The sequence below is a fragment of the Shewanella sp. YQ_9 genome, assembly GCF_043103185.1.
GTDB classification, from domain to species: domain Bacteria; phylum Pseudomonadota; class Gammaproteobacteria; order Enterobacterales; family Shewanellaceae; genus Shewanella; species Shewanella algae.
This window is the reverse complement of sequence record NZ_JBICJO010000007.1, coordinates 57,672-115,342: the sequence shown is the minus strand read 5'-3', so window position 1 is coordinate 115,342 and position 57,671 is coordinate 57,672. Positions and strand designations below refer to the sequence as shown.

Below are 57,671 nucleotides of genomic sequence, written 5' to 3'. Positions count from 1 at the left end.
TGTGGGCATAGGTCCAGTAGCGGCCCCAAAGCTCGCGGGTAAAGGGGTGGGTATTTTCCAGCGAGACTTCACCGCGGTTGGCCTGCCGAATATGGCTGACCACCACTTCACTCTTGATCGGGTATGACTTGATAAGGCTTGCCACATGGGACTGGCTGCTGGGGCTGGCATCTTTGAAGGTGCGGCTGCCCTTGCCTTCATAAAAGGTGATCCCCCAACCATCCACATGGGGCCCGGTCACCCCGCCTCGCTCCGCCAGCCCGGTAAAGCTGAAGACAATATCCGTTGGCACATTGGCACTCATCGCCAGCAGCTCACACATCTTGTTTTTCCTGTCACTGAATCTGTTATTTCATTATCTGCGGCATTGTAGCCAAGCCGTGTCGGCAGGGGAATTATTGCTTGCAATAAAAAATTTAAACAATTGTTTGAAAAATGCTTGTATTCGATTTCGCTTAGGTTTAATTTTATTGCGACACAGGTCTGACCACATACTATAATTGTGATCTTGATCGCTCTCAAGCGAGGCGTTCTACACTGAATAAAGTGGTCGTTTTATTAAGGAGAACAAACAGTGACTACCCTACTATGGATCCTGGCATTGCTCTTGGTTTTAGGAGCAGCAGCGTACCTCAGAGTATCCCTGCTGACCGCAACCATAGCCGCCGCAGTGGTCATGGCAGCAGGCAGCCTGCTGGATGTAACTGGACTGATTAGCTGGATAATTTTCTTGGTTATTGCCCTGCCGCTGAACCTGAGTGCCTTCAGGCAGAGTGTGATAACCCGGCCATTACTTAAACTCTATCGCGGCATCATGCCGGAGATGTCTTCCACCGAAAAAGAGGCGATTGAAGCCGGTACTACCTGGTGGGAAGCCGATCTCTTCGCCGGTAATCCCAACTGGAAGAAGCTGCACAACTATCCGGTTGCCCGTCTGAGCGCCGAAGAACATGCCTTCCTGGAAGGACCTGTGGAGGAAGTCTGCCGCATGGTTAACCAGCATATGGTTTCCCATCAATTGGCGGACTTGCCTGCCGAAGTATGGCAGTTCCTCAAAGACAAAGGCTTCTTTGCGATGATCATCAAGAAGAAGTACGGTGGTCTGGAATTCTCTGCCTACGCCCAATCCCGGGTACTGCAAAAGCTGGCCGGTGTCAGCAGTGAACTGGCCTCGACCGTAGGTGTGCCCAACTCACTTGGCCCAGGCGAGCTGCTGCAGCACTATGGTACCCCGGAGCAGCAGGATCACTACCTGCCACGCCTGGCCAAAGGTTTGGAAGTTCCCTGCTTTGCCCTGACCAGCCCTGAGGCCGGTTCAGATGCCGGCGCCATTCCGGATTTCGGTGTAGTCTGCAAAGGCCAATGGCAAGGTGAAGAAGTACTGGGGATGAAACTGACCTGGAACAAGCGTTATATCACCCTGGCACCTGTTGCCACAGTTTTGGGGTTGGCATTCAAGCTTAAAGATCCCCAGCATCTGCTTGGCGATAAGGAAGAGCTGGGCATTACCTGCGCCTTGATCCCGACCGATGTTGAAGGTGTGGAAACCGGCCGTCGCCACTTCCCGCTCAACTGTATGTTCCAAAATGGTCCTACCCGAGGCAAAGAGGTGTTTGTTCCTCTGAGCTTTATCATAGGTGGCCCGAAAATGGCGGGACAAGGCTGGCGCATGCTGGTGGAATGCCTGTCGGTTGGCCGCGGCATCACCCTGCCCTCCAACTCAGCCGGTGGCGTTAAAACCGCGGCTTTGGCAACCGGTGCCTATGCCCGCATTCGCCGTCAGTTCAAGCTGCCTATTGGTAAGCTGGAAGGCATTGAAGAGCCAATGGCGCGCATCGGTGGTAACGCCTATCTGATGGATGCTGTAACCTCCTTGACCACCACAGGTATTGATCTGGGCGAAAAGCCTTCCGTCATCTCGGCGATAGTCAAATATCACCTGACCGACAGAATGCAGAAATGCGTTATCGACGCCATGGATATTCACGGTGGTAAAGGGGTATGTCTTGGCCCCAACAACTATCTGGGACGCGGATATCAAGCGGCACCTATCGCCATCACGGTTGAAGGGGCCAACATTCTGACCCGCTCAATGATCATCTATGGTCAAGGCGCCATTCGCTGCCATCCATATGTGCTGGCAGAGATGGAGTCGGCCTTTGATAGCGACGTAAACCGTGGCCTGAATAACTTTGATGCGGCGCTGTTTGGCCATATCGGCTTTACCACAAGTAATTTTATCCGCAGTCTGTGGATGGGCCTCACCGGCAGTCGCTTCTCCAATGCGCCTTTTGCCGACAAGACCAAGCGTTACTATCAGCATATGAACCGCTTCAGTGCCAACCTGGCCTTGCTGTCGGATCTGGCGATGGCGACCTTAGGGGGTAACCTCAAACGTAAAGAGCGGATCTCTGCCCGTCTGGGTGACTTGCTCAGCCAGTTGTATCTGGCATCGGCAACCCTCAAGCGTTATCAGGATGAAGGCCGTCAGAGTGAAGATCTGCCACTGGTACAGTGGGCGGTTGAAGACGCGCTCTACAAGCTGCAGTCTTCTCTGGATGATCTGCTGGATAACTTCCCTGCTGGCCTCGGCGGCGTGCTGCGCCTGGTGTTGTTCCCCTTCGGTCGACCACTGAAGCGCCCAAGTGATGTGTTGGACCACAAGGTAGCCAAGATAATGCAGACCCCTTGTGCCAGCCGTGACCGTCTGGGTAAGGGACAATTCTGGGAAGCTTGCGACAACAATGCCGTAGGTATTCAGGAGCAGACCTTCAAAGACATACTGGCGGCAGAGCCCTTGTATGACAAAGTCTGTAAGGCTGCCGGCAAACGTCTACCCTTTATGTGGCTGGATAAAGTGGCCGCAGAAGGCAAGGCGCTGGGGGTTCTGAGCGATGATGAAGTGGCCCTGCTGGAGCGCGCTGAAATCGGCCGAATGAAATCCATCAACGTGGATGACTTTGACCCCGCCGAACTCAAGGCCCAGAGCCTGGAGCAGGACAGCCGCGAAGAACAAGCTGCTTAAACCTGCCGAGTAACAAGCATGAAAAAGGAGACTCTGAGTCTCCTTTTCTTTTATGGCGAGGCAGACTTGATCACTTTTATGTGTCTATCTTTTATGTCTCTATCTTCTCTGTGCTTATCTTCTTGTAGCTATATCCACCTATTTTTCACCGACCTTACCGCTCTGCCATTTCATCCTTGCCTTGAGCTCATATCTGCGCTTAGCTCAACTGTTTCTATAGAATGAGATGTCATTTTCCGCTTTGGCGCTCTCTTTGGCGCAAGAATTCGGCCAGCAGTTCATCGGTTTGTTGCTGCTGCGCAGCCTGCCAGCCATCTTCATGGACCGCCAACTCAAGTGGTCGCCGGGGCAACCAGCCTTTGCGCTCAAGCTCAGGGGTATCGTTGAAAGCGCTCACCCGCCCCAGACACAAATAAGCGATAATTCTTATCTCCTCAGGTATCCCCAAGGTCTCACGCAGCACTTCATCATCAAGAATACTGACCCAGCCCACACCCAGGCCTTCGGCTCTGGCGGCGAGCCACAGATTTTGCACCGCGCAAACTGCACTGTAGTTGTCCATTTCCGGCTTGATGGTGCGGCCAAGTACCACAGGCCCGGTGCGGCTGGGATCGCAGGTCACACAGATCCCCAAAGGCGCCTCAAGAATACCTTCAAGCTTTAACCGCTGATAATGAAGCAGTCTTTCGCCACTGAACTGTTCCGTCGAACGGGCATTGGCGGCATCAAACCCCTGTTTAATGGCGCGGCGCTTGGCTTCACTGCGCACCAGAATAAAGTCCCAAGGCTGCATAAAGCCAACGCTGGGCGCATGGTGCGCCGCATCCAGGATCCTCTGTAAGCTCTCTTCAGGAACCGGCTTTGACAAAAATTGACTGCGTACATCGCGGCGGGCAAATATCGCCTTGTACAAGGCTTCTCTCTCCTGCAAAGAAAACGCTTCTGCTTCGGAGGAAACGGCAAAATCGGACATGGTTCACCTCTTTGATGGCTGATCTTTAACGCCTGCGGTGCCCGGACTATAGCAGGCATGTTACAGGAAGCGCCAATCCGGCATCTCAAGATTTGATGCTGCATTAATCTTCTATAGCCAAACCTTGTGATATAAAAATACCGGGCCGTTTTAATGACCCGGTATTTCCCGTTTGCTTTCGGCGCTGTGGCTCAAATTTGATCAGGCGGTAACTTTCCCCTTGTCTTCCCCATTACCTTTCCCGCTCTCTTTTCCACCGGCTTCGCCCTCTTTATCACAGCTCACTTTGTCTTGAACATCAGCCTCAGTTAGCGCGGTTTGCTGCTCTTTCGCTTCCTGCTCCTTGGCCTTTTGCTCGGCTTCAGCCCTTGCCTGCTTGAGGGTTTCCTCCGCTTCCTTGAGCGCCGATGCCTCCGCCAGCGCCTCTTTGGGGATCAGGCTGATAAGCTCGATTCCGCTTGGCAAATCTGTAGTGTTGCCGGTCAACATAGTGACCTTACCATTTTTCAGGTACATCAGCGGCACCACAGTTTCACCATAGCGGCGGCAAAAGTCTTTGTAGCCAAAGCTTTCTGTCAGGTTAGTGCTCTTCAGCACCCCGCCCTTGGACATCAAACTGGCCAGCTTGGCGTAGGAGACTGTTTCACCGAATAGGCACATACGCTTCAAATAGGACTCAGACAATTGATGGCGGGCACTGGTACCATTGCTTTCCGTGTTACTGAGACCATAAACCTTCTTCTGTCCGAGAATATCCTGGAAATGGAAATAGACCACAGGGTTGAGCTGACGATAGGGAGACAGGATTAACACCTTGCCGATGCCGGTCAAATCCAGATAGGTGTCGGCATGCTCCGAGGCCGGGTTGCCAAAGTAAACCGGAATATTATCCATCCGCGCCAAACGAATGTTATCCCAGTTACTATCGGCAAGGATCACCTTGATATCCTTGCTCTTGAGCACCTTGGCCAGCTCCCGGGAAAACTTGGAAGCGCCAAAGATCAGCAGGCCGCGGGCAGAGCCTGCCTGCACCCCAAGAATACTGGCCCAGCGTCTGGCGGTGAGCGACTGGATCACAACTGTGCCTATGATGATTAAAAACACCAGTGGCACTATGGTCTCGGCGCCGGGCACTTCCATCTTTTCCAGCTTGATGGCAAACAGTGATGACACGGCCGCCGCCACTATCCCCCGCGGCGCCACCCAGCTCAAAAACCACTTTTCAGCGCTGCTGAGCGAAGTGCCTATACCCGAGAGCCAAATGCTCAGCGGCCTGGCCACCAAAAGCACCACTGCCAGTACCCCAAGGCCGCCCAGACCAAGGTCCAGCATGGCCGACGAATCCAACCTGGCCGCCAGCAAAATAAACAGCGCCGAGATAAGCAGCACCGTGAGTGTCTCTTTGAACTCGAGGATATCGGCAATATCCACGCCGCGCATATTGGCGAGCCAAATCCCCATTACTGTCACGGTCAACAGGCCGGACTCTTCCTGCAATAGGTTTGAACCGACAAAGACCCCGAGCATTATGGTCAGTACAGCCGTGTTGGTTAGATAGTGGGGCAAAAGATTGCTTCTCAGCACCCGCCCGACAAGATAACCGGCCAAGGCACCAAGCCCAAGGCCAATACCCAGCATAGAGCCGAGTGCCAGCAGTACATGCGCTGTCTGCCCGGCGCTGACAGTAATGTACTCAAACACCAACACCGCCAGCATGGCGCCTATGGGATCTATCACTATCCCCTCCCAGCGCAGAATGCTCGCCAACTGAGACTTGGGCTTAACGGTTCTGAGCATGGGCACTATCACAGTCGGCCCGGTAACCACTACCAAAGCACCAAACAACAGTGCCAGCGGCCAATCAAAACTCAGCAGGAAATGCGCCGCCGAGGCGATGCAACCCCAGGTGATCAGCGCGCCCACAGACACCAAATGCGTCACCATCCGGCCGTGATCCTTGATCTCCTTGAAGTTGAGCGTCAACGCCCCTTCAAACAGAATGACAGCAACCCCGAGGGAGATGATGGGAAACAGCAAGTCGCCGAAAATCGCATCGGGATCCAGTAAACCCAGCCCGGGACCCAGCAACAAACCACAAAGCAGCAGCGGTAATATCGCCGGCAGACGCATCCGCCAGCCAATCCACTGACACGCCAGAGATAAGACTCCTATCAACGCCAGCATGGCGGTGATTTTTTCAACCATAAGTAGAATCCTTTTTTGTTTCTTTCGGGCGACCCGAAACAGCTTTACAGCATGAGCAACGCCAGAGTCAATCGCTGTTTCTGTATGAGCATATATGAGTTAAAGAGGATGGGATCAGAAATTTTTGTGGCAATGTGCCAGATTCGGCTTGAAACCAGATAAAACAAAAAGCCCGGTCATTGCTGACTGGGCTTTCTGCTTGTTTGGCGGAGCGGACGGGACTCGAACCCGCGACCCCCGGCGTGACAGGCCGGTATTCTAACCAACTGAACTACCGCTCCAAACTCTTGCTTATCACCTGGGCAATAAGGCTTGAATTCGTTAACTTGACTGGCGGAGCGGACGGGACTCGAACCCGCGACCCCCGGCGTGACAGGCCGGTATTCTAACCAACTGAACTACCGCTCCACTCAAGTTGCCGGGAATAATACGTAGGCCCCTTGTCAGCGTCAACAACTTTTTTACCCCGAGGATCCCGATTAGCTAAAAAATCAGCAAAGCATGGATAATCAAGATGTTCAGTTGGATTTGCGCTCATCCTCATCGGGTAGGGTCAGGTCAATCTCCTGCACATCATCTTCCTTGGGCGCCGCCTGCTGTTTTGCCAGCAACTGCTCTTCAGCCGCAGCCAAGGCCTGCTTCAGACTTTGACGCTTGCGCCAAAACAGAATCGCACCGACCCCAAACAGTAACAGCAAGACGTTACCCCCTATGATCAGGTAAAGGGCATTTTGTTTGGCCGCCGCTTCTTCTTTGGCTGCTATTGCTGCAGCCCTGGCGGCCATCTCTTCGGCGCTCGGTGGCGGCTTGGGTGGCTCGACAAAATTGAAAAAGCGCTCCGGCAGGGTCAACACCAGCTCCCTTCCCTGCTTGTCTGTGCTGAAGACAGTGCCCTTGATACGGTAACTGCCAAAGTCACTCACCTGGGGCAGCACGAGTTGCGTGGTGCCTTCTGTGGGCTGACGCACGGTAACCGGCAGTTGCAATCCGGCCGGCCCCAAAAGCTCAATATCGAAATAGGTTTCCTCAAGGCGCAGAATGTCTGGATTGGCACTCAGCATCAGGCCCCATGGCTGAGTCAGGGGATCGTCCGGCTCAACCACCTTAATATCCACAGGCGAAGGTTCGAGGCGAAATGCCTGTTTGAACTCACGTTCAAACACATCGTTTTGCACACTGACCTGCAGGGTGTAATCTCCCCAGGGCTGGTTGAGGTTAATATTGGAAGTAAAGGTGCCGTCATCTGGCCGTTCATCCAGCGCCTCTCCGTTGTCCTGATAACTGCCGACAATAAGGGTACCGGCGGCAAAGTTTTCATCGCCCGGTTTGTGGGAGGAAACAAAACGCGCCGTCCATTGCAACAGGTATTCAAGCCCGGGAAGTCGCATTCTCAGCGAATCACCGGTGAGATGGGCGGTCAGCTTAAGGCGCTCGCCCTGATACAGTGGCTGAGGCAGTTCATCCACCTCAATCCCCAGCTCGGATACCCGGGTGATTTGCGAGCCGGGCACCACTTTACCAATGAGCTGCCAAGGGCCTGGCACAGGGTTTTCCACCGCAATCATGTCGCCTGTGACGCCATCGGTCCATTTGACATTCTCCGGGTGGCGCGAGGCATACCATTTACTGCCATCAGGCAAAACCACCACCACAGGGGCGGAGCCGTATTCCCGCTGCACCAGAAGCACGATTCTGTCGACCATATGGTCAACCCGAAAACGATTCTTAAGCTCAGAGGCCTGTTCCTTGGGTACTATCTCGGCCACAGCCGGGGCCCCAAGGCCAAGCAGCAGACACACCATGAGGCCCAGCGCTGGTCTCAATCCCATTATTTGCTTCAATCCATAGGTTGTGGCTCGTCGCGCCAGAGGCACTTGCCTGATTTTGCAATTAAATCGAGCCTTTGCTCATGCATATTCAGTTCATCGGCCGATGCGGCGATCACTTTAAGTTTTGCGCGATTGGCATCGAGACGCATGATGCCGCCGGCTTCCTGACCTGCTTGTTCACTGGAGAGGTTGAACTTGGTCTGGCCGCCTGTCATCGCCAGATAAACATCGGCGAGGATCTCGGCATCGAGCAAAGCGCCGTGATACTCGCGGCGGGAGTTGTCTATGTGATAACGCTTACACAGGGCATCCAGATTGTTCTTTTGCCCTGGGTGCAAAAACTTGGCGATGGCCAGGGAGTCGAGGATCTGACAAATATCCGCCGTCACCGGCCCCCTGGGATGGGTCATGGAAAACTCATGATCCATAAAGCTCACGTCAAACGAGGCGTTGTGAGCCACAATCTCCGCCCCTTGAATAAAGGCGATAAAGTCGGAGGCTATTTCATGAAACCTGGGCTCGTTGGCCACTCTCTCATCTGTGATACCGTGAACCGCAATCGCTTCTTCATCAATGGGTTGGCCCGGATTGATATACTGGTGGAAAGTGCGGCCGGTCAAGCGGCGGTTAATGACTTCCACACAGCCGATTTCAATGATTCTGTGGCCTAGATAGACGGGGCCTGCGCCCTGGTTCATACCTGTGGTTTCGGTATCCAGAATGATCTGCCGACTGGCATTCGATATGATATTCATCTATTTTTTGCAGCTTCCTGAGTGAATTTACGGGTATACTCGCCCGCATTTGCCGGATATGGTAACAACTTGATGAGCGAACTGAAACAGATCCAGATATACACCGACGGCTCTTGCCTGGGCAACCCCGGGCCCGGCGGCTATGGTGTTGTCATGCGCTATAAACAGCATACCAAAGAACTCTCCGGTGGCTTTGCCCTGACAACCAACAACCGCATGGAGTTGCTGGCACCTATCATAGCGCTTGAGAGCCTGAAAGAGCCTTGCAAAATCGTGCTGACCAGCGACAGCCAATATATGCGCCAGGGGATCACCCAATGGATCCACGGCTGGAAGAAAAAAGGCTGGGTCACTTCCAACAAGACGCCGGTGAAAAATGTCGATCTCTGGCAGCGACTCGATAAGGCCACGCAACAGCATCAGATAGACTGGCGCTGGGTCAAGGGCCACGCCGGACACCCGGAGAACGAGCGTTGCGACACCCTGGCCCGCGAAGCCGCCGAGGCCAACCCTGCCACAGTCGACCAGGGTTATCAGGCCAGTCTTTAATGGCTACAGTCTTTAGAGGCTTGGTCGTTAGAAGCTTGGTCTCTAATGACTACCTTTGTCCGCGACTGTCTTGAGTTTCAAAAATTTGCCGCAAAAGTCGATAAAGGCCTGCGCCAACGGCGTCAGGCTGTGGCTCTTGTGGCGGATGAGGTAAAACGGCCGCTCGAGCGCCAGTCCCTCCACCTCCACCAACGCCAGCTCTCTGCGAGCCAGCTCTTTATCCAGTGTCAGCTCAGACAAAACCCCAAGCCCGGCGCCCTGTTTCACCGCCTGTTTGATGGCATCCGGAGTTGGAAAACAGAAACGGGCTTCTGGCTGCAGGTCAAGGCGGTTGGCGGCATCGACAAAGTACTCCCGGGTGCCCGAGCCCTCTTCTCTCAATACCCAGGAGAGCCCCTTGAGCTCGCTTGGCGATACCTTGCTTCCCGCCAGCGGGTGCGCCGGATGGCAGAACACCTTGAGACAGTCCTGATGCCAGGGCAATACGGCGATACGACTGTCGAGGCAATAACCTTCAATGAAGCCCAACTCGGCGCGAAACTCGGCCACATCACGGATAACCTTACGGGTATTGTCTATCGCCAAGTCGACCTGAGTCTGAACGTGCTGCTGGCTGAATGCCACCGCTGCCTTGGCCAGCAGAAAATTGCCTATGGTGGAACTGGCGCTGACATTTAGCATACCGGCCAGTTCATGGTTGTTCGGAGTAAAAGCCTGCTCTATGCGCTCGATGCGCTGCAGCACATCGCTGGCCAGAGGCAACAGCAGACTGCCTTGAGAGTTGAGCTGCAAGCGGTTGCCTATACGCTCAAACAAACGGGTATCGAGCTGCTTTTCAAGCTCCGACAGTGCCATGGAGGTGGCCGGCGCAGAGAGGTTAACCCGCTCGGCGGCCTTGGCCACTTGGCCTGTGCGGGCCACGGCTTCAAAAATCATTAACTGTTTCAGGGTAATACGCATTGCAATTATTGCTCTTCTTTAGTGTGGCGCTCCAGTTGCCTGCCGGAGAATCCCGGTGTCGGCGTGGGTTGCCAGCCGGGGATCCGCTGACGACGTTTATCCCCCAAGGGGGTTAACGGCGAATCCAGCTTGCGGGCCACCAATAGATACAGAGAGCCGGTACCCGGCAGCCACTTTTGCTGCCAATGATGCCATATCCTCAAGGGCGCGGCTTCGCTGAGCAGCGAATGGTACAAGAGCCGCTCATCGTGCACCAACTGATACCCCAGAAGCCCCAGCCAGTCCTTGACCCTGGCCGGCATAAAGAAATGGCCGCTCCAGGGTAAAGCCTGCTGAAATCTGGGCAGCAGCTTGCCGAAAAAGGCGCAGCTGAACGGGTTAATCCCGACGATGAAAAGATAACCTCCGCTGACCAGCACCCTGTCGGCTTCACGTAAAATCCGGTAAGGGTTTGCCTCAAACTCCAGTACCAGGTTCATCACCACCGCATCTATGCTGGCCGGAGCCAACGGCAGCGAGGTAAAATCGGCAACTATCGAAGCGCCGTTGCCGGGATAGAGGGAAAACTGATGCCCGACCGGGCAGTTTTTGATCTCGAGTTCGCGGCTTAAGGCCCCCAGGCGCAACAGATGATAACCAAACACTCTGGGCCACCAATTGGCCAGTTTGCTTTCCAGTTCACGTTTGATAGTCTCACCGGCTGGCAAACTGTCCCAGGAGCTGGGTCTGGACTCAGACGAGAGAGGCATAGATACTCCGGTTAAGCCGTTCTAGGCTCAGCTTAATAACGAACCCCCTATACAAGCAAGTATGAGGCTCAGTAAAATTGAAACTGATCCCGTCGACTCAAAGGAGCCTTGAGCTTATGTCCAATGTCAATGTCCCCCTCGCCCGGCCAAAGATAACGCCCATTGCCGCCTTCGATGACAACTATATCTGGGCCATAGTCGCACCCCAAGGTGATTGCTGTTGGGTGGTGGACCCGGGTGATGCCGCGCCCGTGTTGGCTTTTTTGGCGCAAAATAATCTGACGCTGGCCGGGGTACTGATAACTCACCATCACAGCGACCATACCGGCGGTATCCTGGCCTTAAAGGAAGCTTTCGGCTCGCTCCCGGTATACGGGCCTGCCAATCCGGCCATCAAAGGCATTACCCGGGCACTAACCGAGGAAGGCGAATATCGGCTTGAGCCTGGGCAAGGCCGATTTGCTTTAGAGTGTCGACTGTTCAAGGTCCCCGGGCACACGCTGGATCATATCGCCTACTTGATTGGCGATGCCCTCTTTTGCGGCGATACCCTGTTCTGCGCCGGCTGCGGCCGCCTGTTTGAAGGCAGCGCCGAACAGATGTACCACTCCTTGAGTCAGTTTGCGGCCCTTGATGACAACACCAAGGTGTATTGCACCCATGAGTACACCTTGGCCAACCTGCGTTTTGCCAAAGCCGTTGAACCGGATAACCAGGCACTGGCTGACTACCAACTTGCCGCCGAAGCGCTGCGCGAGCAGCAACAACCCACACTCCCCTCCACTATTGGTCGTGAAAAGGCCATCAATCCCTTTATGCGCTGCCAAAAGAACACACTGCAGAACGTACTGGAGGCCCACAGCGGCCACCCCTGCCATGATCCCGTGAGCCGCTTTGCAGTTCTCAGGCAATGGAAAGACAATTTCTGAAAACCGGGTTACAATAAGCCGCTTTTTTGTGTCGTTATTATGACAATGCCAGGCCAAGATAGATTTATCTACTTGTTTTAAATAACAATACTTGGCTTTCAGTAACGGCACTTCTTTTTCACCACGGAAACCAAACCAGGGTAAAAGTACCACCCAAGGTACTATCCCGGGCCAAGGGACCAGGCCTATCCCGGGTTTCCGTTTGATGTGCGTTTGCCTGTCTGTTCAGGCCATCATTCGAGGATTGCTGTTTTTGAAGCAAATCAGATTTTTTATGTTGGCGGGGAGCCTTTCCCTGCTTGGCGGCTGTCAGCTGCTGTCTCAGGCGCCGGAGTCCACTGCCGAAGCGCCGGTCAAGGCCACTCCGGCTCCGGTCATCACTCAGGCTCCACAAGTCATCAGTGAGCCCGAAGTCGCTGTCACAGATGTATGGCAACGGATCCGCAGCCAACTCAACATGCCGGTTCCCGATGAGAAGCTGGTGCGCCAGTACCGCCAGTGGTACATCAATAATCCAAGACACCTGGAGCAGATCTCCGAGCGGGCTGCCCCTTTCATGTATCTGATTGTCGAGCAGATAGAAGAGCGTAAATTGCCGATGGAACTGGCGCTGCTGCCGATAGTGGAAAGTGCCTTCGACCCCTTTGCCTACTCCCATGGTGCAGCCTCCGGGCTGTGGCAGTTTACGGCGCCGATGGCGCTGCATTTTGGCCTGGATATCAACTGGTGGTATGACGGACGCCGCGACGTACCTGCTGCCACGGCTGCAGCGCTGAATATGATGGAATACCTCTACGACAAGACGGGCGAAAACTGGCTCTATGCCATTGCCGCATATAACACAGGCGAAGGTCGGGTGTTGAACGCGGTCAAGCGGAACCGTCAAAAAGGGCAAGCTACCGACTTCTGGTCCCTGTCACTGCCCAAGGAAACCGAGCGTTATGTGCCGCAACTGCTGGCACTGGCCGATGTGATCAAAAACGCCGACAAATACGGCATTAACCTGACACCGATTGCCAACGAGCAGAAACTGGAAGTGGTCGATGTCGGTAGTCAGATAGACTTGGCCTTGGCAGCCCGCCTTGCCGGTATGGAAGTCAATGAACTGCAGCAGTTCAACCCGGGTTTTAATCGCTGGGCTACTGCGCCGGAAGGGCCACACAAATTGGTACTGCCGTTGGACAAGGCCAAAGAGTTTGAAATCGCCCTGGCCAGCACTGAACCCAGCGAGCGCCTCAACTGGCTCAGATACAAGATCCGCAAGGGTGACTCCCTTGGAGTGATAGCCAAGAAACATCATACCAGTATCGATGTGATCCGTTCTGTCAACGGCATCAGTGGCAACAATATTGTCGCCGGCAAGCACCTGTTGATCCCGGTCGCCCTCAAGGATGCATCGGCCTACCCGCTCTCCAAAGAGCAGCGTCTGGGTCAGAATAAGTCCGGCAAGAGCAAACGCAGCTACCAGGTCAAGTCCGGTGACTCCCTGTGGCAGATAGCCAAGGATAATGGTGTCAGTGTCAACGAGCTGGTGAAATGGAACGGTATCTCGGCCAAGACGCCGTTGCGTCCCGGGAAACAGCTGACCATCTGGACTAAAGCCTCTGGCAAATCCCAGAATGCCAACGCCGTAATGCGCACCGTGAAATACAAGGTTCGCTCCGGGGATTCGCTGGCACGAATAGCCAGCAAGTTCAATGTCACTGTGGATGATCTGCTGGAATGGAACCAGCTCAAGGCCAGTAAATACCTGCAACCCGGACAGATGTTGACCCTGTTCGTGGATGTGACCCGAGTCAAGACCTGATAAAAACTCCTACCCAAGCGGCATCTTTGATGCCGCTTTTGATCCTGCTCTAACTTTCACAAGCCGCTTCGGTACAATTGTTAACCATTTGTTCGCTGTCACAAATTTGACGCTCATCTTTGTCGATAATCATCCGCTGAATTAATCCACCCTAAATAAAAACAAAAATGAGCAGAGATTTGTCCATTACCGGCATCGAGACGCCGGTGCCTGAAGGTGCCCGTATTCTATCAACCACAGATCTCAAAGGGCGTATCACCCACATCAATCAGGAATTTGTCGAACTTTGTGGCTTTTCCCATGAAGAGTTGTTGGGCCATGGGCATAACATAGTGCGCCATCCTCATATGCCCAAGGCAGCCTTTGCCGATCTCTGGCAACAGATCAAGAGTGGCAACAGCTGGATGGGCTTGGTAAAAAACCGCCGCAAGGATGGCGGTCACTATTGGGTCAACGCCTACGTCACCCCAATCCGCCGAAAAGGCAAAATAGTTGAATATCAATCAGTGCGAACCAAGGCTACACCAGAACTGATTGCCAGAGCCGAGGCCTGCTACCGGGCCATCAGTCAGGGAAAATCAGTACTGCCACGCGTTAAACTCGACCTGACAACCAAACTGGCGCTATGCTGGGGTACATCACTGCTATCCTTGGTGCCACTGCCCTGGCTAAGTGGTCTCTGGCAATTTGTGCCTGTCTGCACCGCGGCAACTTTGATGGGCTGGAGCCTTTTCAGACTCAAACAGAGGTTAAATAATGTCAGTCAACTCAGCCGCGGAGTACAGAATAATCCACTGATGCAGGCTATTTACTGCAACAGCACAGATGAACTCGCCGAGCTGGAATTGAGTCTGAGAATGCAGCAGGCCGAGATATTCGCCATCACAGGGCGGATAAAAGACAGCGGTGAGATCCTCGATAACAGTTTGAGTGCCCATCAGGCCGCCGTCGATGCCAACTACCGTGAACTGGCACAGCAAACCGGCGCGCTCAAACAGCAAGGTGATGCCATCAACGAACTCAAAGGTGCCGTGGCAGAGATTGCCGAAACTTCCGCCGACACCGCCAACGAGGTCACTGAGCTTGAGCAAAGTAACCGGCAAACACTCGAAGCCCTGGCCGCCAGCCGCGCAGCCAACAGTGAAATCACCGCTCTGCTTACCAAGGTGGAGGCTCAACTGCTGGCGCTGGATAAACGCTGCAGCAGCATTAACACCGTGCTGGAAGTGATAGAGCAACTATCTGATCAGACCAACCTGCTGGCACTCAATGCTGCAATCGAAGCGGCCCGGGCCGGTGAAGCCGGCTGCGGATTTGCCGTGGTGGCCGATGAGGTACGTAACCTGGCAATGCGCTCCGGTGAATCCGCCGGTGAAATACATCAAATTATTGCCGAGCTCAGTCTGCAAAGTCGGCAGACTGTGACCGAGATGGAGCGCAGCCAGCAACTGACCAAAGAAAGTCTGCAACTGGAGCAAAAGTTGGCGCAGCGGTTGGATGAAGCCACCAGTGCCCTGGGCCGAATTGCCGCACACAGCCAGCAAATCGCCGTTGCCACGGAGCAGCAAGCCTGTGTGGTTGAGCAGTTGCACCGCCACTCAGAGCAGTTGCAACAAGGGGTTGGCAGCCTGACCAGCAACAGTGAAGCCGCAAGCCATCACGGCGAAGAGTTGACCCGCCAAAGTGAGCGGCAAAAGGAACTGATAGCCCAGTTTTAACGCGCTATACCGCCCGTTACAGCTTGGTCAAAAACTAAGTATCCCAATAAAAAAGTCAGGATTAACCTGACTTTTTTATTCCAACCTAGATAAGCGCCTTAACGCCTCGCCACCGGCACTTCCAGCATGGCCATAGCCGCCAACTTGGACTCCAGAGGTTTGCCTTCAAAGCGGGCCTGGAAGCTGTATCCCTCAGGGCCAATTCGCTCAAGTGTCTTGGCCGGTACCTTGAACATCACTTTCAGCGTCTGTCCCGGCTTGATACTGGTATCTCTGATAGCCTGAGTAAACATCATTTCATCCGACCAGGCCCAGACTCGCTGTTCCTTATCATCCACCAACCAGAGATCCGCCGTCATCCCTGAGTTAAAGCGGATCCCAACCACATGTTCGCTCGGGTTACGGATCTCCAGCATCGCCTGCAGCGGCTGCTTATTGACTACTTCTGCAAACGTCAATTTACCCTCAAGCAAGGCAGCTGTCGGCGCTTTTTTGATGGTACCAAAGTGCAGTGTCGGCATTCTGAGTTCCTCCATCCCAGTCGGGGTCTTTTGAGGCACAGGCTCAGTAGTTGCAGCATTGGAGCCACTGCAACCTGCGAGTGCCAAGACCGCCAGCAAAGGCAAAACGGCACGCATCATTTACCTCCTCCGAGTTTCTTGAAGATGCTGTCTTTAAGCTTGTCTTTCACCTTCTCGGTTTCTTCCTTGAGTTTGGAATCAAACAGCGCCTGGGTATCGAGTGCAAACTTGGGTTCCTGGAATGAACCGGAAATCATCAGCGGAATTTCAACACCGGCCAGATCATTCTTGCCTTCACCGCCTTGGCCCTTGAGGCTGCCGACCACTGAGGTTTTCAGCTTATAGTCCAGTTGCTCACTGATAAGGTTGGCACTACCGGCACCCGCCAAGCGAATGAGTGGTGAGGCCATCGCCAGATCCGGGTTATTGGCCACACCATTTTTCAGACTGAAACTGCCGGTCAGGCTGGAGAAGTCTGTCTTGCGTTCGCCCTCTTCCTGAGCCGACAAATCACCTTTTAGCTTGGCCTGGGCACTGCGGATCATATGAGGGATATTCACGCCGTAAAGGGCACCGTCACTGATTTCAAACTTGCCGTTGGCGTCCAGGTTTTGCTTGATGTTATCCGGAATTAGGCTCTTGCCTTTACCTTTGACATTAAAAGCGGTGGCACCGGCAAGAATTTCCAAATCGGCCGCATCCTTGAGCAAAGGTTGAATTTTGACGCCACTGAGCTGAGTATCAAAATTGTAGCTGGCGACCTTGTTGCGACCGTCAAGCTGTGCCTTGGTCATCAGTTTGCCCTGATACAAGTCAGCGCTGAGCTGCTTCATATCCAGCACGCCATTGTTCAGAGCCAGATCCATTTTCCAGTTTTCAGTGGTCAAGCCGGCAACCTTAATGGCCTTAACAGTAAGATCCATGGCGAAGTTGACCTGCTTCATCGCACTCAAGTCCGGTTCACTGCCGGCCTTGGCGACCGTTGCCGACTCAGTGGTTTTGGCTGCGGCTTTATCTTCCTCACCGGCGGGCAGTAACTTGTCGAGGTCAATTTCCCCCAGTGCCAACTTGGCTTTTACATCCGGTACCTTGCCGCCGAAAGCCACTTTGAGATCCCCTTTGCCTTCGATATCGGCCACCTTGAGACTGCTCAATACCAGCTCGGCGTTTTGACGGTTGAGATCCAATTTCACATCGGCATTCAGCTCGGCGCTCAACTTGCCGCCGGGCATACTCTTGCCTTCAACGCGATTTTCAATGGCAAAGCCGGTGATCTCCAACTGCTTCATGTCCGCTGAAATCTTCAATTGCCCTTTACCCTCGCTGGCAATTTTCATGTCCGGCATGCTGCCGCTGAACTTATAAGCCAGAGGGGCAAATTTACCCAGCGAAAACTCGCCCAGGGTCAGGGACTCAAGCACAAAGGTTTGGTCACTGCCACTGCGCTTGTCGAGCAGATGAATTTGGGTATTGGTAATATTGATGCCACCGATATTGAGACTGGCCAGCCCCTGAGCGTTGCCTTCGGTATTCTTGGGTTGCTCTTTGGCCGTACCGGCATCGCCGCTGAGGCCATCGAGACTGTTGCGACCATCCTTCTGGGTAATGAGCTCCAATTTCAAGCCATCGAGGTTTAACTGGGCAATTTCCACTTCTTTACGAAACAGCGGCATCAGAGCAACTTCAGCGACAACCTGATTGACTGCCAACATCTGTTTCTCGTCGAAACCATCCGGGTTACTCAGGCTGATACCGCCCAATTCAATTCCCAGAGTCGGGAAAAAAGTCCAGTTGAGATCCTGACTGATGACCAATTCACGCCCTGTCTGTTTTTTTACCGCATCGACTATTTGGGGTTTAAAGTCGTTGGGATCAAACAACAAGGTCAAATACAGAACCAGACCGAGAAACAATACCGCGAAAATACCCAGTATCCACTTAACCACTTTCATAATAGTTTCCTTGTTCAACGATAAGGACAAAGGCGCTTGTTCAACTGATAAAGGCCATATTCAAGGGATTTTGGCTGACGGCGATGCCATTATCATCGGCATAGAGCATCATGCCGGGAGTTATCTGCACATCGCCAATGGAAAGCGCACAGTTGATTTCTCCAGCCCCCTTACGCTCGGTTTTAATAGGTACCGCCGCCAGGGCCTTTACCCCAAGCTGCATGGTCGCCAAGGTGGCAACATCGCGCACGGCGCCATAAATCACGACTCCCTGCCAACCATGGTCAACTGCGCTTTGGGCAATAAGGTCTCCCATCAGGGCCTTGGATGTAGAGGCGCCACCGTCCACCAACAGCACTTTACCCGTGCCATCAGTAGCCAACAGCTGTTTCACCATGGAATTATCCTCGAAACACCTGACGGTTACGACTTCGCCCCAAAAAATAGACTTGCCACCAAACTGGTGAAAAACAGATGGCAGCAACATGAGATCATTTTCATAATGATCAAAGAGATCCGGTAACAAATCCAGCATATAGGCCTCCGTGCAAATACTGCTTTCTAGGTTAACGCCCTTATCCTGCCACCACAAGTTTCATGATAGCAAAACAGGCATCTCCTACGCTGTGCAGTGAAATGCTTGAGTAAGTTCGGAAATATACTATAAACTACTACAAGTGACAGCTTTACGATCCCTTTATCCTGTCCACTCTTTCGGGCAAAACTTCGTTTTAAGTGAACATACATGACAAAAGATCTCGATTTGCAGAGTGCTATTGCGGCGCTCGATGCATATGGATATGAAAAAAAACACTCAACGGATCTTGAGCAAGCCAGAAACAAACAACAAATGACCCGTTATTTGAAGTCTTTGGACTATAGCCTCAGGCGTCTGAAGCTTCTGCAGGAAGCGGTCAATGAATTGGTCGAAGAAACGCAGAACGACTTGCATAAACAAGAGCAAGTCCAAACCTTCAAGACCAAGGTCATCAATTTATCCCGCGAACTCAATATGTCCTACGATGAAGTATTGGTCTATATGGCCAATCAAGGCGGTAAGTAAGTCCTATAGGGAAGTGAGTTCTGTATCGATTGCAATATAGTTCGATATACCAGAGAGGCGCAGACAATATCTGCGCCTCTCTTTTTATAACAATGATATAAACCCTTTCTGTCCAACAACTGTTTATTCCATCTTTTAAATTTCATTCCGTTATTGAAAGTTTCTGGTGCCTAACAAAAAGCAATAAGTATCCGCTCAAATCCCCAACCTATTATTCGTCCGGATTATTCCAAATAATCCCATGAAAATTATGAGGCTTTATAGCGCACCCTCTTGTTTGCACTACACTTAGGTACAAACGGCCCAGTTTGAAAAGATAAGGGCTCAAAGCTGTGACGAATGGAGGGCAGCAACCACTATGGGAAAGATGCTAGTGCCTTTGGCTCTGCTGCTACTCTTGTTTATCTGGCTCAGCGGGCCCAGGCAACCAACCTCCCCTGTTTTACTCAATCAGACCCCGGTTCGCATCGCCGTGTCCACCTCGCTGCTTTCAGCCCCTGTCATCATTGCCGATAAGCTCGAACTCTTTGCCCGCGAAGGCGTCTATGTGGTGCTGCAACCACTTCAAGGTGGCGATCTTTGTTTCGAGGCCCTGCTCTATCACAGGGCGGATCTGGCCACCAGCTCAGAGTCAGTGGTGATGTTCAACAGCTTTGAGCGAACCGACTTTACCGTGCTGGCCAGCTTTGCCGAATCGGATAACGACATTAAGCTATTAACCCTGAGCCAGAGCGGTATCACTACCCCGGCGCAACTGGATGGCAAACGCGTTGGAGTCGTTGCCGGCAGTGCCAGCGAGTACTTTCTCGATACCATACTGAATATTGCCGGACACCCAGCCTTGGCGCCAGTTAGGGTGGATATCCGCCCGTCTGGCTTGGCACCGGCGCTGTTGGCTGGCGATGTGGATGCGATTTCAGTTTGGGAGCCCTACGGATTTCAGTTGCTCAAGCATCAACCGGGCAAGATAAGCGAGTTCCCCAGCCGGGGATTATATAGCCTTTCTTTCAATCTCATCAGTCGCAAGGCCGACAACCAAGCGTACTACGAACATCATGTGCGGATCCTCAAGGCGTTGAAACTCGCCAGTGAATTTATTGTTCTGCACCCGCAGGAAGCCCGTCAACTGGTTGCCGAGTATCTGCACCTGCCAACAGAGGAGGTTGCCGCCCTCTGGCCCGACTACCTGTTCCGTCTGTCGCTGGGTAACAGCCTGCTCAGTAATCTGCAGTCACAAGCCCGCTGGGCCATGGCCAGCGGCACCATTGAAGCCCGGCAGCTACCGGATTTCAGAAGCGTCATAGATCCCACTGCATTGGATCAGATACAACACATGTCTTTGGTGGAGCAGCAATGAAGCTATCCAGCCGCCTCAATATTCTGGTCATTCTCTGCATCACCCTGACGCTGGTACTGGCGCTGTCACTGCTGCAACAGCGCCATTTTTCCCAGCAGACATTCCAGCAGATGCACAAACTGGTGGAGCTGCAACTGCATCTGGATCTGCTGCGCTCCAACTTGTGGCTGCTGCAGCAATACCGGGATACCCGGGCAGTTGAAAATACCCAGCGGGATCTGCTGCGCCTCAACGCCCTCTTGAGTAACACTCAGGTCGATGATGAGCAGCAACAGCAGCTATTGGCCAATTTAAAACGCCAGAGCAGCAACATCAGTACCCTGCTGGAGCATTCCCTGCCCAAGCTGTCGCTGATAGCAGATGATCAGTTGGTCAGCAGCATGTTGCTGTCCAGATACAATATGAGCATTCAATCCATGAGCGAAGATCTGTTTCGCTTTCAACACTACACCATGGACAGAGCCCGTATACTGCAGCTCAGTCATCTCTATCTCAACGGCGCCCTGCTGCTGGCCATTGCCCTGTTGGTGACAGGCTTTACCCTGCATACTCTGAGGCGTTTTCGGCGCCACTTGGGCAGTTTGAAACGCGGCATTCGCGATCTGGCCAAAGGCGATCTTCACAGCCGTATCAGGTTGGAACAACAGGATGAACTCTCGGAGCTGGCCAATGAATTCAACAATATGAAACAGGCATTGATGGAAACTACAGCCCGAAAGGAGCAGTTACAGCTGGAAGTGGAGGCGCAAACCCGTCAGTTGCAGCAGCAACAGGATAGATTAAGATATTTGGCGGATCATGACGATCTCACCGGCGCACTCAATCGCGGTGCCGCCACCACCGAGCTGGAAAACGCCATAGTACGTTGCCAACGTCAACAGCTTAAAGCGGCGCTGCTGTTTATCGATCTGGATAAATTCAAACCCATTAACGACAACTTTGGCCACAGCGCCGGTGACACAGTGCTGGTGGAAATCGCCAAAAGGCTGCGAGAGACCTTAAGACGCTCGGATTTGGTGGCCCGTATCGGCGGCGATGAATTTATCATCTGGCTGGAGCCGATAAATAGCCGCGAAGAAGTCTGTGCCGTGTTGGAAAAGATTCATGCCTTGGGTGCCGATATCCCCTGGCAAGGGCAACAACTGCAAGTCGGCCTGAGTACCGGCATCAGTCTCTATCCTGAGCATGGCGACACCTTGGCCGAACTCATCGGCGCTGCCGACAGTGCCATGTACCAGGCCAAGCAGGCACAACCTCAGGCTTCCATGGAACTGGCACTAAAGAAGCGCTACAGCTTTGCCTCACCCAGTGCCGATGCCTGACTATGCTTGCCCGGCCACACACGCCTGAACTTCAAACTGCCGGCCAAAGGCGCCTAAACCAGTTGAATCTCGGCAGTCTTATCGCCAACAACAGCAACATGGCAGCAAGGTAAAGACTGGGCTCAATGATTTCAGACTTCACCGACCAGTAATAATGCACAGGTACCAACAGGGCTATGGCATAGATACTGTAATGCAGTTGCTGCCAACGTCGCCCCATCCGGCGCTGCAATGCCTTGAACGAGGTCAGCGCCAGCGCAGCAAGCAACAACCAAGCGCTGGCCCCCACCAAAATATAGGGACGCTTGATAATTTCACTGAGTAGCAGCTCCCAGGCAAACAGCAGATCCAGGCTGAAATAGCTGAGAATATGTAAACAGGCCCAGGCAAATACCCAGAGTCCGAGCAAACGCCGGGTCTGCATCAACAACCCCAGTTTGAATTTTCTGGCAACTGGCGATACCAACAAGGTGGCCACCAAGGCGTTGAGTGCCCCTTTGCCGGTGAAATGGATAATATACTGCACAGGATCGCCACCGGCACTGTCTGTCACCACTTGCAGAGCCAAATAAAGCAGTGGCAAACCGGCCGCCAGATGCAGCAACGCCTTTAACCAAGGCAGTAGCTTGGGATCTAAGCGCATCAATAATATTTCCTTAAATCCAGATCCCGGTAAAGATGGGCTACCTGCTCGCCATAACCGTTGAACATCTGGGTAGGGATCCTTTTGGCAGAGAAGATCCCACCTTCGGCAATCCGCCGCTCTGTCGCCTGTGACCAACGCGGGTGATCCACCTTGGGGTTCACATTGGCATAAAAACCATATTCATGGGGTGCCAGCTGATTCCAACTGGTCGGCGGCTGTTTATCCAAAAGCCTAATTTTCACGATAGATTTAATGCTCTTGAAACCGTATTTCCAGGGCACCACCAAACGCACGGGAGCCCCATTTTGCGGTGGCAGTGTCTTGCCATAGAGGCCCACCGACAGGAAGCTTAACTCGTTCATCGCCTCATCGAGTCTTAATCCCTCCACATAGGGATAATGAATGCCGCCGCCCATCAAGCGATTGCGTTGCCCCGGCATCTGCTCGGGATCAAACAGGGTTTCAAAGGCCACATGAGTTGCAGAGGATTTAACTCCGGCCTTGGCCAGCAAAGCCGCCAGCGGAAAGCCGACCCAGGGGATCACCATGGACCAGGCCTCGACACAGCGCAAACGATAGTGGCGCTCCTCCAGAGGAAGCAACTTGAGCAGATCGTCATAATCCAGCATCAAAGGGCGCTCGACCTCGCCTTCCACTTTCAGCATCCAGGGATTGACCTTGAGGTCCTGACTGTTTTCGAAGGGATCTTGTTTACCTGTGCCAAACTCGTAGAAGTTGTTATGGCGGATCACCTTGTCAAGGGGTGTCAGGCTTCCCGGTAATTGAAAGTTCGGGTTGCTGCGATAGTTGAGATTTGAGGTCACAAATGCCTCGCTCTCGCGCTTTTCACCAAAAAGGTCAAACAGGCCTGCCTGAACATGGCCGGGAATACTGGCACCTATGGCGCCGAGCCCCAACGCCTTGACTATGTTGCGTCGATCGCGAAACACGGCTTCCGGCGTGACTTCTGTTGCCGGCAACTCCCAGGGCATTTGCCTGCCGATACCCTGGTTAAATTTTTTATTGCTCACAGAGACCTCTCAATAGCTGCAGTCAATTCAGTTTATAAGACCCAGGCAGGCAAAGAAAAATTTCTTGCTGGAATAATTCCTGCGGCTCCATTGGCTGAACCTTGGCTGACAAGGGGTACAAAATGGGCAACTCTTGGCCATTTATCCTGAGTCTGCATGCCCTGGGCCTTGAAGGCCCTGACTCATTCTGCGACTCTATCCGGGTTTTCCGCTCATCTTTTTGCACTCAAGGGACATGATATGGACTTGGCCACCACAATTTCCGCGCCTCAACTCATTGCCGCCGCAGCCGTATTACTGCTGGGTATCTTGCTTGGCGCCCTCTTTAATCAGCGCATGACCCGCGGCCGCTGGCAACAGATCAAAGACCAGTTGGTGCTGCAACATGAACAAAGATGCAGCGAACTCAACGAACAACTCAGCAGCAGCCAGGGAAAAGCCGAATGGCTGGTGTCCCAGCTCGGCAAGGCAGAGGCCATTGCCGAGCGGGTGCCCGACCTTGAACAGCAACTCAAGGATGCTCAGCGCAAGCAGTTGGAAACTCAGCTTAACCTGTCAAAGTCCAATGCCATGCAGCAGACAATCAGCGCCCGCTTCGACGCCGAGCAACAGGCGCTCAACGATAAGATTGAACTGCTTGAACGCAGTGAAGCCCGCCTGAAAGAGCAATTTGAAAACCTGGCCAACAAAATTTTTGAAGACAGAAGCGAAAGGCTAAAATCCCAAAATCTATCGCAGCTGGATGGTGTTCTTGGGCCGCTGAAGCAACAACTCGAAGGATTTAGAAGACAGATTCATGAATCCTATTCACAGGAGCGGAGTGAACGTTCCTCACTGAAACACCAGCTGGAAGATCTCAAGCAGCTCAACCTGCGCATGAGCCAGGATGCGGTCAACCTCACCAAGGCGCTCAAAGGCGACAACAAGCAGCAAGGCAACTGGGGGGAAGTGATCCTGGAGCGGGTGCTGCAGGAAAGTGGCCTCAGACAAGGGCACGAGTATGACGTGCAGCAGGATCTGAAAAATGATGCCGGCAAGCGCTTTAAACCCGATGTCATCGTCCACCTGCCGGCCAACAAGGATGTAGTGATAGATGCCAAGATGTCACTGCTAGCCTATGAGCGCTACTACAATGCCGAAACCGATGAAGAGCGCTCCTTGGCGCTGCGTGAACATATCAACTCTATCCGCGGTCATATCAAAGGCCTGAGTCAAAAGGACTACCAGCAACTGCACGGCATCAAGAGCCTGGATTATGTGCTGATGTTTATTCCGGTGGAACCCGCCTTCCTGCTGGCGCTGGAACAAGAGCCGCAGTTGGTTAATTTTGCGCTCGAAAACAACATCATGCTCGTCAGCCCAACCAATCTTTTGGTGGCACTGCGCACCATCAATAACATCTGGCGCTACGAGTATCAGAACCAACATGCACAGAGGATCGCCAGGCAAGCCGGAAAAATTTACGATAAACTCTGTGGCTATCTGGAAGATATGGACAAACTCGGGCGCGCGCTGGACAATGCAGAGAAGTGTTTCAACGGCGCCATGAATAAGCTGGCTACCGGCAGGGGTAACCTTGTCCGCCAGGCTCACCAGATGCAACAGTTGGGCGTTGAAACCAGTAAACAACTGGATAAACAGTTGCTTGAAAAGGCGATGACAGAGACTTCCTTGCCGACAGACCAGGAGGTTGATGCCATAGAGGATACAGAGCCGGACAGCGAACTGGCTTCCTGAGCTCAACCCCGCTCTCAAGTGAACCAGGCCATCAACAAGGAGTTTTAGATGCGCAGAGCCTTGACCCGAATCGCCCTCGCCGGCAGCGTTGCCTTGAGTGCATTGGCAGTATCCACTCCCTGGATGCTGTTTCCCGGGATAGGCCATGCGGCCAAGGCACCTGCCGCTTTGGAGCAACAACGCCAAAGCTACCTAAAGGCCAGAGAAGCGCTGGATAAGGGCCAACTTGAGGAGTATCGCAAGCTCAGGGCCCAACTCAAGGATTACCCACTCAATATCTATCTGGATTTTCACGCCGAGCTGGATGACATAATGGCGCTTTCTGGCTCAAAGGCGCTAAAGGCACTGGACAAGTTTGAGCATTCACCCTTGCACGCCAGTGCCCGCCACAGGTACCTGGTGCAAGCCGGTGCCGACAAACGCTGGCAAGACTTTCTGGCCATTTCCCCGGAACTTCCCCGAGCCACAGAGCTGCAATGCTATTTTTACCGGGCCAAGCTTGGCCAGGGTGAGACTCAGGTCGCCTGGGATGGCGCTCGCCAACTCTGGCTCTATGGTCGCTCCCGTCCCAAGGAGTGCGATCCCCTGTTCAATGCCTGGAGCAAGGCCGGGCACCGCACTCAGGAATTGATTTGGTCGCGGATGATGCTGGCCTTTGATGCCGGCCAAAGCGGCCTGTTGCAGTATCTGGGGCGTAAAGTGACTCAGCATCAGAGCCAGGCCAAGCTGCTGCAGGCGGTATACAAAGATCCCAATCGCCTCAGGCACATGAATCAGTTTGATGGCGATGCCCCCATCTACAGCGATATAGTGTCCGCCGGGCTTAAGCGCCTGGCCCGCAAAGATCTGCGTCAGGCAGTTCGCCTGTACGTCAAGTATGAAAAAGCCGGCAGATTCAGCGATTTCCAAGGGCGACAACTCAACCGTTATCTGGTCAGGCGAGCGCTTATCGTCGAGGACGAGGGGCTTAGAGATCATATCGACACCATGCTGCCGCTGCTCAAGGCCGACGATCTGACCGAGCGCCGTCTGCGCTGGGCTATTGCCGAGCAAAATGACGCCGATATCCGCCGTTTTCTGCCGCTGCTCAGCGACGAAGGCCGCAACGATGCCCGCTGGCGCTACTGGCACCTGAGGGTCAATGGCCGGGACGATGCCATGCTCGAAGCACTCAGCAAAGAGCGTAATTTCTATGGTTTCTGGGCCGCCGCCGAACTCGGTGTCGCCCCTAACCTGGCGCATGTGCCGACTCAATCCCAGGCGCAAATGCAGGCAAGACTCGCCGATGACAAGGCGCTGGCGCGGGTATCTGAACTGCTGGCGCTGGATAAACTGGTCGATGCCCGCATCGAATGGAGCCAAATGCTCGCCCGCCACAACAAGCAGATGCGCGCCCAGTACGGAGTCTACGCTCAGCAGCAAGGTTGGGACGCGCTGGCGGTTGAAGCCAGTATTCAGGCCCGGCTATGGAATGATATGGAGATGCGCTTTCCCTATGCAGCAGACCCTTTCTTTACCCGGGCAGGCAAAGACTTCAAGGTCAATGTCAATGAAATTCGCGCAATCTCCCGCCGCGAAAGCGCCTTCTACCCTTATGCGACTTCGTCAGTGGGCGCCAGAGGCCTGATGCAACTGATGCCGGCCACCGCCAAGCAAACCGCAAAAGAGTTCAAACTGACGTTCAACGGCAGTCGTAGTTTGTACGACCCGGCCATCAATGTGCCACTCGGTAGCGCCTACTACACCAAGCTACTGGAACAGTTTGACAACAACCGGGTGCTGGCCGTTGCCGCTTACAATGCTGGCCCTCACAGGGTAAAGCGTTGGTTGAAGCAGAGCGATGGCAAACTGGATGTGATGAGCTTTATCGAAACCATCCCCTTCAGTGAAACCCGCTCCTATGTGCAGGCCGTATTCACCTACCGGCAGATTTATGAGCTGCGTCAACAACAGGCGCTGCCACAATTCAGTGAAACAGAGCTTGGCCGCCGCTATTGAAGCGGCGGTGAATTGGCACTGAGTCAATTTCCCAACGCTTTGATATTAAAGCGCTTGTTCCTCGCTGTATTTTTCAGCGCTCGGTACTTTAGTGGGGTAAATGGGCTTGTTATCCCACGGCTATAATGGGAATAATTAGCATTCATTTAGCTAACTCCGTTGATGACTGCATGGATCTTTCTCCTCCGCGGCACATTGCCTGCGAATATCAGCCACTTGTTTGTCCCCGGACCCTGACCATTCAGGGCTATGAGGCCCTGGCCCGCTTTTACAATCAAGAGGGAAAGGCGCTGGCGCCCAATCTGGTATTCGACTGGCTGCACAGAGACAGCCGCGCCCTGGCGGCGGTAGAACTGCAAGCCAAGCTGTTGCAACTCAATCAGGCGCCTAAAACGCCAAGGCTGCACCTGAATCTGGATCCCCACGCGCTGGACAGCGCCAACTGTCAATGCATGATGCAGGCGCTGGACAAATATCAGCAGCAAACCGGAGGCTTGACGGTAGAGCTGATAGAAAACACCTGTGTCAATGACGCCGATAAAGCCCAGGCACTACTCAAGGAACTGCACCGCCGCGGGATTACCGTGGCACTCGATGATGTCGGTGCTCCCCATGCCATGGTGTCGCTGCAACTGCTGACTGCCATCGACTGCATCAAGCTCGACCGTCACTGGCTGAGTGCCATCAAGGCACCGCTCATGGCTAAGCTTTTGGAAAATCTGCTTAATTTTGCCAAGTCCTGCCAAAAAATAACTATACTCGAAGGAATTGAAACCGAGCAGCACCTGTCTCAGGCACTGGCTTTGGATGTGGATTTAGTGCAAGGTTTCTATTTCAGACCTCAGTTCATCCAGACGGAGCCGGAACTGATTTCAGTGACCATCTAACAAGGAAGCCAATGTGTCCAAGAGCCAGATAACCCAGGTACTGCAGCAACTCGAGCAAGTTTTGATAGGCAAGCCCAGGGTAATACGGCTGGCACTGGCCTGTTTACTGGCCCGCGGCCACCTGCTGATTGAAGATCTGCCGGGCATGGGCAAAACCAGTTTATCCCACGCACTGGCACAAACCTTAGGCCTGAGTTATCAGCGGGTGCAGTTTACCAGCGACATGCTGCCGGCGGATATTCTCGGGGTTTCCATCTTCGATAAGCAGCAATCTGAGTTTGTATTCCACCCAGGCCCCATCTTCAAACAGATGGTGCTGGCCGACGAAATCAACCGCGCCAGCCCCAAGACCCAGAGTGCCTTACTCGAGGCGATGGCAGAGCGGCAGATCACTGTCGACGGTGTGACCCACAGGCTGCCGCATCCTTTTTTTGTGGTCGCCACCCAAAACCCCACCGACCAATCAGGCACCTTTCCACTGCCGGAATCCCAGCTGGACCGTTTTATGATGCGCCTCTCCATTGGTTATCCCAACCAGGACGCCGAGTTGGCCATGCTCAAAGGGCAAGAGCGCAACCAGCCCCTGCCCCAGTGTCTGAGTGCGCTCGAGCTGGATCAACTGCAGCAGGAGTGCGAGCAGGTGGCCGCTTCCGACGCCCTGCTTAACTATATTCTGGCGCTGGTGGAAGCTTCCCGCAGCCAAAACGAAGGCTATGGCCTTTCCCCCAGAGCCACCAAGGCGCTGCTGGCGGCTGCCAAGGCCTGGGCCTATATCCAGGGGCGTCAATATCTGGTGCCCGAAGATGTGCAAGCAGTGTTTGGCGCTGTTGCCGAGCACCGCCTGCGGCATTCGAGCCAACTTCAGGGCGAGCAGTTATCGGCCAAGTTACTCGGCACCATTAATCCCATTCGGTAACAACGAGATGGCCTCTGTGACCTCCCTCTTCTCTGCCCGGTTCAACCGCTGGTTGTCACGGCGTATTCCCGCCGCCAAAGAGCAACGTTTGAGCCACAGAAGCATCTTTATTCTTCCCAGCGGCTTCGGCGTTATCTGGCTGGCGCTGGTACTGCTGCTGTTTCTGTTCGGCACCAACTATCAAAACAACCTGGTGATCGGCCTGGCCATAGTACTGGCCAGCGTGTTTCACACCTGCATCATTCACAGTTACCGCAACTTAGCGGGACTGAGACTCAGTGCCCGTAAGCCTCCCCAAGCCTACGCCGGCGACAGCCTCTCCTTCCCTGTGACCGTCAGTGCCGACAGAAGCCTGTTTCGGCTCGGTTTCAGCTACCCGGGAGAGCGGCAAGTCTTTGTCTCCTGTGTAGATAACCAGGAGCAGACGGCTTTGGTGCCCATGCAGCCAAGACCCAGGGGCCTTTGGCATCCAGGTAGACTCAAGGTAGAGTCCTGCTACCCTCTGGGGCTCTGTCGCGCCTGGTCTCATCTGGATCTCGACACCAGTCAATGGGTGTTTCCAGCGCCTGTGGTCAGCACAGCTAAACTGGGGCGCAGTGAACACGTCCCCGAATCCCAAGACAGTGGCGAGTGGCTCAGCGGCGTCGATGAATACGCCGGTCTTAAGAGCTATGTTCCGGGTGAATCGCTCAAACAGGTGGCCTGGAAACAGTGGGCTCAGGGCCGAGGCATGCTCAGCAAGGAGTTTGCCGAGCCTCAGGGGGCGCCCTTGTGGCTGGAGCTTGATAGCAAGTTAACCGGCGATGAGTTGGAAAAGCGCCTGGGTGAGCTGAGTTATCAGGTCAATCAACTGGCCCATTCAGGCCAAACCTGGGGACTTAAGTTAGCGAGCAGGACCATAGCGCCTTCTCAAGGCGAACCTCAGCGTCAGGAATGCCTCAAAGCCCTGGCGCTCTATCCAGGTAAGGCTGAAGGTACCGGCCGATGAAAGCCGTTCGCTTGAAAGCAACGCTCAAGGAAACCTCGGAGGAGATCATCACCCGCCGCACCTTGCTTTGGCTGCTGATCACCAATCTGGCAGTGCTGGCGCCGCTTGCTGGCAAAATCACCCTGGGAACCCTGGGGATCTGCGCCATCTGTTTTGTCTGGCGCTTGGGGATCTATCTTGGCAAGGTCGCCAGGCCCCCCAGAGTGCTGGTGACTGTGCTGGCCATTGCTGCGGCGCTGACGCTGGCGCTGGTGAGTCGCGAACTTGGCCTGCTCAATGCCCTGGTCAACTTGTTGATCCTCGGCTATTCCCTCAAATATATCGAAATGCGCAGTCGCCGCGATGTCAAAGCCGTGGTACTGGTGGGCTACTTTCTTATCGCCCTCACCTTTATCGACCATCAGCAGATGCTCGACGCCCTGCAACTCTCGCTGGTCGCGGCGCTCAACACCTGTGTGTTGGCAAGCCTCTACCACGAACAGGCCTCGTTCAATCGCCAGATCAAGCTAACCCTGGTGCTGCTGGCACAGAGTCTGCCGCTGGCGCTGCTGCTTTTTGTGGTGCTGCCGCGTTTCAGTCCGCTTTGGATGGTGCCGCAGATGAAAAGCAGTACCACAGGCCTGTCCGATGAGCTGAGCTTTGGTGATATCTCGCGCCTGACCAAGTCCAACGAGCTGGCATTTCGCGCCAGTTTCAAGGGCCAGATACCGGCTCCGGAAGACAGGTATTGGCGCGCACTGGTATTGGAGGAATATGACGGCAAACGTTGGCAGCAGTCACGGGGAATAAAGGCGCTGCAGCAAGAGAGCTTTATCATGAATCGCCGCCCCGAACCCGGCGCCCCCAAAGGGCCTTTTATCGATTACAGCATCATAGCCGAGCCGAGCGGCCAGCATTGGCTATTCGGCTTGGATCTCGCCTACAGTATGGATCCGCGCCTGGTGAATCTGCCGGACTTTCGCCTCTATGCCATAAGGCCGGTAGAACAAAGGTTGCAATACCGGGTGATGAGCTATCCGGATGCCCCCCTGGATAACCGCTTGAGAGCACCGCTGCGGCAGCTCAATCTGAGCCTCCCCGATGAAATCAACCCCCGCAGCCGCAAACTTGCCGCCGATTTTGCCCGCCGTTACCCGCAAGCCGAGCAGCGCTTGACGGCCATGATGCAGTATTTCAACAGCCAGCCCTTTTTCTACACCCTGACGCCCCCACCGGTGGGGCCGCAGCAACTGGACGACTTTTTGTTTGAAAATCGCGCCGGGTTCTGCGTTCACTACGCCTCGGCATTCACCTTCATGGCCAGAGCCACCGGCTTGCCCGCCCGCATTGTCACCGGTTATCAGGGCGGCGAATACAACCCGCAGGCCGGTTATCTCAGCGTGTATCAATATATGGCCCACGCCTGGAGTGAGGTCTATCTCGAAGGTAAAGGCTGGGTACGTTACGACCCCACCGCCATGATAGCGCCCGAACGAATTGAGCAGGGTTTCGACTCCCTGTTCAGCCCTGAAGAAAGCTATCTTTCCGAACTGCCGTTTGCCGGGGTGCGGGCCAGCGACTGGTACAACAGCCTGAGACTCAGGCTCGCCAGCCTGGATTACTACTGGAGCGTCTGGGTACTGGGTTTTGACAACGCGCGCCAGCAAGAAGTGCTCTCCAAACTGCTGGGGGAAGTGAGTATCGGCCGTCTGGCAGCCTTGGTCCTCGGGGTGATGGCCCTTACCTTTATCGTCATTTTGTTCACCACTGGCCTGCTGCGGCTTAAAAGAGGCCCGGACAACATCAACCGTCACTATCTCAAGGTATGCCGCCAGGCTGCCAGGCTCGGACTGCCAAGGCAGACTTCCCTGGGGCCTATGAATTACGCCGCGGCGCTTGCCGCGCGCTGGCCGGCGCTGACAGAGGAGATAGAAAGCTGGACCTCACTCTATATTCAGCTCAAGTATCAAGACGCTTCCAAGGAGTCGGCGATATATAAACGCCGCTTTATCCGCCAGTCCCGCGCTTTGTGGTTCAAACTGCTGAAACAAGATTTGCAACCCGATAAATCAAGCACCTAGAATAGAGCACCAAAGCAATAAACGGCCCAAAGCCAGGTAACCCTGCTGCCTATGTTTACTCTTATCCAGTCCAACAAGATGGAATTGCTGTCGGCCACCCTGGCAGACCGGCTTCGCGATGGCGTCCCCGGCATGTCGCCGCTTAGCTGCGAGCAAATTCTGGTGCAAAGCCCCGGCATGTCCACCTGGCTCCGCCTGGAGCTGGCGCGCCACAACGGCGTGGCGGCGGCGCAGGAGTTTCCGCTGCCTTCCAGCTTTATCTGGCAGCTCTGTTATCTGCTGCTCGATGATGTGCCCAAGGAAAACCCCTTTACCAAGGCGGCGATGACCTGGAAACTGATGGCACTGTTGCCCTCCCTTCTGGATAGAGACAATTTTGCACCGCTCAGACATTATCTGGGCGACGATGTCGAGCTCAAACTGTTTCAACTCAGCGGCCGTATCGCCGATATTTTCGATCAATATCTGGTATACCGTCCGGAATGGATCCTCGGCTGGGAGCAAAATGAATCTCCGCTGGAGATAGCGCCGCAGGACGCCTGGCAACCCGAGCTTTGGCGCGAGTTGGTGCGTTACAACAATCAGGAGTTGCAACAGAGCCATTACCACAGGGCCAATCTGCACCAGGCGCTGATAGAAACGCTGACAGGCGGCAACGATCATGCCTTGGAAGGCCTGCCGCCCAGATTGTTCGTGTTCGGGATCTCCTCGATGGCGCCGCAAACACTGGATGTACTCTATGCGCTCGCCAGTCGCATCGAGGTAGTGATGCTGAGCCTCAGCCCCTGTCGTCACTATTGGGGCGATATCATAGAACCCAGGGCGCGGGCGCGAATGGCGCTGGCTTTTGAGGGCAAGAAACAGTTGCCCGAGCTCTGGGAAGACAAGCTGGAAGTGGGCAATCCCATTCTGGCCAATAACGGCCGTCTCGGCCGCGAGCTGCTGGATATGGTGCTGGAGCTGCCACCTGAGCGGCTGGAACTGGAAGAGCTGTTTCACCCAGGCAACACAGATACCCTGCTCGGCGGCATTCAAAATGACATTCTGGAGATGGAAACCTTAGGCGAACCCCTGGGGCCGGATGTCAGCAAATACCTGAATATCGCCCGGCGCAGGCCCTTGGCCGCCACCGACGACTCCATCACCCTGCGAAGCTGTCACAGCCCGCTGCGGGAAGTGGAAACCTTGCACGATCATCTGCTGCATCGCCTGCGCAGCGATCCTTCGCTGGCCGCCAAGGACATCATGGTGATGCTGCCCGATGTGGCCGCCTACGCCCCCTATATCGATGCGGTGTTTTCCGCCAAGAGCGGCGATCATTTCATCCCCTATGCCATAGCCGATCGCGGCGCGGCCCAGGAATCCCCCTTAATTGCCGGTTTTCTCAACCTGCTGGCGCTGGACAAGAGCCGCTTTGGTCTGACAGACATCATCAGTATTCTCGAAGTGCCCGCAGTGCTGGCCCGCTTTGGCATAGCCCAGGAGGAGCTGGAGCAGCTCAAGGGCTGGCTCAAGGCCGCCGGTATTCGCTGGGGCCGCGACAGTCACAACCGCGAAGAACTGGGCTTGCCCGGGTTTGACAAACACTCCTGGGCCTTTGGGATCCGCCGCATGCTGCTGGGCTATGCCCTGGGCGATGATGCCGAGCTGTATCAGGGCGATCTGCCGCTGGCCGGTATTGAAGGCCAGTCGGCGCAGGCGCTCGGCAAGCTGTTGAATTTTATTGAAGCGCTCGATGACTTCAGGGAAGAGCTCAAGCAGCAAACCCCGCCGGAAGATCGGGTGGCGCAGCTTAACGCCCTGCTCGATGCCTTTTATCTGGCCCAGGAAGACGATGCCAGGGAAGAGATCAACGACATTCGCCAGGCCATAGACAGATTCGCCGAAGAGCTGCGACTGTCGGGCTTTAGCGGGGTATTGCCGCTGACAGTGGTTTGGCAATGGTTCAACTCAACCTTGAGTGAGTCCAGGGTCGGTCAGCGTTATCTCGCCGGCAGCGTCAACTTCTGTACCCTGATGCCGATGCGCTCCATCCCCTTCCGCCAGGTGTGTTTGCTGGGAATGAACGATGGCGTCTACCCCAGGGTGCAACATCCTGTGGGGTTCGATCTCACCGCCCATGAAAAGCCAAGACGTGGCGACCGCTCAAGACGCCTGGATGACAGATACCTGTTTCTCGAAGCCTTGCTGTCGGCCCGGGATCAGCTCTATATCAGTTACATAGGCCACAGCGAGCGCGATAACAGTGAGCGTATTCCCTCCATGCTGGTATCGGAATTGCTGGAATACATTCAGCTGTGTTACCGCCCGGACGAGGCGCAATTTACGCCGTCCTCAGTGCCCACAGATGCCGATGAGATTGCCGCCCTTGGCGATCTGGCGGCCGATGCGCTGATGCAACGCCTCATCATTCAGCAACCGCTGCAGCCCTTCGACGCCCGGCTCTACAGTGACAGCGAGCTGCCCGGCAGTTTTGCAACCCAGTGGTGCCCCCGGGAGATGTTTGCCGCCCAAAGCCCGGCGCCTTTTATTGAGCATGAGCTGGGCGAGGAAACCGCCCTCAAGGAGCCGGAGCTGGAACTCTCGGCGCTGATCCGCTTTTTCCGCAACCCGGCGCAGTATTTCTGCCAGCGGGTGCTGCAGCTGGACTTGAGGCTGGATATCGACAGTCAGGACAATGATGAGCCCTTTGAGCTCAACGCCCTGCAACGCTATCAGCTGCAGCTGCTGATGATGCAGGATGCGCTGGAAGACGAGCGCGGAGAGCTGGATGAAACCCTGCTCGACAAGCTCAAGGCCGAAGGTCTGCTGCCGATGGCGCCATTTGACGATCTGCTGCTGGATCAATACCGCCGCGATATCGCCCCGGCGGTGGAGCGTACCCGTTTTCTTCGCGCCGAATTGCCCAAGCCCGATGCCGTTGAAATAGCGCTCAAGCTTGAGGTCAATGGCCGCGAGCTGCTGCTCTGTGGCCGTATCGAAGACTGCTACCCCAAGGGGCTGGTCAACTTAAGGCCGGGTACCACCAAGCCCAAGGATCTGTTGAGCCTCTATATTCGCCATCTGTGCCTAAATGCCAGCGGCATTCACAGACACAGCTATCTGCTGGATGCCGGTCACTTCCACGCCATGGCGCCGCTCAAGGCCGAGTCCGCCAAGGCCCTGCTGGGTCAGTTGGCCGCCTTGTTTGAGCTGGGGCAGCATAGGCCACTGCCCTTTATGGCGCAAACCTCCATGGCGTACTTCAGCGCCGAGGTAGAAGATGGCTTGCCCATTGACACTGAACATCAGCTGCGGCTTGCTGAGGCCGAGAGCGCCTGGTTGGATGATGCCGGGTTCGGTGACGGCCAGGATCCCCATAACGCCCGCCTGTTCCGCTTTCCGGATGACTTTGGTTTAACCCTTGATGACAGCACCTATGCTGGCACGGCGGCGGATTTTGAGCTCAAAGCTGGTGAACCTGAGTTGAGTGAAGATGAGTTGAGTGAAGATGAGTTTACGCTGAGCAACATGAGTGCGGGGTTGCCAGGCGGCTGGCAACTCAGACTCAAGCAGAGCCTGAGTTTCCCGGGGTTGGCCCAGGGGATTTTGGCGCCGCTTATCAGCCTTTACCACAAAGACAAACTGGCCGCCCTGGCCGATTTTACCCAGATGGGGCAGGAATAATATGCAAGCACTGGAGCCATTGAGTTTACCGCTGAGCGGCCGGCGCCTGATTGAGGCCAGTGCCGGAACCGGCAAGACCTACACCATTTCCGGCCTCTATCTGCGCTTATTGCTGGGTGATTTTGAGCGCCCGGGCCTCAGCTGTGAGCAGATCCTGGTGGTCACCTTTACCAACGCCGCCACCGAAGAGCTGCGCGACAGAATACGCAAAAGGATCCGCAGCTGTTATCAGCGCTTTATCGGCCTAAGCGTCAAAGACGATTTTATCGAGCAGCTTTATCAACGCTGCCCGCCAACTCAGCGAGCAACCGCCCTCAAACAGCTGGATCTGGCGCTCAAGAGCCTGGATGAAGCCGCCATTTTTACCATTCACGGCTTTTGCCAGCGGATCCTCTCGGATATGGCCTTTGAGTCGGCGCTGCTGTTCGAGTCGGAATTTGCCCTGGATGACAGCGAATACCTGCGCCAGAGTGTGCGCGATTTCTGGCGCCATGTCTGCTATCGGCTGCCAACAGCGCTGGCGACCGCGATAGCCGCCCATTATGCCACTCCGGATACGCTGGGGCGCGAATTGAGACCACTGCTCGGCGCCAGTCAAGCGAGCGCCAACCGCGACCCGGGGAAATTCGACCAATATGCCGAGCAGTTGCAGACTCAGCTTGCAAGACTGCGACTGAGCTGGCCAAGAGAAAGGGACGCCACCGAGGCCCTGCTCCACAGCCTGCCGCTCAACGGCACCAGCTATGGCAAGCAGGCCGATGGCTACCCCAAGCTCACGGCCATGCTGGAGCAGATGGACAACTGGGCCAAGTATCATCAGGGGCTGCCGACCCCGAAACTCCTGGACAGCCTGGCTCTCGGGTCACTGAAACTGAGAAAAGGCGGCGAAATCCCTACAGCACAACAGGCGCCGCTACTGGCGCAGATAGAAGCGCTCAAAGACAGCGTAGACTCGCTTATTCCGGCATTTCTCTATCAGGCAAGAGCCCAGATAGCCGAGCGTTTTGCCGAGCTCAAGGCCGAGCGCAACTTGCTGAGCCCGGACGATCTGCTGCTGACCCTGGCCAAGGCCATAGACGGCCTGACCCGGACGGCGCCGGATAGCGGCCTTGCCATAGGTGAGCAGCTCAAGCAGAAAATAGGCAAACGCTTCCCGGTGGCACTTATCGACGAATTTCAGGATACGGATCCGCTGCAGTTTGCAATTTTCTCCGGCATCTACCCGGCGCAATTGCCACAGCAGGATGCGGATGCCGGCGCCGAGCCTGAACCCAAGCCTGATCCAAGTCGCACGCTGTTGATGATAGGCGATCCCAAGCAGGCGATTTACGCCTTTCGCGGCGCCGATATCTATACCTATATTGAGGCCAGGCGTAATACCGCCGATCACTATAATCTGGACACCAACTATCGCTCGGCCAGCAACATGATTGCAGCGGTCAATCGCCTGTTTGCCAACCGCAGCGATCCTTTTATCAGCGACGCCATCCCGTTCGAGCCGGTCAAGGCCAAGGACGCAGGCAGCAAACAGCTGCTCGCGCCCGGCGCAGACTCGGCGGCGCTGCAGCTCAGGCTGCTCAAGGAAGATCCGGACAAGGGCCTCAACAAGACCCAGGCCCGTAAACTGCTGGCCGAAGATACTGCTGCCGAAATCGTGCGCCTGCTCAATGCCGCCAACCGCGGCGAGTGCCGCCTCACCGGCAGTGAGCAGCCGCTGCGCGCCCGGGATATCGCCATTTTAGTGCGCGACAGAAATGAAGCCGCCGTCATGCAACAAGCGCTCAATAATCGCCAAATCGGCGCCGTGTTCCTCAGCCGCGACTCGGTAATGGGCACTGAGGAAGCGCGGGAAATCGCCCTTATCCTCAAGGCGCTCGCCAGCCCCAGGGATGAACGGGCGATTCGCTCGGCACTGGCCTGCCGCTTGCTGGGCTTCAGCGCCAATAAGATCCATGAGTTCAACCAATCTGAGACACTGCGCGCCGAGGTGCTCGATACCTTCATGTCGCTGCATGAGCTCTGGAGCCGCCGCGGCATCATGCCGGCGCTGCTCAATCTCGCTGATCACTGGCAGCTGCTGGAACGGCTTGGCCGAGAAGCCAACGCCGAGCGGCGTCTCACCGATTTTCGCCATCTGGCGGAAGTGCTGCAGCAAAAATCCACCGAGCTCGAAGGCATGAGCGCCCTGGTCAACTGGTTTGAGCAGGAACTGCTCTCCGGCCAAAGCCGTGAAGAGCAGCAGCTGAGGCTCGCCAGCGAACAAAACCTGGTGCAGATAGTCACCATCCATAAGAGTAAAGGGCTGGAATATCCTGTGTGCTTCATCCCCTTTGTCAGTTTGGCCCGCGACGGCAGTCGCCGCCCCTCGCCCATGCTGTACCACAAAGACAATCAATTAGTCTGGGATCTGGACGCCAGTGACGAAGGCTGGGAAGCCTGTAAACGCGAGACGCTGGCCGAAGATCTGCGCCTCTTGTATGTGGCGCTGACCCGGCCCGTATATCGCTGTTATCTGGGGCTGGCCAACCACTGCCGCATGAACAAGACGGGCATCAACAGCTTTTTGAAAGACACAGCCATAGGCTATCTGCTCGGCATTGAAGACAAGGACTGTGACGGCGACAGGTTGCAAAGCGCCGCCGCATCCCTTGTTTGCGAGGCCATCTCCTTGACCGGGATGGGCGATGCAGACCCAAGTCGCCTTCAAGGCACTGAAAACCATTCCCCAAGCCCACTTTGTGCCCAGGTGCCGGCGGCGCGTCAAGGCGCGCCCTGGCGGGTCGGCAGCTATTCCGGCCTGGTCAAACATCTGCCCCACGAGCGGGTGTTGCCGGGCGCCGGTGATGAGGAGTTTGAAATCGAACCTGCCTCTGTCTATGAACCACAGGATGTCTTGCAGGCCAACCGCTTCAGCTTCGAGCGCGGCGCCAATGCCGGTTCTTTTATGCACCTGGTGCTGGAGAAAATCGACTTTACCCAGGCCGAGGAGGAACTCTTGCTGCATCTGCCCCAGGCGATGCAGCAATACGGCATCGACAGCGATTGGCAAGATGTGCTTTATGACTGGTATCGGGATCTGCTTAACGCCGACATCGCTCTGCCTCAGGGGCAGAGTCTGCGCCTGGTTGATCTCAGCAAGCGCCAAAAGCTGGTGGAGATGGAGTTTTATCTGCCCCTTGGCGGCGATACCCAGCTTATCGATACCGAGCTCAGCCGCTTGCTGGCCAAACACGGTTATGGCGGTGAACTGCGCTTCGATGCCTTCAAGGGCATGCTCAAGGGGTTTATCGATCTTACCTTTGAATATCAGGGCCGTTTCTATATTGCCGATTATAAATCCAACCATCTTGGGGACGATTTCAGCGATTACCGCCAGGACAAGATGGCCGCCGCCATCAGCGAGCACAGATACGATCTTCAGTACCTGCTCTACAGCCTGGCGCTGCACAGATATCTGAGCCTCAAACTGCCGGACTATTGTTATCAAAACCATTTCGGCGGCTGCTGTTATCTGTTTCTACGGGGCATGTCAGCGGCTCATCCCGGCGCCGGGGTGTTTGTGGACAGGCCGGATGAAGCGGTGATCCTGGCCCTGGATGCCTTACTCAAGGGCGAGTCGCCCTCGAGCGCCCCTCAGTTGGAGTTGAGTCTATGACAGATAGCCCATCAATACTGCAAAGCAGCCAAGCTGTTACTGCGCTGCTCAAGCAATGGGAAGAGCAGCGGCTGCTGACGGCGCTCGACCGCCACTTTGCGCTGCAGATGGCCGCCATTCACCGGGAGCCAGCACCGCTGTTTCTGTTGCTGTGCGCCCTGCTGAGCCGCCAGTTATCATCGCAGCACGCCTGCCTGCCACTGGGGAGCATAGCGTTTGATAATCCGCTGGCAGAGCCCCGCCCCAGTGTGCGCCTCAATACCGACCCGGCAAACCTTGAGCTGGCGGTGGCCAGTTTTGCCGCCGTCGGCGCCCCGGGTGAAGACAAACCCTTGATCCTCGACGCTGGCCGCCTCTACCTCAAACGCTATTATGATTTTGAGTGCCGGGTCGCCCGGCGACTCACCGCCATGGCCGCCACTGAATACCCCGCCACCGACGAAGTGCGGCGCGCGCTGGATTGCCTGTTTTTGCCGCCCGCCAGCCATACTGGCCCAGCGACTAATGGTGCAGCTCAAACTGATAGTGAAACTCAAACTAATAGTGAAAATTCCGGCAAACGCGATTGGCAAAAAGTCGCCACCGCCACCGCCTATTGTCGCCAGTTGGCGGTGATCACCGGCGGCCCGGGCACAGGCAAGACCACCACAGTCACTAAGCTGCTGATGCTCCTGTGTCTCGGCAGTGAGATGAACATACGTCTGGTGGCCCCCACGGGTAAAGCGGCTGCGCGCCTGACCGAATCGATAAAGGCCTCCAAACAGCGCCTGGCCAAAGAGCTTATGCCCTTTGCTGCCGAGCTTGACCTTGGCGCCATAGACAAGATCCCCGAAGAAGCCGCCACCGTGCATCGCCTGCTGGGGGTGATCCCCGGCTCGCACAAATTCCGTCATCACCAAGACAACCCGCTGCATCTGGATCTGCTGATTGTCGATGAAGCCTCCATGGTGGACTTGCCTATGATGGACCGGCTGCTCGATGCCCTGCCCGCCAATGCCAGGTTGATACTGCTCGGGGATCAGGATCAACTGGCCTCGGTGGAAGCCGGCGCCGTGCTCGCCGATATCTGCGCCGGTCTGCGCCACCAGCAGGACTGGCGCATGCGTTACAGCGCCGAGTTTGCCGCAACCCTGACAAGGCTCACCGGCTTTGACCTCAGCGATTGCGTCAATCTCGCCCCCGGCATAGGCAACAATCTTTGTATGCTGCGTCACAGCCACAGATTCCGCGGCGATGCCGGCATAGGCGTGCTGGCCAAGGCGGTCAACCTCAGTGATGGCGCCGCGATAACTGCGGCCTGGAATGGCGGTTATCAAGAGCTTGAGTGGCTGGAAATAGGTAAACAGCAGCAGGGGCTGGCTCAGCTTCTCAGCCAGGCCTGTGAGCACTACCGCGACTATTTGGAAGTGGTGCACAGGCCGGACATTGGCGCCGAGGAGATCATCGCCCGTTACAATCGCTTTCGACTGCTGTGCGCCACCCGTGGCGGCGATTTCGGTGTCGAAGGGATCAATCGGCAACTGACACAAGTGCTGAAACAGGCCGGACTGATCGCCCCACAGCAGGAGTTTTATCCGGGCCGGCCGCTGATCATCCAAAGCAACGATTACAACCTGGGGCTGTTTAACGGCGATATCGGCGTTATTCTGCCCGACCGTGACAGCAACAGGCTGCTGGCGCACTTTATTCAGGCCGACGGCAGTGTGCTCAAGGTGTTGCCGGCGCGTCTTCCAGGCCACGAGACCTGTTTTGCCATGACAGTGCACAAGTCCCAGGGCAGTGAATTTGATTCTGTGGCCTTGGTGTTGCCGCCAAGCCCGAGTCCGGCGCAGCTGCAACTGCTCACCAAGGAGCTGATCTACACCGCCATTACCCGCGCCAAACAACATTTTTGCTGCCTGGGTAACAGCTCAGTGTTTGACGGCGCCTGTCGTCGCCTCACGCGCCGGGCCTCGGGGCTGGCCGATAGGCTGTGGCAGTGATTGTGGCAGAGATTATGGCTATGGCAGAAACTATGACTGTGGCCATGACTATAACGAAAACAGCAACCGAGCCCAATGATTTACGGCCCGCTTCGCTCTGGCGGCAAAATAACCAGATGAGAGCCAGCGTCAGCTGCCGTTATACTCAAGGCCTGTCTAAGCAGGCATAATATCGGCCAAGGTTATTTATCAGGCCGCTCAGTCAGGAGAATTCATGAGCAAAACCCATATCTTGTTACTCTGTGGCGGCGGGGCCGCCGAGCACAGTATCTCTTTGATGTCGGCTGACTATATCGAAAGCTGCCTGGCAAATATTCCCGACATGGAAGTGCTCAGATTGGAGCTGGACGCCGCCGGCCACTACCACACCAAGCAGCGCCAGGTTTGCGAGCTGACCAATCGCCGTGAAGTGCGCTTCGATGAGGCCGAGCCCAGCTGGCCGGTGGACTATGTGATCCCCTGCATTCACGGCTATCCGGGTGAGACCGGCGATATTCAGTCCTATTTCAATCTGATCAACCTGCCCTATTTCGGCTGCGGCTCCGAACCCAGCAGCAACTGCTTCAACAAGGTCACGGCCAAGATGTGGTTCAGTGCGCTCGGTATCCCCAATACCCCTTATCTGTTTCTCAGTGAAGCCGGTGAAGCGGCCAACACCCGCTGCCGTGAGGCCTTGAATGAATGGGGCTCACTGTTTATCAAGGCGGCATCCCAAGGGTCATCCGTCGGCTGCTACCGGGTGGACAACGGCGATGATATCCCCTCGGTGCTGGAGCAGGCCTTCAGTTACTCCCCCTACGTGGTGGTGGAAAAGACCATCAAAGCCAGGGAGCTGGAAGTGGCCGTATATGAATACCAGGGTGAAGTGATTGCCACAGTGCCTGGTGAAATCATCTGCGCCAACAACACCTTTTACAGCTTCGATGAGAAGTATGATGCCAAGAGCAAGGCGGTGACCAAGGTCGAGGCCGAGTTGAGCCAAGCGCAAATCGATACCATACGCGATTATGCCATTCGCGCCTTTAAGGGCATGAAGCTGTCCCACCTGTCGCGTATCGACTTCTTCCTTACCGATGAAGGCGAGATACTGCTCAACGAGATCAATACCTTCCCGGGCATGACGCCCATCTCCATGTTCCCCAAGATGCTCAGCAACAATGGCCATGATGTCAGCGAGTGGCTGGTGAGTAACATTAGACGCCAGCTGAGCGAACCGCTCAAGTAAAGCACCAGTAAAGTTCTAGGTTGAACCAAGCACCAACCGGACTGAAGCAAACGCAAAACCACACCCGCCACTCGCGCGGGTGTTCTTTATCCTGCTAAGCTGAAAATAGGTGTGACGGCATGCAGGAGAGCTTATGTTCAGTGCGATAGATATAGATCATCTGGTGTTGATCTGCAGCAGTCTGGAAACCAGCCAAGCATTCTATACCCAAGTACTGGGGGCTCATCCCGAGCGGCGGCTCGACTCCCCTTGCCTGCTGCAACTGAGATTCGGCAGCGCCCTTATCGATCTTGTGCCAAGAAGCGATCAACCCGCAGGCCTCAATATGGCGCACTTCTGCCTCAATATTGCCGCCAAGGATGAAGCCTCAGTGTTGCAACACCTGGAGCAACACGGCGTGCACCACGAAGGCTTTTCGGAAAAATATGGCGCCCGGGGATACAGCCGCTCTATCTATATTTACGATCCGGACGGCAATCAAGTGGAGCTTAAACTCCTGAGTCGGCAACAAGAGAGCGGCCAATAAGGCGTTGCTTAATCATGGTTTTTGACTGGCGATTTAACAGATAAAAAAGCGCGCCGGAAGGATCCAGCGCGCTTTTTCCATGAAGCAATAGGCTCTGCCCAAAGTTTTGGGCTCAGAAGCCTTCCACTCCCTGCATATCCGGCAGGTGGTGGGCTATCCCCTTGTGGCAGTCGATACAGGTCTTCTCTCCGCTTGCCAGCGAGGTGGAGTGCATATTGGCCGCCCGCTGTGACTGACGGGTGAAGTCCATGTACTGGAAGTTATGGCAGTTTCGACACTCCAGCGAGTCGTTGGCCTTGAGTCTGGCCCACTCATGCTCGGCCAGTTCACGCCGCTTGGACTCGAACTTCTCCCGGGTATTGATGGTGCCGAACACCTTGCCCCAAACCTCCTTGGAAGCCTGCATCTTACGGGCTATTTTGTCGGTCCAATTATGGGGAACGTGGCAGTCCGGACAGGTCGCCCGCACCCCGCTGCGGTTAGTGAAATGTATGGTGGTCTTCAGCTCCTGATAGACGTTGTTCTCCATTTCATGGCAACCGATACAAAAGGCCTCCTGGTTGGTGGCTTCCAGGGCAGTGTTGAAACCACCCCAGAAGATGATCCCGGCGACAAAGCCTCCCAGGGTCAGAAAACCCAGACTGAAGTGAACACTGGGCCGGTTCAGCACCCGCCATATCTGTTTCAGTTTCTCAAACATAGCGACTCCTAATGGCTGGATGGGTTCTCAGCCCCGGACTTGAGCAAGTGATCCATATCGACAAAGTCATTCTCCACCATCAATCTGGCGTCCAGTTGCGGCACATGGCACTGGGTACAGAAATAACGTCTGGGTGACAGCTCGGCCAGGAAGTTGTTGTCTCTGTCCATATAGTGAGTCACGCTCACCATAGGTGCCTGCGATTCGCCGGTGCGACTGCGGGCATGACAGGACATGCACTTGTTGACCTTAAGATCCAGCTGGTAGCCGTCTATCTTGTGCGGTATAACCGGCGGTTGCATCGGGTAGTTACGGGTCTGTTTGATGTCCGTATTTCTCACCTTCTGCATCACAGGCGGTGTCGGCTGGCTATTGAGCGGCGCCTGACGCAAAGTCGCCACCTTATCCTCGGGAATACCGGCGGCATTGACAGTCAAAGTGGTCAGCAGTGCAGCAAAGGCCAACAGGGTATGATTCGATTTCATCTTCTTATCCTCCTCAGGCCTTCATCACTTTCACGGCACACTTCTTGAAATCAGTCTGCTTGGACAGCGGATCTGTGGCATCCAGAGTCACCTTGTTGATCAACTGACTGGCATCGAACCAGGGGACAAACACCAAACCCACCGGCGGCTTGTTGCGACCGCGGGTTTCCACCCGGGTCAGTATCTCGCCGCGGCGGGACACTACCTTGACCTCATCACCTCGGCGCAGGCCGCGTTTTTTGGCATCATCCGGATGCATAAAGCACACGGCATCCGGGAAGGCGCGATAGAGCTCGGGTACCCTCTGGGTCATGGAGCCTGAGTGCCAATGTTCCAGCACCCGCCCGGTAGAGAGCCAGAGATCATATTCTGCATCCGGGGATTCTGCCGCCGGCTCGTATGGCAGCGCGAAGATAACCGCCTTGCCGTCTTTTTTGCCATAAAACTCAAAGCCCTTGCCGGGTTTAACGTAGGGATCCGAGCCCTCACGGTAGCGCCAGAGGGTTTCTTTGCCGTCAACCACAGGCCAGCGCAAACCATGGGCCTGGTGGTACATTTCAAAGGGAGCCAAGTCGTGACCGTGACCACGGCCAAAGGTGGCGTATTCTTCAAAAAGCCCCTTTTGTATATAGAAACCAAAGTGCTTGGCCTCGTCGTTCAGGTACTTGTTATCGCTTTCACTGAGAGGAAACTTGTCAACATTGCCGTTCTGGTACAGCACTTCATACAAGGTCTTGCCCTTGTATTCAGGATTGGCCGCCAACACAGCCTCGGACCAGACTTCGTCTGTGGTAAAGCGCTTGGAGAACTCCAGCAACTGCCAGAGATCAGAGCGCGACTGTCCGGGCGCTGTCACCAACTGGTGCCAGAACTGGGTGCGGCGCTCGGCGTTACCATAGGCGCCCTCTTTCTCCACCCACATGGCAGTGGGCAAAATGAGATCCGCGGCCTGGGTGGTAACCGTTGGGTAAGCATCGGACACCACAATAAAGTTTTCCGGGTTACGGTATCCGGGCAAGCCTTCTTCGTTGATATTGGGGCCGGCCTGCATATTGTTATTCACCTGCACCCAGTAGCAGTTGAGATCGCCATCTTTCAGGCGCCGGTTCTGCTCTACTGCGTGGTAGCCTGGCTTGGGCGGAATAATCCCGGAAGGGATTTTCCAGATGGTCTCGGCAATCTTGCGGTGCTCTGGATTATTCACCACCAGATCCGCCGGCAAGCGATGGGAGAAGGTGCCCACTTCCCGCGCAGTACCGCAGGCTGAAGGTTGACCTGTGAGTGAAAACGGACTGTTGCCCGGGGTGGCTATTTTGCCGGTCAGCAAATGGATATTGTAGATAAGGTTGTTACACCAAACCCCGCGGGTATGCTGGTTAAAGCCCATGGTCCAGAAGGAGGTCACCTTCACCTCGGGATCGGCGTAGAGTTTCGCCAGCTCCAGCAATTTATGTTCGGGTACGCCCGAGAGCTTGCTGACCTTCTCCAGGCTGTAATCGGCGACAAACGCCTTGAACTGATCGAAGTCCATCGGGGTGGATTCACCGGCGGTGGCCACGTTCTTGGCTTTTTGCTGCAACGGATGTGAGGGCCGCAGGCCATAGCCGATATCGGTTGTACCTCTGCGGAAGTTCACATGCTTGTTGACGAAGTCCCAATTAACCTTGTCATTACTGATGATGTAGTTGGCGACATAGTTGAGAATGGCCAGATCGGTTTGCGGCGTGAAGACAATCGGCAAGTCGGCCAAATCAAAGCTTCTGTGCTCGAAGGTGGACATCACAGAGACTTTTACATGGGGCGCGCTGAGGCGTCTGTCTGTGACCCGGCTCCAGAGGATTGGGTGCATCTCGGCCATGTTGGAGCCCCAAAGCACAAAGGCGTCGGCAGCTTCAATATCGTTGTAGCAGCCCATGGGCTCATCCATGCCAAAGGTACGCATAAAGCCGCCCACGGCCGAGGCCATACAGTGACGGGCGTTAGGATCGATATTGTTGGAGCCGAAACCCGCCTTCATCAGCTTGGAAGCGGCATAACCTTCCCAAACCGTCCACTGACCTGAACCAAACATGCCTACCGCCGTCGGCCCTTTGGTCTTGATGGTGTGCTTCCACTTCTCGGCCATGATGTCAAAGGCCTGATCCCAACTGATAGGGGTAAATTCACCATGCTTGTCGTATTTGCCGTCTGTCATCCGCAGCATGGGAGTCTGCAGCCTGTCATGGCCATACATGATCTTCGACAGGAAGTAGCCTTTAATGCAGTTGAGGCCGCGGTTGACCTCACTGTTGGCATCGCCATGGGTCGCCACGACCCGGCCTTCGCGGGTGGCCACCATCACAGAGCAGCCAGTACCGCAAAAGCGGCACGGCGCCTTGTTCCAATCTAACTGGGTGTGTTCTGAACTGGTGATCAGGTTGCTGGCGGTGGCAGGTAAAGCCAATCCGGCGACCCCGGCTGCCGCCATGGCGGCATTGGCCTTCATGAATTCGCGTCTGTTCATTTTCATTGCTCTTCCTCTTCGAGCTGTTCACACTGGTGATACACCATAGCGGTGGAGATCACGCCCTTGAGGGCATTGATCTTGTCCATGGTGGCGAGGATCGCCTGTTCGGTCGGGCCTTCCAGCACCACAACCAGCTTGCTTTCATCGTTAACCGACAACTCGGCATTGCCGAATGACAGAATTTGCTGACGAACGCCGGCCATCTTGGGTGGCATCACCTGAAGGATCAGGCTGCTGACATGCAATTCCCTACTCATCTCGTTCCCCTGTTTTAAGGACTCTCGTTATGCTGGCGTTAACCGGCTCCCGGTGGACCGGTTAAAATTTGGCTAAACCAGATGGCAAAGCCCAAACCGCTGACCAGCAAAACCGACAACAGCGGCGCCAAAAAAACCGTCAGGAAGATAAATATCTTCAGTTCCAGACGTTTTTCATCAGTACTCGGTGTCTCGCTCATGGCTCCTCCCTAGGTGCAATGAAGATGGCTTGCTGCTGTGCTATTCCAGGGCAACGGCCGCCAAGCCCGGCAGATTAAAGCCGCCTTTTAAATGCAACTTGTTTTCGGTTTTGATCATAAAGCCAAAGTGTTAACAAACTGTATACCCCCAAGTTGGTAAACACCTGATGCCGTTGATCTGGATCATATAAATAGCCGGTAAAAGACGGATATCACTTATTTCAACCGCCTCAATCGATTGTAATTTCGATATTTTCCGCTTTTAGCTATTCAGGCTCACATGAAATACAGCAAAGAAGTGGCTATTTCGCCAATAACTAACGGTTAAAAAACCAACGAAATAAGCAAAATATCCCTTAGGGAGTAGTGTCCAGGCTGGGCGGGCTTTAAAGCGATAAAACGGCTATATAAGGAGAAACTGAATCCTGTTTCAGGTCACAGAATTCAGTAAAAACAATATCTTGCGGTTGCAACTACAGACAGAGCTCCTTAGCATTATCATGCATTTTAGTTATATCTTTTTTGATTTCAGGGACCAAATTTCAAACGCCTGTTTGTGCGTCGTCCCAACCAAGGAGAGCCAGTCGTGAACCCCTTTACCCACCCTACTACACTGCCCTTAGTGCTCGGTTTGAGTCTGTCATTTTCCGTTGTCGCAGCAGATAAAACATCGAGCCTGCAATATCAGACCTGGGCGCAAACCTCAGAGGAGATGCAGCGGGAAGATATGCTTGAGAAAAACCCCGCCAGCGTGATCCTCTGGGCCGGCTCGGCTTATGCCAAGGAGTACCATAGCCCCAGAGGGCACCACTTTGCCGTCGCCGATGTCAGTCACAGTCTACGCAGTGGTGTTAGCCCCAAGGCTGGTGAAACAGGCCTATCGGCCAGCTGTTGGACCTGCAAAACGCCGGATGCGCCCAGGCTGATGAAAGAGCTGGGTGTAGAAGGCTTCTCTGCCAAGAGCTTTGCCGAGCTGGGTCCGGAAATCCAAAATCCTGTGTACTGCTCCGATTGCCATACCCAAGGCTCAGCTGAACTGACACTGCCAAGACCTCATGCCCAGGATGCCATGGCCAAAGTGCACAAACCCTTTGGCGAACAAAATCAGTCTATGCAGCAATCACAGGTTTGCGGCCAGTGCCATGTCACTTACTACTTCCAGCCTGAGCGCCAGGACAAGGTCAATATCCCTTGGATCTTCGGCAACAGCGCCGATGAGATAGAAAAGTACTATGATGCCCGGCAGTTTTTCGAGTGGGTACACCCGATATCGAGAACGCCGCTGGTGAAGGCGCGCCATCCCGAGTTTGAGCACTGGAACCGCAGCGTCCACGCCGAGGCTGGAATCAGTTGTGTCACCTGTCATATGACCCAGGAAACCAGCGCCGACGGCAAATCTTTCACCAACCACAAGATAACCAACCATCTGCCGGACTTTGAAGCGGCCAATTGCAGCAGTTGTCACCAGAGTCAGCAACACATTACCCAACTGATTGCCGACAACAAGGCGCTACTGGAGACCAAGGCGCAACAGTTACAGGAACTGCTTATCAAGGCCCACTATGAAGCCGGTGCCGCCTGGAAGGCCGGTGCCCAATGGCAACAGATAGGAGAGGCCATTATGGGGATACGCCATGCGCAGTGGCGCTGGGACTTTGCCATGTCCTCCCACGGTATTCACGCCCACAACGCCAAAGAGGGTGAAGCCCTGCTGAACAAGGGCTTAGAGCAGATCCGCGCTGCCAGAGAGATATTGAGCAAGCTGAATGCCGACCTTGGCGTAACCCGAGTCGATTATCCGGACTACAGCACCAAGGCCAAGGCGCAGGCAGCCATAGGCGTGGAGCTGGAGAAACTGACCGAGGAGAAGCAGGCCTTTATCAAGACTGAAGTGAAAAAACATTGGCCCAAGGCTGCAAACTTCGGCTATTGAGCGGCAAGGTGAACAATAGCCGGAATGAGAGCCAAGCCTTAATCAAAACATGCAAATTTGATTGGGAATAAGCGGCGTTCGACAATAGCCGCGGTAGGAAATATGGCCGTTTACCAGGCGGGCACCAGCAGGCACTGTGTGCTCTGGGCCCGCCTGTTTTTTTATCGCGTCCACTTTAGGAGCCAAACGCGGCTGTCAGCTGGATTTTCAGTTAAAACTGCTGCAACTGGTTGAGGATGCGCTTTTCCGATATCGGATAAGCAGTGCCCAGACTCTGGGCAAAACAGCTGACCCTGTACTCTTCCAGCATCCAGCGCACCTCGGCCAGCGCCTCCGGTACCGCCTGGCTACGCGGCACCTTGGCAAGCGCGGCCTTGAACTCTATCTCGGCGTTGTGAATGCTGTGCAGGTGCAAACGGTCACGGTTGGGATCCACCGGCAGTTTGTCCAGGCGCAGCTCAATCGCCTTGAGATAGCGGATCAGATCCCCAAGGCGGCGCCAACCGGAAGCTTCAACAAATCCCTTGAACACCAGAGCGTCCAATTGGCTTTGAATATCACTCATGGCAAAGGCGATATCCAGGCTAATTTTGCCCTTGAGACGCTTACGGATCTTCTGGTGCAAGGTCAAAATCTGCTCCACCTTAAGGGCGATGGCCGCTGCGGTTTCATTGAGCTCGGCCCTGACAATCTCCTTGGCTTTGGCAAAGTCATCGGCACTGCGGACATCCAACTGCTGCTCATCCAAAAGCTGCTGAATTGCCGCGGCAATAATGTCATCTATCAGTATCTGTACCTGGCCGAATGGATTGAAATACATCGCCAGTTTGGCCTTGTTGGGCAAGGCCTGCTGTAGATGTTTCACCGGCGATGGAATATTGATAAGCAGCAGCTTTCTCAGCCCTTGTCTGTGGTGGGAAAGCGCCTGCTGTTCGTCATCAAATAATTTGATAGAAACTGTATCACCGGCATCCACCAAGGCGGGGAACGCCTTCACCTCATAGCTGCCTTTGCGGCTTTGATATTCCTTCGGCAGGTCGCCAAAGCTCCATTCGGTCAGGGCGTTTTGCTCTATGCCCTTGTCGGCAACCTTGCGTATCGCCTGGTTTACCTGCCCCTGCAATGATGCCTTGAGGCTGTCGAGATCCCGGCTCTGGGCCAAGAGCTTGCCCTTATCGTCTTCCACCTTGAAGTTCATCTTCAGATGGTCGGCAATGGCGTTGAGATCGAAATCCTCCGGATTGACACGGGTGCCACTCATTCTCAGCAGCTGTTTGCACAGGGAGGGCAACAAAGGCTGGTCAAAAGGTTCCATCGCCTGCACACAGGCGCGGGCATAATCCGGCGCCGGCACAAAATTGCGCCGCAGCGGTTTGGGCAAGGACTTGATCAGGGCAACACACTTCTCCTCCCTGAGCCCCGGTACCTGCCAGTCAAAATCGGTTTCATCCAACTGATTGAGCAGCGCCACCGGAATAAGCACAGAGACGCCGTCATCCTCGGCCGCCGGTTCAAAATGGTAACTCAGCTTGAGGCTGAGATTGCCCTGCTGCCAGCTGTCGGGGAAGTCCAATGCTGATACATGGGTGTCATCCCTTTGCATCAAGAGTTCGCGGCTGAAATTGAGCAGCTCAGGGGTCTCTCTCCTGGCCTGTTTCCACCAGGTGTTGAATTTGGGCTGGTTGTATATCCCTTGTGGAATGCGTTCATCGTAGAAGGCGAACAAGGCGTCTGTATCCACCAGAATGTCGCGCCGCCGCGACTTATGTTCGAGATCTTCCACCTCTTCGAGCAACGCCTGGTTGGCCTTGAAGAAGGCTTCATTGCAGCGCAGCTCACCCTCGGCCAGAGCCGAGCGAATAAAGATTTCCCGAGCCTTAACCGGCTCCAGCGGGCCAAACTGTACCCGGCGGCGGTTGACTATGGTGAGGCCATAGAGCACCTGATTTTCCAGGGCGATCACACTGCCCTGTTTGGCTTCGAAATGGGGCTCGTTGTGCTGCTTCTTGACCAGATGCGCCGCCAGAGACTCGAGCCATACAGGATCGATACGGGCGCAGGTACGGGCGAACAGGCGTGATGTTTCGGTAAGCTCGGCCGCCATAATCCACTTGGGGCCCTTCTTGGCCAGCGGCGAGCCGGGAAACACAAAGAAGCGCCGGTTGCGGGCCCCCAGATACTCGTTGTCTTTATCCTTGAAGCCGATATGGCTCAGCAGCCCCGAAAGCAGCGCCTGGTGCAGCGGCTCATATTCGGCGGCCTGACTGTTGAGGCGCCACTTAAGGTCGTGCACACTCTGACGCAGCTGGGCATAGAGATCCTGCCATTCGCGAATACGCAAATAGGCCAGATACTCGGCCTTCACCTGCTTGCGGAACTGGCTGGATGACAGGCTCTTCTGTTGCTCTTTGAGGTACTGCCACAGATTGAGCCAGGCAACAAAGTCGGAGTCTTTGTCGGCAAAACGGCGATGGGCCTCATCGGCGGCCTGTTTCTTCTCATGTGGCCGCTCGCGGGGATCCTGAATCGATAACCCGGCAACAATCACCATCACCTCATGCAGACAGCCAAGCTTATTGGCCTCAAGCACCATGCGGGCCAAGCGGGGATCGACCGGGATCTTCGCCAGATCGCGCCCGAGCGGGGTCAGTTTCAGCGCCCCTTTGTGCTTGCTCACCGCCTGCAACTCTTCGAGCAGCAAGAAACCGTCGCGGATATGGCGCGGATCCGGTGGCTGAATGAAGGGGAAGCCCTCAATGTCACCCAGGCCTATGGCCAGCATCTGCAGGATCACGGATGCCAGGTTGGTGCGCAGAATTTCAGGATCGGTAAACTCCGGCCGATTGATAAAGTCCTGTTCGTCATAGAGGCGAATACAGATCCCCGGTCCAACCCGGCCGCAACGTCCCTGGCGTTGATTGGCACTGGCCTGGGAGATGGGCTCAATCGGCAAACGCTGCACCTTGGTACGATAGCTGTAGCGGCTTATCCTGGCGGTACCTGGGTCGATAACATAGCGGATCCCGGGCACAGTCAGCGAGGTTTCGGCCACGTTGGTGGCCAATACAATGCGCCGCCCTGGATGCGGCTTGAATACCTTGGACTGCTCGCCGTATGACAAACGGGCATAAAGCGGTAAGATCTCGGTATCGCGCAGGTTACGCTTTTTCAGCTGCTCAGCGGTATCGCGGATTTCGCGCTCGCCATTCATGAAAATCAGAATGTCCCCCGGGCCTTCACGACAGAGTTCATCGACGGCGGCAAAGATGCCGTCCATCAAATCCAAATCGGCGTCGTCATCCTGCAACAGGGGGCGATAGCGGGTTTCCACCGGATAGGTGCGGCCGGACACTTCCACCACGGGCGCATTGTCAAAGTGCCTGGAAAAGCGCTCCACATCTATGGTGGCCGAGGTGATGATCAACTTGAGATCCGGGCGCTTTTGCAAAATTTGCTTCAGATAACCCAGAATAAAGTCGATGTTGAGACTGCGTTCATGGGCTTCGTCTATGATGAGGCAATCATACTGACTGAGCCATTTATCCGATGCCAGTTCCGCCAGCAGGATACCGTCTGTCATCAACTTGATATAGGAGTCCTGGGAAACCGCATCGGCGAAACGAACCTTAAAACCCACCGCCTGACCCAGCTCTGTCTTGAGTTCATCGGCAACCCGGCTGGCCACACTGCGGGCCGCCAGCCGTCTGGGCTGAGTGTGACCAATCAGACCACGGCTGCCAAGCCCCAAATCGAGACAGATTTTAGGCAGCTGAGTGGTCTTGCCCGAGCCGGTCTCACCGGCCACTATCACCACCTGATGATTAATGATGGCCGAGGCGATTTCATCGCGCTTTTGTGACACCGGCAGCTCATTCGGATACTCGATGACAGGTCTGTCTGCCAGCCTTTGCTGCGCCCTTTCATAAGCCTGCACCGCGGCCTCACTGAGCTCGGCGAGTTTTTGCTGTTTGGCTTCTGAGTCGGGGCTTTTTTTCAAGCGAAACAAGCTGCGGCGAATGCGCGCCGCATCGGCCTGAAAGCAGAGATCCAGATATTCGCGGGAGAGTGGGTGCAGCTTAGCGTTCAAAACCTGTGTCCATTGGGATCAAAAACGGCGATCCTAACAAGGATACGCCGTCTTGGGTATGCTTACTGACTGATAACGCCCAAATTTCAGTCAAATCAAGCGTTGTTGTCAGGCCGGAGTCAAATAACACTGCTGCATATAGATATTCATGGCCTTGAGCACATTGGTACGGTTGATGGTGCCCACCACCCGGCCATCTTCCACCACAGGGTATATTTTCGGCTTCTGCCCCAGCATCTGCTCGGCCAGCTGCAATATGCTGTCATCCGGCCTGACCCAAAGGACATCGGCGCGCATGCAGTCGCGCACCACGGCGGTCAAATCGCAGTGATAACTGCTCTTGAGCATGGCAGCCATACAATCTTGCTGTGACAAAAAGCCCACCAGGCTTCCTGCTGCATCCACCACGGGCGCCCCACCCTTATTGGCCTCAAGCAGTTTTTCCACCGCAGTGGCTATCGACATATCCGCCTTCAGCAACACAGGCTGACGGTCCATATGATCACGTATTTTTATCGAATCCATAGCTTTCCCCAAGTTCAAAACGGCTTCATTGTTCAGTGTAGCCAATATTTTGCCCTTGGGGTTCAAGGCAGCAGCGATTGCCTCAATCCAAAATTTTAGTTATCCCGCCAGATCATCACTTCCGCCGCTTGATTGCTCTTGCGCCAGGCTCGGTACATACCTTCGGTGTTGAACGGTGTTGCCACATTGCCTCTTTGGTCAATGGCGATCACCCCGCCACTGCCGCCGGCTGAGATCAGCCGCTGATTGATCACTTCATCGGCAGCCTGCAAAATCGATTTTTGCTGATACTTGGCCCTGGCGCAGATATCGCCGGCCACATGGAAACGGATAAAGTACTCACCGTGGCCGGTCGCCGAAACGGCGCAGACACCGTTCTCGGCATAAGTGCCGGCACCTATTACAGGTGAATCACCGATGCGGCCATAACGTTTGGCTGTCATACCGCCGGTCGAGGTCCCGGCTGCCAGGTTGCCCTGCTTATCCAATGCCACTGCGCCAACGGTACCGAACTTGTAATCAAGATCCAGAGGACTAAGACGCGCCTGAAAGTCTTTATTGGCTTCGGCGGCGTTGATTTTGGCCTTGGCATCAAGAAGCTGCTGATAGCGCGCTTCGCTGTCAAAGCGATTGCCGGGCACCAGCTCCATTCCCAACGTCAGGGCGAACTCTTCGGCGCCCGCCCCCGAGAGCATCACGTGCTCTGACTTGTCCATCACGGCTCTGGCGAGATCGATTGGATGACGTATATGTTTAACCCCGGCCACTGCACCGGCATTCATGCTCTTGCCGTCCATAATGGAGGCATCCAGTTCATGAGCACCATCAAAGGTATACACTGCGCCGACTCCGGCATTAAACAAGGGACTGTCTTCCAGCACTCTAATGGCAGCCTGCACCGCCTCCATGCTGGCGCCGCCCTTATCCAGCACCTTATAACCGGCATTGACGGCTTCAGTCAGCTTGTCGCGGTAGGCTTTTTGCTGCTCTTCAGTCAAGGCCGCCTTGGAAATAGTACCGGCGCCGCCATGAATGGCAATCGCAAAAGGAGCCTCGGCCGCCCAGGCCGGCAGCAACCCGGGTAACAGGAGTCCAAGGCTCAGGGCAAGAGTTTTTATTTTTGTTTTCATTGTATTGCTTCCATATTAACGACTGCTGCCTTTGTAACCATTTTATGCCTGGATGGCAATCTGTTACTTGCCTGAGCCAAGATCAGAGGCGACAATAGCAGCAATGTTACGCTAAGCAAAAGTTCTGATTTCCTTGACCAAATACAGTCGCTTTCCCGCGTATATCCTGAGTTTTGCGTCGATCATGCTGGCAAGCCCCCAGGTAGTGGCCGCCGATGATCCTCTGCTTAATCTCCGCATTGAAGGGGTTTCGGGCGAGCTTGAGAAAAATATCCGCGCACACTTGGGCAACTTTCCGGAGTCCAAGGTGCAGCGCCGTGCCTATCTATTTAATGTCAGCGACAGCGTTGAGGCCGCGCTGGAATCCATGGGTTATTACCATGGCAAGTTGGAACAAGAGCTCAAGGAAAGCAAACAAGGGCCGTGGGAGCTCAAGCTCACTATCACTCCGGGAGAAGTTACCCGTCTGCAGTGGGTCGATATCCGCCTCGAAGGCGAAGTACTCAACGACCCCTGGATCAACCGCTGGCTCAGTCAGGTCAAGGTCAAACCCGGCGATCCCCTCAACCACGGCGATTATGAACAGATAAAGTCGCAGCTTATTTCGCTGGCGCTGGCCCGGGGCTATTTTGATGGCCATTATCAAAAATCAGAGATCCGCGTTAATCGCGACCTCAATCTGGCACAGTTCAACCTGTTTTTTGACTCGGGCAAGCGTTACCAATTTGGTGAAGTTAGCTTTGAAGGCCACAGTCTGCAGCCGCAGTTGCTCGATGACTTGTTGCCATTCAAACCCGGCGCGCCCTACAGTACCCGCAAGCTCACGCGGCTCAATCAGGAGCTGCTGGATACCGGCTATTTTGCCAATATCAAGGTGTTGCCCCAAATCGACAAGTTGACAGAAGACAGCATCCCGGTACGGGTCGAGTTGACCCCAAGACCGGATCACTCCATAGAGCTGGGTCTGGGTGCCGACATCGGGTCCAGCACAGACAGCAGCCTGGATCCCAGGGTCCGGGTGACCTGGCGCACCCCGCAGATCAACAGTTACGGCCATTCCCAGGAGACCAGCATAGAGTGGTCGAGAGACAGACCCAAATTCCTCTCTACCTATACTATTCCCCTGACTCATCCTTTGGATGATCAGCTCAAGATCCGCGTCGGTCTGCTGAGGGACAAATACGGCGTAACTCAGGACTATGTTCCTGAGGACAGGGACTTTAGCAATACAGGTCAGTTGGAATCGACCAAGAAGCTTCTCGGGGTTGGCCGCAGCAAACGCCTGCATAACGGTTGGCTACTGAGCTACTCGCTGGAAGCGATTCAGGAAAGCTACACCCAGTCGGATATTGATTATGATCCTGGATTTTTGCTGTTTGGTACCACGCTGTCCAAGACCATACGCGGCGATAACAGCCTGGATCCCAAGTCGGGTTTCCGGCAACTTTACAGTATTGAATATGCCGATCCTTCACTGGGTTCAGAGATCCGCCTGACTCGGATGCAGGCCAAATTCAAATGGATTGAGACTTTCTTTGAAAAGCACAGATTTGTTTCCCGTCTCGATCTCGGGGTCAACCTGGCGGCCGAAGGCGATCTGGCCTTGATCCCGCCGTCGCTGCGCTACTTCGCCGGTGGCGATCAGAGTATTCGTGGTTACAGCTATCAGGAACTTGGGCCTCACTTGGATTACACCAATGATCAGGGTGGTCTTTCACGGGAGGTGGTCGGTGGCCGCTATCTGGCGGTCGGTAGCCTGGAGTATCAATACTACCTGACCCCAAGCTGGCGGCTGGGTACCTTTGTCGACGCAGGTAACGCCTTTGATGTCAGTCAATTTGAACCTGTGGTTTCCGTGGGCGGTGGTATTCATTGGATATCCCCCATAGGCCCCATCAAACTGGATGTGGGCTTTGGCCTGCACGAATCCGATGCCGAAGACAGGCCCTGGCGTATTCACCTGACCATGGGGACAGAATTATGAGCCAAGCCCCAATGCCACAGGAACCCAACCCAAGCAGCAAGCAAGTGGCGAAAAAGACGCGCCCCCTGTGGCTCAAGTCCTTGAGATGGTTCACCCGCACTCTTTTGTATATCCCGCTCGGCTTGCTGGTGCTGTTGGCACTCTTGCTGGGCACGGCACCCGGGAGCCATTTAGCGGTATTTCTTGCCAGTGCTCTGGTGCCGGATCTTGAACTGGAATATGCTTCCGGCACCCTGAACCGGGAGCTGCAACTCAAACAGGTACACTGGCAGATGGACGGCATCAGTGTCGCTGCAGATGCCGTTACCCTTGCCTGGCAGCCTGCCTGCCTTTTGCAAAAGCAGTTATGTGTCGACGCCCTGGAGTTGACAACAACCCAGGTCGACATAGACACCAAGGCCTTCGCCTCAGATTCAGCCACAGAGGAAGAAGCGACAAGTTCGGGAGAACTGGTACTGCCCTTTGGCATCAGCCTGAAACAAGCAAGCATCACGGATATTCAAGTGCGGGTCGATGAGATGCATTTTGATGCTGCGGCATTGAATACAGCAGCCAATTGGCAGGAAAGTGGTTTGCAGATCATCCAGCTTGAAAGTCGCGGACTCAGCGTGCTGATCCCTGAGGCTAATGCGGCAGAAGCGCAAGCGACAGACAAAGACAAATCAGCCGCAGTGGCCAAGCAACAAAAAGCGGCACCAAAGAGTGAGACTGATGAATGGGCGCTGGCGCAGATGCCAAACGTTGCCATGCCCTTCCCCATCTATTTAAAGCATGCCGAGCTAAAGGACTCACGCCTGCAGATCATGGGGCGGGATGATAGGTTTGAGGAACTG

42 protein-coding genes and 2 tRNA genes (2 of these 44 cut by a window edge) are annotated in these 57,671 nt (G+C 54.9%); 22 read left to right on the top strand and 22 right to left on the bottom strand.

Going from position 1 to position 57,671, the window contains the following annotated elements; genetic code table 11:
• Nucleotides 1–322, bottom strand: the beginning of a protein-coding gene (locus ACF8D4_RS02305) for a class II glutamine amidotransferase (protein ID WP_025009668.1). Its footprint begins 479 nt before the window's first position; 322 of the gene's 801 nt are visible here — the first part of the coding sequence; its start codon is at nucleotides 320–322; its stop codon lies off the left edge, out of view.
• 252 nt (nucleotides 323–574) lie between these two features.
• On the opposite strand from ACF8D4_RS02305, the gene fadE reads away from it, so the two are divergent.
• Entirely contained in the window at nucleotides 575–3,025 is a 2,451-nt protein-coding gene (gene fadE / locus ACF8D4_RS02300) for an acyl-CoA dehydrogenase FadE (RefSeq protein ID WP_071237588.1), read from the top strand.
• Between the two features lie 229 nt (nucleotides 3,026–3,254).
• Here fadE and bluB read toward each other — a convergent pair whose 3' ends face one another.
• The 6 genes from bluB to dnaQ all read right to left on the bottom strand — a co-directional run bounded on the left by bluB (nucleotide 3,255) and on the right by dnaQ (nucleotide 8,787).
• Nucleotides 3,255–3,998 carry a 5,6-dimethylbenzimidazole synthase gene (gene bluB, locus ACF8D4_RS02295; RefSeq protein ID WP_167716247.1) on the bottom strand — a complete coding sequence of 248 codons (744 nt, stop codon included), beginning with the start codon at nucleotides 3,996–3,998 and terminating at the stop codon, nucleotides 3,255–3,257.
• A gap of 201 nt (nucleotides 3,999–4,199) precedes the next feature.
• The gene (locus ACF8D4_RS02290) at nucleotides 4,200–6,203 is read right to left on the bottom strand and encodes a sodium:proton antiporter (RefSeq protein WP_107004765.1); all 2,004 of its coding nucleotides are present in this window, start codon (nucleotides 6,201–6,203) and stop codon (nucleotides 4,200–4,202) included.
• Nucleotides 6,204–6,407: 204 nt separating this feature from the next.
• Nucleotides 6,408–6,484, bottom strand: a tRNA-Asp gene (locus tag ACF8D4_RS02285).
• Between the two features lie 50 nt (nucleotides 6,485–6,534).
• Nucleotides 6,535–6,611, bottom strand: a tRNA-Asp gene (locus ACF8D4_RS02280).
• Nucleotides 6,612–6,721: 110 nt separating this feature from the next.
• Complete coding sequence (locus tag ACF8D4_RS02275) at nucleotides 6,722–8,032, bottom strand: TIGR03503 family protein (protein ID WP_107004764.1); 1,311 nt, start codon at nucleotides 8,030–8,032, stop codon at nucleotides 6,722–6,724.
• Between the two features lie 8 nt (nucleotides 8,033–8,040).
• Nucleotides 8,041–8,787 (bottom strand): DNA polymerase III subunit epsilon, encoded by a 747-nt coding sequence (dnaQ, locus tag ACF8D4_RS02270; RefSeq protein ID WP_167716245.1) that lies wholly within the window; start codon nucleotides 8,785–8,787, stop codon nucleotides 8,041–8,043.
• Between the two features lie 72 nt (nucleotides 8,788–8,859).
• On the opposite strand from dnaQ, the gene rnhA reads away from it, so the two are divergent.
• On the top strand, nucleotides 8,860–9,336 hold the full coding sequence (rnhA, locus tag ACF8D4_RS02265; RefSeq protein ID WP_025009664.1) for a ribonuclease HI: 477 nt from the start codon (nucleotides 8,860–8,862) through the stop codon (nucleotides 9,334–9,336).
• Nucleotides 9,337–9,378: 42 nt separating this feature from the next.
• Here rnhA and ACF8D4_RS02260 read toward each other — a convergent pair whose 3' ends face one another.
• Together ACF8D4_RS02260 and ACF8D4_RS02255 are read right to left on the bottom strand one after the other, a co-directional pair.
• Complete coding sequence (locus ACF8D4_RS02260; protein ID WP_028779262.1) at nucleotides 9,379–10,296, bottom strand: LysR substrate-binding domain-containing protein; 918 nt, start codon at nucleotides 10,294–10,296, stop codon at nucleotides 9,379–9,381.
• Nucleotides 10,297–10,301: 5 nt separating this feature from the next.
• Complete coding sequence (locus ACF8D4_RS02255) at nucleotides 10,302–11,045, bottom strand: class I SAM-dependent methyltransferase (protein ID WP_208141620.1); 744 nt, start codon at nucleotides 11,043–11,045, stop codon at nucleotides 10,302–10,304.
• 116 nt (nucleotides 11,046–11,161) lie between these two features.
• Between ACF8D4_RS02255 and gloB the strand changes: the two genes are divergently transcribed.
• The 3 genes from gloB (at nucleotide 11,162) to ACF8D4_RS02240 (ending at nucleotide 15,499) form a co-directional block, all read left to right on the top strand.
• Nucleotides 11,162–11,974 (top strand): hydroxyacylglutathione hydrolase, encoded by an 813-nt coding sequence (gene gloB / locus ACF8D4_RS02250; RefSeq protein WP_144130904.1) that lies wholly within the window; start codon nucleotides 11,162–11,164, stop codon nucleotides 11,972–11,974.
• 274 nt (nucleotides 11,975–12,248) lie between these two features.
• Nucleotides 12,249–13,781 carry a LysM peptidoglycan-binding domain-containing protein gene (locus ACF8D4_RS02245; RefSeq protein ID WP_223828977.1) on the top strand — a complete coding sequence of 511 codons (1,533 nt, stop codon included), beginning with the start codon at nucleotides 12,249–12,251 and terminating at the stop codon, nucleotides 13,779–13,781.
• A 167-nt stretch (nucleotides 13,782–13,948) separates the two neighbouring features.
• Nucleotides 13,949–15,499 (top strand): methyl-accepting chemotaxis protein, encoded by a 1,551-nt coding sequence (locus ACF8D4_RS02240; RefSeq protein WP_392464522.1) that lies wholly within the window; start codon nucleotides 13,949–13,951, stop codon nucleotides 15,497–15,499.
• Between the two features lie 98 nt (nucleotides 15,500–15,597).
• Here ACF8D4_RS02240 and ACF8D4_RS02235 read toward each other — a convergent pair whose 3' ends face one another.
• The 3 genes from ACF8D4_RS02235 to ACF8D4_RS02225 are packed head-to-tail and all read right to left on the bottom strand — an operon-like array spanning nucleotide 15,598 to nucleotide 18,507.
• On the bottom strand, nucleotides 15,598–16,140 hold the full coding sequence (locus ACF8D4_RS02235) for a BsuPI-related putative proteinase inhibitor (protein WP_081782881.1): 543 nt from the start codon (nucleotides 16,138–16,140) through the stop codon (nucleotides 15,598–15,600).
• Nucleotides 16,137–17,972, bottom strand: coding sequence for an AsmA family protein (locus ACF8D4_RS02230; protein ID WP_304716626.1), 1,836 nt, complete (start codon nucleotides 17,970–17,972; stop codon nucleotides 16,137–16,139). Before ACF8D4_RS02230 ends, ACF8D4_RS02235 begins: the two co-directional genes overlap by 4 nt.
• A gap of 40 nt (nucleotides 17,973–18,012) precedes the next feature.
• Complete coding sequence (locus ACF8D4_RS02225) at nucleotides 18,013–18,507, bottom strand: putative 4-hydroxy-4-methyl-2-oxoglutarate aldolase (protein ID WP_025009658.1); 495 nt, start codon at nucleotides 18,505–18,507, stop codon at nucleotides 18,013–18,015.
• 210 nt (nucleotides 18,508–18,717) lie between these two features.
• Between ACF8D4_RS02225 and ACF8D4_RS02220 the strand changes: the two genes are divergently transcribed.
• The 3 genes from ACF8D4_RS02220 to ACF8D4_RS02210 all read left to right on the top strand — a co-directional run bounded on the left by ACF8D4_RS02220 (nucleotide 18,718) and on the right by ACF8D4_RS02210 (nucleotide 21,714).
• A complete protein-coding gene (locus tag ACF8D4_RS02220; protein WP_025009657.1) occupies nucleotides 18,718–19,035 on the top strand; it encodes a hypothetical protein in 318 nt (105 codons plus the stop codon).
• A gap of 358 nt (nucleotides 19,036–19,393) precedes the next feature.
• Nucleotides 19,394–20,392, top strand: a complete 999-nt coding sequence (locus tag ACF8D4_RS02215) for an ABC transporter substrate-binding protein (protein WP_028779269.1) — start codon at nucleotides 19,394–19,396, stop codon at nucleotides 20,390–20,392.
• Nucleotides 20,389–21,714 carry a GGDEF domain-containing protein gene (locus tag ACF8D4_RS02210; RefSeq protein ID WP_025888076.1) on the top strand — a complete coding sequence of 442 codons (1,326 nt, stop codon included), beginning with the start codon at nucleotides 20,389–20,391 and terminating at the stop codon, nucleotides 21,712–21,714. The genes ACF8D4_RS02215 and ACF8D4_RS02210 overlap by 4 nt, the downstream gene beginning before the upstream one ends.
• A gap of 31 nt (nucleotides 21,715–21,745) precedes the next feature.
• Here ACF8D4_RS02210 and msrQ read toward each other — a convergent pair whose 3' ends face one another.
• Both msrQ and msrP read right to left on the bottom strand, forming a co-directional pair.
• A complete protein-coding gene (gene msrQ, locus ACF8D4_RS02205; RefSeq protein WP_044734415.1) occupies nucleotides 21,746–22,360 on the bottom strand; it encodes a protein-methionine-sulfoxide reductase heme-binding subunit MsrQ in 615 nt (204 codons plus the stop codon).
• On the bottom strand, nucleotides 22,357–23,352 hold the full coding sequence (gene msrP / locus ACF8D4_RS02200; protein WP_221056207.1) for a protein-methionine-sulfoxide reductase catalytic subunit MsrP: 996 nt from the start codon (nucleotides 23,350–23,352) through the stop codon (nucleotides 22,357–22,359). Before msrP ends, msrQ begins: the two co-directional genes overlap by 4 nt.
• Nucleotides 23,353–23,631: 279 nt before the next feature.
• Here msrP and rmuC point away from each other — a divergent pair, with 279 nt between their 5' ends.
• From rmuC to ACF8D4_RS02145, 11 genes are all read left to right on the top strand, one after another.
• Entirely contained in the window at nucleotides 23,632–25,128 is a 1,497-nt protein-coding gene (rmuC, locus tag ACF8D4_RS02195; protein ID WP_208128114.1) for a DNA recombination protein RmuC, read from the top strand.
• 123 nt (nucleotides 25,129–25,251) lie between these two features.
• Nucleotides 25,252–27,126 carry a transglycosylase SLT domain-containing protein gene (locus tag ACF8D4_RS02190; protein ID WP_190535896.1) on the top strand — a complete coding sequence of 625 codons (1,875 nt, stop codon included), beginning with the start codon at nucleotides 25,252–25,254 and terminating at the stop codon, nucleotides 27,124–27,126.
• Between the two features lie 170 nt (nucleotides 27,127–27,296).
• Complete coding sequence (locus ACF8D4_RS02185; RefSeq protein ID WP_025009651.1) at nucleotides 27,297–28,013, top strand: EAL domain-containing protein; 717 nt, start codon at nucleotides 27,297–27,299, stop codon at nucleotides 28,011–28,013.
• 13 nt (nucleotides 28,014–28,026) lie between these two features.
• The gene (locus ACF8D4_RS02180) at nucleotides 28,027–28,929 is read left to right on the top strand and encodes a MoxR family ATPase (RefSeq protein ID WP_044734412.1); all 903 of its coding nucleotides are present in this window, start codon (nucleotides 28,027–28,029) and stop codon (nucleotides 28,927–28,929) included.
• Nucleotides 28,817–29,917 carry a DUF58 domain-containing protein gene (locus ACF8D4_RS02175; RefSeq protein WP_392468260.1) on the top strand — a complete coding sequence of 367 codons (1,101 nt, stop codon included), beginning with the start codon at nucleotides 28,817–28,819 and terminating at the stop codon, nucleotides 29,915–29,917. Before ACF8D4_RS02180 ends, ACF8D4_RS02175 begins: the two co-directional genes overlap by 113 nt.
• Nucleotides 29,914–31,977 (top strand): transglutaminaseTgpA domain-containing protein, encoded by a 2,064-nt coding sequence (locus ACF8D4_RS02170; protein ID WP_335900068.1) that lies wholly within the window; start codon nucleotides 29,914–29,916, stop codon nucleotides 31,975–31,977. The genes ACF8D4_RS02175 and ACF8D4_RS02170 overlap by 4 nt, the downstream gene beginning before the upstream one ends.
• A 51-nt stretch (nucleotides 31,978–32,028) precedes the next feature.
• On the top strand, nucleotides 32,029–35,643 hold the full coding sequence (gene recC, locus ACF8D4_RS02165; protein ID WP_392468258.1) for an exodeoxyribonuclease V subunit gamma: 3,615 nt from the start codon (nucleotides 32,029–32,031) through the stop codon (nucleotides 35,641–35,643).
• A gap of 1 nt (nucleotide 35,644) precedes the next feature.
• Complete coding sequence (gene recB / locus ACF8D4_RS02160; RefSeq protein WP_392468255.1) at nucleotides 35,645–39,298, top strand: exodeoxyribonuclease V subunit beta; 3,654 nt, start codon at nucleotides 35,645–35,647, stop codon at nucleotides 39,296–39,298.
• Nucleotides 39,295–41,280, top strand: a complete 1,986-nt coding sequence (recD, locus tag ACF8D4_RS02155) for an exodeoxyribonuclease V subunit alpha (RefSeq protein ID WP_392468253.1) — start codon at nucleotides 39,295–39,297, stop codon at nucleotides 41,278–41,280. The genes recB and recD overlap by 4 nt, the downstream gene beginning before the upstream one ends.
• Nucleotides 41,281–41,494: 214 nt before the next feature.
• Entirely contained in the window at nucleotides 41,495–42,505 is a 1,011-nt protein-coding gene (locus tag ACF8D4_RS02150) for a D-alanine--D-alanine ligase (RefSeq protein ID WP_096141706.1), read from the top strand.
• Between the two features lie 133 nt (nucleotides 42,506–42,638).
• Entirely contained in the window at nucleotides 42,639–43,031 is a 393-nt protein-coding gene (locus ACF8D4_RS02145) for a VOC family protein (protein WP_234519892.1), read from the top strand.
• 112 nt (nucleotides 43,032–43,143) lie between these two features.
• Here ACF8D4_RS02145 and ACF8D4_RS02140 read toward each other — a convergent pair whose 3' ends face one another.
• Genes ACF8D4_RS02140 through ACF8D4_RS02120 form a run of 5 tightly spaced genes read right to left on the bottom strand, consistent with a single transcriptional unit; the run spans nucleotide 43,144 to nucleotide 47,179 of the window.
• On the bottom strand, nucleotides 43,144–43,731 hold the full coding sequence (locus ACF8D4_RS02140) for a cytochrome c3 family protein (protein WP_025009645.1): 588 nt from the start codon (nucleotides 43,729–43,731) through the stop codon (nucleotides 43,144–43,146).
• 8 nt (nucleotides 43,732–43,739) lie between these two features.
• A complete protein-coding gene (locus tag ACF8D4_RS02135; protein ID WP_093983005.1) occupies nucleotides 43,740–44,216 on the bottom strand; it encodes a nitrate reductase cytochrome c-type subunit in 477 nt (158 codons plus the stop codon).
• A 13-nt stretch (nucleotides 44,217–44,229) separates the two neighbouring features.
• Entirely contained in the window at nucleotides 44,230–46,719 is a 2,490-nt protein-coding gene (gene napA / locus ACF8D4_RS02130) for a nitrate reductase catalytic subunit NapA (RefSeq protein ID WP_109248021.1), read from the bottom strand.
• 2 nt (nucleotides 46,720–46,721) lie between these two features.
• The gene (locus tag ACF8D4_RS02125) at nucleotides 46,722–46,979 is read right to left on the bottom strand and encodes a chaperone NapD (RefSeq protein WP_044734405.1); all 258 of its coding nucleotides are present in this window, start codon (nucleotides 46,977–46,979) and stop codon (nucleotides 46,722–46,724) included.
• Between the two features lie 38 nt (nucleotides 46,980–47,017).
• Complete coding sequence (locus ACF8D4_RS02120; protein WP_025009643.1) at nucleotides 47,018–47,179, bottom strand: nitrate reductase; 162 nt, start codon at nucleotides 47,177–47,179, stop codon at nucleotides 47,018–47,020.
• Nucleotides 47,180–47,801: 622 nt separating this feature from the next.
• Between ACF8D4_RS02120 and ACF8D4_RS02115 the strand changes: the two genes are divergently transcribed.
• A complete protein-coding gene (locus ACF8D4_RS02115; RefSeq protein ID WP_226564080.1) occupies nucleotides 47,802–49,112 on the top strand; it encodes an ammonia-forming cytochrome c nitrite reductase subunit c552 in 1,311 nt (436 codons plus the stop codon).
• 211 nt (nucleotides 49,113–49,323) lie between these two features.
• Here the strand turns inward: ACF8D4_RS02115 and hrpA are convergent, their stop codons facing one another.
• The 3 genes from hrpA to ACF8D4_RS02100 form a co-directional block, all read right to left on the bottom strand.
• A complete protein-coding gene (hrpA, locus tag ACF8D4_RS02110) occupies nucleotides 49,324–53,199 on the bottom strand; it encodes an ATP-dependent RNA helicase HrpA (protein WP_392468249.1) in 3,876 nt (1,291 codons plus the stop codon).
• 108 nt (nucleotides 53,200–53,307) lie between these two features.
• The gene (locus ACF8D4_RS02105) at nucleotides 53,308–53,724 is read right to left on the bottom strand and encodes a CBS domain-containing protein (protein ID WP_028779284.1); all 417 of its coding nucleotides are present in this window, start codon (nucleotides 53,722–53,724) and stop codon (nucleotides 53,308–53,310) included.
• A gap of 95 nt (nucleotides 53,725–53,819) precedes the next feature.
• Nucleotides 53,820–54,854, bottom strand: coding sequence for an isoaspartyl peptidase/L-asparaginase family protein (locus ACF8D4_RS02100; protein WP_071237610.1), 1,035 nt, complete (start codon nucleotides 54,852–54,854; stop codon nucleotides 53,820–53,822).
• A gap of 184 nt (nucleotides 54,855–55,038) precedes the next feature.
• On the opposite strand from ACF8D4_RS02100, the gene ACF8D4_RS02095 reads away from it, so the two are divergent.
• Nucleotides 55,039–56,838 (top strand): autotransporter assembly complex family protein, encoded by a 1,800-nt coding sequence (locus ACF8D4_RS02095; RefSeq protein ID WP_037467326.1) that lies wholly within the window; start codon nucleotides 55,039–55,041, stop codon nucleotides 56,836–56,838.
• Nucleotides 56,835–57,671, top strand: partial view of a translocation/assembly module TamB domain-containing protein gene (locus ACF8D4_RS02090; RefSeq protein WP_144133546.1) — the 5' portion only. The gene runs 3,162 nt beyond the window's last position; 837 of the gene's 3,999 nt are visible here — the first part of the coding sequence; it begins with the start codon at nucleotides 56,835–56,837; its stop codon lies off the right edge, out of view. Before ACF8D4_RS02095 ends, ACF8D4_RS02090 begins: the two co-directional genes overlap by 4 nt.

Excerpts from the sequence above, each read along its gene's own strand:
- ACF8D4_RS02150 (WP_096141706.1), top strand. The coding sequence starts at position 41,495 with ATGAGCAAAACCCATATCTTGTTACTCTGTGGCGGCGGGGCCGCCGAG.
- napA (WP_109248021.1), bottom strand. The coding sequence starts at position 46,719 with ATGAACAGACGCGAATTCATGAAGGCCAATGCCGCCATGGCGGCAGCC.
- ACF8D4_RS02190 (WP_190535896.1), top strand. The coding sequence starts at position 25,252 with ATGCTGTTTCCCGGGATAGGCCATGCGGCCAAGGCACCTGCCGCTTTG.
- ACF8D4_RS02260 (WP_028779262.1), bottom strand. The coding sequence starts at position 10,296 with ATGCGTATTACCCTGAAACAGTTAATGATTTTTGAAGCCGTGGCCCGC.
- ACF8D4_RS02135 (WP_093983005.1), bottom strand. The coding sequence starts at position 44,216 with ATGAAATCGAATCATACCCTGTTGGCCTTTGCTGCACTGCTGACCACT.
- ACF8D4_RS02175 (WP_392468260.1), top strand. The coding sequence starts at position 28,817 with ATGTGCAAGCAGTGTTTGGCGCTGTTGCCGAGCACCGCCTGCGGCATT.
- gloB (WP_144130904.1), top strand. The coding sequence starts at position 11,162 with ATGTCCAATGTCAATGTCCCCCTCGCCCGGCCAAAGATAACGCCCATT.
- ACF8D4_RS02105 (WP_028779284.1), bottom strand. The coding sequence starts at position 53,724 with ATGGATTCGATAAAAATACGTGATCATATGGACCGTCAGCCTGTGTTG.
- rmuC (WP_208128114.1), top strand. The coding sequence starts at position 23,632 with ATGGACTTGGCCACCACAATTTCCGCGCCTCAACTCATTGCCGCCGCA.
- recD (WP_392468253.1), top strand. The coding sequence starts at position 39,295 with ATGACAGATAGCCCATCAATACTGCAAAGCAGCCAAGCTGTTACTGCG.
- ACF8D4_RS02230 (WP_304716626.1), bottom strand. The coding sequence starts at position 17,972 with ATGAAAGTGGTTAAGTGGATACTGGGTATTTTCGCGGTATTGTTTCTC.
- ACF8D4_RS02095 (WP_037467326.1), top strand. The coding sequence starts at position 55,039 with ATGCTGGCAAGCCCCCAGGTAGTGGCCGCCGATGATCCTCTGCTTAAT.
- ACF8D4_RS02275 (WP_107004764.1), bottom strand. The coding sequence starts at position 8,032 with ATGGGATTGAGACCAGCGCTGGGCCTCATGGTGTGTCTGCTGCTTGGC.
- ACF8D4_RS02225 (WP_025009658.1), bottom strand. The coding sequence starts at position 18,507 with ATGCTGGATTTGTTACCGGATCTCTTTGATCATTATGAAAATGATCTC.
- ACF8D4_RS02255 (WP_208141620.1), bottom strand. The coding sequence starts at position 11,045 with ATGCCTCTCTCGTCTGAGTCCAGACCCAGCTCCTGGGACAGTTTGCCA.
- ACF8D4_RS02290 (WP_107004765.1), bottom strand. The coding sequence starts at position 6,203 with ATGGTTGAAAAAATCACCGCCATGCTGGCGTTGATAGGAGTCTTATCT.
- ACF8D4_RS02245 (WP_223828977.1), top strand. The coding sequence starts at position 12,249 with ATGTTGGCGGGGAGCCTTTCCCTGCTTGGCGGCTGTCAGCTGCTGTCT.
- ACF8D4_RS02215 (WP_028779269.1), top strand. The coding sequence starts at position 19,394 with ATGGGAAAGATGCTAGTGCCTTTGGCTCTGCTGCTACTCTTGTTTATC.
- ACF8D4_RS02170 (WP_335900068.1), top strand. The coding sequence starts at position 29,914 with ATGAAAGCCGTTCGCTTGAAAGCAACGCTCAAGGAAACCTCGGAGGAG.
- ACF8D4_RS02240 (WP_392464522.1), top strand. The coding sequence starts at position 13,949 with ATGAGCAGAGATTTGTCCATTACCGGCATCGAGACGCCGGTGCCTGAA.
- ACF8D4_RS02120 (WP_025009643.1), bottom strand. The coding sequence starts at position 47,179 with ATGAGCGAGACACCGAGTACTGATGAAAAACGTCTGGAACTGAAGATA.
- ACF8D4_RS02145 (WP_234519892.1), top strand. The coding sequence starts at position 42,639 with ATGTTCAGTGCGATAGATATAGATCATCTGGTGTTGATCTGCAGCAGT.
- ACF8D4_RS02235 (WP_081782881.1), bottom strand. The coding sequence starts at position 16,140 with ATGATGCGTGCCGTTTTGCCTTTGCTGGCGGTCTTGGCACTCGCAGGT.
- ACF8D4_RS02125 (WP_044734405.1), bottom strand. The coding sequence starts at position 46,979 with ATGAGTAGGGAATTGCATGTCAGCAGCCTGATCCTTCAGGTGATGCCA.
- ACF8D4_RS02185 (WP_025009651.1), top strand. The coding sequence starts at position 27,297 with ATGGATCTTTCTCCTCCGCGGCACATTGCCTGCGAATATCAGCCACTT.
- ACF8D4_RS02140 (WP_025009645.1), bottom strand. The coding sequence starts at position 43,731 with ATGTTTGAGAAACTGAAACAGATATGGCGGGTGCTGAACCGGCCCAGT.
- bluB (WP_167716247.1), bottom strand. The coding sequence starts at position 3,998 with ATGTCCGATTTTGCCGTTTCCTCCGAAGCAGAAGCGTTTTCTTTGCAG.
- ACF8D4_RS02220 (WP_025009657.1), top strand. The coding sequence starts at position 18,718 with ATGACAAAAGATCTCGATTTGCAGAGTGCTATTGCGGCGCTCGATGCA.
- recC (WP_392468258.1), top strand. The coding sequence starts at position 32,029 with ATGTTTACTCTTATCCAGTCCAACAAGATGGAATTGCTGTCGGCCACC.
- ACF8D4_RS02210 (WP_025888076.1), top strand. The coding sequence starts at position 20,389 with ATGAAGCTATCCAGCCGCCTCAATATTCTGGTCATTCTCTGCATCACC.
- msrP (WP_221056207.1), bottom strand. The coding sequence starts at position 23,352 with ATGCCCTGGGAGTTGCCGGCAACAGAAGTCACGCCGGAAGCCGTGTTT.
- dnaQ (WP_167716245.1), bottom strand. The coding sequence starts at position 8,787 with ATGAATATCATATCGAATGCCAGTCGGCAGATCATTCTGGATACCGAA.
- rnhA (WP_025009664.1), top strand. The coding sequence starts at position 8,860 with ATGAGCGAACTGAAACAGATCCAGATATACACCGACGGCTCTTGCCTG.
- ACF8D4_RS02100 (WP_071237610.1), bottom strand. The coding sequence starts at position 54,854 with ATGAAAACAAAAATAAAAACTCTTGCCCTGAGCCTTGGACTCCTGTTA.
- recB (WP_392468255.1), top strand. The coding sequence starts at position 35,645 with ATGCAAGCACTGGAGCCATTGAGTTTACCGCTGAGCGGCCGGCGCCTG.